Source organism: Hufsiella ginkgonis, from assembly GCF_009834915.1.
Lineage (GTDB): Bacteria > Bacteroidota > Bacteroidia > Sphingobacteriales > Sphingobacteriaceae > Hufsiella > Hufsiella ginkgonis.
Genome location: NZ_WVHS01000001.1, coordinates 1 through 57,671 on the forward strand (window position 1 = coordinate 1; position 57,671 = coordinate 57,671).

Consider the following 57,671-nt stretch of genomic DNA (forward strand, 5'->3'; position numbering starts at 1 on the left):
GTATTTAGAACACAACTTTTGAGTTGTTGTGCCTGAATTCCTGTTTGTCACTTACTCTCCGGCGTCGCGCCTTCGGGCATTTTTTGTTAACTTCTTTTCAGTCGTTAACCCCTGTTTTGTTTGGGACTGCAAAGGTAAGAAATTATTTGAACTTTCCAAGAACTTTTTTGAAAACTTATTTTTCTTTTTTCGCTCTTCCTTTTAAATCAGCGTTGAAACTTTGCGTTTCTGCTGCCACTTTCGTGGACCGCCTCTTTCGATTTGGGATTGCAAAGGTGCAGAGTTTATTTTAACTCTGCAAGATTTTTTTCATCTTTTTCCTCTTTCAATGGTTGTGTGAAAATACTTTCAGCTTCAACCTTTTCCTGTGTTCCTCGCGAAAACGGACTGCAAATATAGGGTATCGAGAGGCTCATGTAAAGCATTATTTTAAAAAAAACCGTAACCTGCTCAGTTGTAATATATTCGACCGACGATAAAGTCGCGGCTACGGACCACTTAACACAATTGCCGCTACGCAAGATCGGAAACGTTATTAATACATACCCCACTCCTTATATATAGAGAGATCATTCGAAATCCCGAGAAAAAGTAAATCTGCGGGATTCGTTGCGGGAGATCGAAAGGTACCAGCTCGCAACCGGCTTTCGCCATGTATTACTACCCTGCTGAAGGTGAAGATTATATTCCGGTTACATTTACCACGATCGTAATCCGTATCTTTGCGGAAAGTAAAATTAGTTAATGAAGATATTTATTGCAGGACTCCCATTCCAGGTTGGGGAAGAAGAATTAACCGCTGTATTTAGCGATTTTGGAACTGTTAAATCGCTCCGCATTATTACTGACCGTGAAACCGGTGAAAGTAAGGGATTTGGTTTTGTAGAAATGCCAAACGAAACCGAGGCACGTGAAGCCATTAAAAACATGGACGGAGGCGATTATTACGGCCGGAGGATTTCGGTTGCCGAAGCCGACGAACGGCCGAGGAAAAACTACAGCAACATTAAAACGCCGTTTAACCAGCGGTCTGAAAAAAGCTATACCTAACAAAAGCCGGTCCACTGACCGGCTTTTTTGTACCATAATATATAGCCGGCCCGGTAACATACAATAAGGTGTAAAAAAGTGATTAAAGGATCAGGCGCCAAATGCTTAAATTTGGCCCGATGACCCCTACCCTGCCGCCGGCATTGATCCGTTCGCTGAACGGCGAGCCCGGTTTCGACGAAGCCCGTTTCAGTGCCGTACACGCTTCCGGGGAACAAGTAACGGCGGTGCGGCTGAATCCTCTTAAATCGGCGCACATTTTCGACACCGCCGCACCGGTCCCATGGTGCGCCTGGGGGAAATACCTGGCACGACGGCCATCGTTCACTGCCGACCCATTATTTCATGCAGGTTGTTACTATGTGCAGGAGGCCTCTTCCATGTTCCTCGAACAGGTACTAAAACAGGCTGTTAACCTTAACGACGACCTTCGCGTGCTCGACCTTTGCGCTGCGCCGGGCGGAAAAAGCACGCACCTGAGCTCTTTACTTAGTGCAGAAAGCTTACTGGTTTCGAACGAGATCATTAAAAGCCGCGTCCTTACACTGGCCGATAATATGAGTAAATGGGGGGCCGTGAACACCGTGGTTACAAATAACGACCCAGAACATTTCAATCGCCTGGGCGGATACTTCGACGTGATCGTTGCTGATGCACCCTGTTCGGGCTCGGGTATGTTCAGGAAAGATCCGCATGCGATCAGTGAATGGTCTGAACAGGCTATCCAGCTTTGCAGCCAGCGGCAGAAACGGATCCTGGCGGATATTTACCCGGCGTTAAAAGAGAACGGGATCCTGATCTATTCCACCTGCTCCTATTCCCGGGAGGAAAATGAGCAGATAGCGGACTGGCTCTGCGACAATTTTAGCATGGAAACCGTAAAAATTAACGTCGACAACGCCTGGGGGATCAGCGAAACCGGTTCTGAAAAATACGGCTGCCACGGTTATCGCTTCTACCCGCACCGGGTGCAGGGCGAAGGCTTCTTTATTACCTGCCTGAGAAAAACCGGGGAAGCAGCCGCAGTAGGTAAAGATCGCGGAAAGCAACAGAAAACGCCGGAGGTGCCGCCAGTAATTAAGGAATGGCTGGACGATAAACAGTCACTTGGCATTTTCCCCATTGGCGACGAATACGGAGCAATTGCCCGGTGTCATGAAAATGACCTGCGCTTCCTCCAATCGAAGTTATATCTTAAAAAATCGGGGGTACGGATGGGTAAGATCACCGGCAGAGACCTCGTGCCCGATCACGAACTGGCGGTGAGCCTCGTAACAAGTAAACAGGTAAATAAACGAGCGCTTACCTATGAGCAGGCGATCAGCTACCTGAAAAAAGCCGACGTCTTACCCGGCAGTGATTCCCGGTTAGGGTGGACATTGATGTGTTACCAGGAATTCGCCCTGGGTTGGGCCAAGGTATTGCCTAACAGGATTAACAATTACTACCCGAAAGAATTAAGGATCCTAAAGGATTTCTGATCAGCTGGCGATAACGTTCCTGGAAGGACCGCTGATCTTCGCATCGCGAAAGAGCCAGACAGACATTAAAACGTTGGTAATAAGAAACGCCCCTGTGGCGAAAATATTGACCACGAAAAATTCGTCGTCGAGCAAATTATAGGCCATCATAAACACTGCCGCGACCAGGAGTGCAAACGAACAAATCATTGCCAGTACAGAAATGAACAAGATAGCAACCTTACACGGATAAACGATTTGTTTCAAAAATGGCAATGCAAACAGCAAACCAAAAAAACTTTGGTTGTAAATGCCTAGCAACAATGCCACAATGGCAAAGTAGAGGTGAGGAATTGCAGGTTTAATTTTGGTCCAGTTTGTGCTCCAATCGTTCATCTAATCCCATTTTTAATAAAACTATGAGATTGTTTTGACAATTCAAAGCTAAACTTTCAAAATTCTCCCGTAGAAAGCATCACCAATGTACATCCTTCAACCGTTTCGATCCCTTTTTTTCCGGCCATGGCCTCCAGTTCGGGATTTTCGGTACCCGGGTTAAAAATGATCCGTTTAGGATTGGTGCCCAGGATGTAATCATACAGGGGAGGCTGATTGTAGGTGCCCACATATAAGGTCACCGTATCAATATCAGTGTGGATATCACCAGGTTTTTCGATCTGAACGCCGGCAACTTCTCCTTTTTTTATGCCTACATTTACTATTTCGTGGCCAAATCTTACCAGTTTATTAGCCGCAAGGTAAGCGTAACGGCTGGGGTCGGGCGTTGCGCCAATGATCAATGTCTTTTTCATCAGAATTTCGCATTTAAGTAACTACTTACGGCGAGTGCACAATTCATGCCATCAATGGCGGCCGACACAATTCCGCCGGCATAGCCTGCCCCTTCACCGCAGGGAAACAAACCGGGCGCATCCGGATGCTGGAAGGTATCGCGCGTACGCGGGATGCGGATTGGTGAAGACGTACGGGACTCTACCCCTACTAATATGGCTTCGTTGGTATAATACCCTTGCATTTTTTTGCCAAAAACGGGCAGCGCTTTGCGGAGACTTTCATAAATAAATGGCGGAAGCACCTGAGAAAGGTCGGCGCTCTTAGTTCCCGGGAGGTATGAATTTTCAGGGATACTTGCCGAAAACCGGTTTTCCACGAAATCGATCATCCGCTGTGCGGGCGCTACCTGCTTCCCTCCGCCAAGCTCCCATGCTTTTTTTTCCACAGAAGCCTGAAATTCCAGCATAAGAAACGGATCGTTGCCGGCTCCCGGCACGTCTTCCAGGTTCACCTGTACCACGGTACCCGAGTTTGCGAAGGGATTATTGCGTTTAGAGGGCGACCAGCCATTTACCACGATCTCATTTTCCCGGGTCGCGCAAGGCGCGATGATACCGCCCGGGCACATACAAAATGAGAATACCCCGCGATCGCCCACCTGTTCTACCAGGCTGTAGTACGACGGCGGGAGCCAGGGTCCACGGTCGGCGCAATGGTATTGGGCCCGGTCGACCACCTCCTGCGGATGCTCGATGCGCACGCCCAGGGCAAAGGGCTTGGCTTCCAGTTTCACCCCTTTGCGGCGAAGCATATAAAATACGTCACGGGCAGAATGACCGGTAGCGAGGATCACCGCATGAGCACTCACGCTGCCGCGGGTAGTTTCTACTCCTTTAATAACTTGGCCCTCCGCGAGCAGGTCCGTTACTTTGCAATCAAAACGGATCTCCCCCCCGGCGGCGAGGATGGTTTCCCGGATAGCGGTAATGATGAGGGGCAGCTTATTGGTACCGATGTGCGGCCGGGCATCGGCCAGTATCTCATCGGTAGCGCCATGCATGACGAAAGTTTTAAGCACTTTCTGGATATCGCCGCGTTTGTTCGAGCGGGTGTACAGTTTACCATCCGAATAGGTACCTGCACCACCTTCTCCAAAGCAATAGTTAGAATCGGGGTCCACTACGCCTTCTTTATTTATCCGGGCCAGGTCGCGCCGGCGCTGTTTTACATCTTTTCCCCGTTCGAGCACGACGGGCTTTAACCCCAGTTCCAGGCACTGGAGGGCTGCGAACAACCCGGCAGGGCCCGCACCGACGATGATCACCGGCTTTTTGTCGCTGACATTTGGATAGTCGGCTGTTGGAATTTCAGGTTCGGGGTCCTCGTCTGCATACACCTTTACCTTAAAGCGGTACACCGGACGGCGGCCGCGGGCATCGATTGACCGTTTGATTATTTTAACCGATCTTAGCCTCGCAACCGGGAGCTTTACGGCTTTTGCTGCGGCTTTTAATAGCGCTTCCTCGTTAAACGCTTCTTCGGGGAGAAGTACCAGTTCTGGTTCGAATGTCATGTCGTTGCCGGGGTTTTATCCCGGAATGTAACAAAGGTATGAAATTTGATATCCTATTACACATATAACAAATGAACACTGGTACGGACAAAGAAGGATACCAGCTTATCGAACCATATACCACTTAAAACAAATTAGTAAAATGAAAAAGTTAATTAACAGTATAATCGCTCTTTTTGCCGTGGCTTCGCTTAGCTCTTGCGGCTACAATGGTATGGTTAAGCTCGACGAGCAGGTACAGGCACAATGGGGACAGGTAGAAAACGTTTACCAGCGCCGGGCCGACCTCATTCCCAATCTCGTTGCCACCGTTAAAGGCGCGGCGAATTTCGAAAAGGAAACACTCACCCAAGTCGCCGAGGCGCGGGCAAAAGCCACCAGCGTACAAATTGACCCTACTAAGCTTACTCCCGAAACCATCGAGAAATACCAGGCGGCACAGGGACAACTATCGCAGGCGCTTGGCAGATTGCTGATGGTGACCGAAAACTACCCGGAATTAAAGGCAAATGCCAACTTCCAGGAACTACAATCGGAAATAGCAGGTACCGAGAACAGGATCTCTGTAGAGCGCCGCAAGTTTAACGAAGTTACGGCGGAGTATAATTCCAGGATCCGCAGCTTTCCTAATAACCTGACTGCGGGCATGTTCGGGTTTAAAACCAAAGGATACTTTAAAGCGGATGCAGGATCGACTGCCGCCCCTAAAGTTGACTTTGAGAGCAAGAAATAAACGATGGCCGCGTTTACAGAAGAAGAACAGCAGCAGATCCGCCAGGCGATCGAGTCTGCGGAGCGGGCCACCAGCGGCGAGATCCGTATCTGCGTAGAAAAAAAATGCCCGGAGAACGTACTGGACCGTGCCGCGAATTATTTCGCGAAACTTGACATGGACAAAACAAGGCTGCGCAACGGTGTGCTTATTTACCTGGCCACCGAAGATCACCAGTTCGCCATTATCGGCGATGCGGGGATTAACCGGGCGGTGCCTGCAAACTTTTGGGATAGCACGAAAGACGAGATGCTCACTCATTTTAAACAGGGCCGGCTGGCGGGCGGCATTATTACCGGCATCCGCCGGGCAGGCGAACAGCTAAAGGCCTATTTCCCCTACCAGGACGGCATCGACAAGAACGAGTTACCAGACGACATTGCCTTTATGGACGGCAATTAATTAAGATCCCACGTGAAGCAATCTATAAAATATTTTTGTGCGTCGTTACTGTGTTTATTGCTGGCGGCGCCGGTAGTTTTTGGCCAGGAGCTGCCCGCTAAACCGGGTAAACTGGTAAACGATTACACCGGCACGTTATCGGCAAGTGAGATCAGCCAGCTGGAGCAGAAGCTTGTAGCCTTTGATGATTCAACTTCTACCCAGATCGCGGTGGTGCTTATCCAAAGGCTGGACGGGTACGACGTTGCCGATTACGCCCAGCGGCTGGCCGAGAAATGGGGCGTCGGCCGCGCCAAAAAGAACAATGGGGTGATGTTGCTGGTTGCAACGGAAGACCGGAAGGTGACGATCCAGACCGGTTATGGCGTAGAGGGTGCCCTACCCGACGGGATTGCACGCCGCATTATAGACAATGAGATCATTCCTGCACTTAAGGCCGGCGATTACTATAGCGGGCTTGACAAAGGGACCGATGCGATCATTTCTTATACCAGGGGCGAATACAAAAACGAGGAGCCGGGGAAAAACAAGAAGTCGAAAGGAACGCCTTTCGGACTGATCATACCGATCATTATTATCGCGATTATCTTTTTGTCGAGGCGTGGTGGTGGTGGTGGCGGCAACCAGGTGTTCGGCCGCAGGGGAAGTGCAGGCCTGGGCTGGTGGCTTCTCGGATCGGCGATGAGCAGCGGCAATGGCTGGGGCGGCTTTTCCGGCGGTGGACGCAGCGGCGGAGGAGGAGGCGGTTTCGGCGGTTTCGGCGGAGGCAGCTTTGGCGGAGGAGGATCGAGCGGAAGCTGGTAATGACCGGCTAAACATTTAAACACGTAACCGGTTATCCTGACATGATACGCAAAGACAGCTTACTTTTTGAGATCGAAAAACTGGCACAGGTGCTGGCTAAGATCATCGGACTTAAAAAAGAGGGAAAAGTGAAAGAATCACACGACCTGGTTAACAACGCCCTCGTTGACTATTTTGCGCTGAATGAAGATCGCCTCGATTCTATATCGACCGATGAGATGAGCGCCCTCTTAAAAGAAAAGAATTTTCCAACGGAGAAGCTGAACTACCTGGCCAACCTGGTCTTCGAGCGCGCACATCCTTTTGAAGATACGCCGGAACACATCAACCGGCTTCACGTGGTGCTGCTGTTATTTAATATCCTGGAGCGCGATCACCGCACGCAATCGCTAGACAACCTCGCGAAGCGGGAAATGATCGATCATTTTTTAAATAACCAGCAGTATGAGTGACCTTAAATGGGAAAAGCTTTCTTCTGAATATGTGATGCGGGAAAAATGGGCTACGGTACGGAGAGACACCTGCCGGATGCCCGACGGCACTCTTATTCCCGATTACTATGTGCTCGAATACCCGGATTGGGTGAATGTGGTAGCGATCACCGAAAACAACGAGGTGATCATTATCCGCCAGTACCGGCATGCCGCCGAGACGGTGATCACCGAGATCCCCGGAGGCTGCATCGACCCCGGGGAGACCCCGCTTGAAGCCGCTAAACGGGAATTACTGGAAGAAACGGGATTTCTATTCGAGTCATTCGAGCCGATCGCAGCGTTATACGCGAACCCGGCTACGGCTTTCAATAAAACGTATTCTTACATCGCCAGGGACGGGAAAAAGGTCCAGGCACAAAACCTGGACGGGCGGGAAGAGATCCTGGTCGAATTGGTGAGCCTTGCCAAGGTGGAGGAAATGCTGTATAACCACGAGTTCGGGCAGGCCCTGCATGTGAGTGCGATATTTTATGCGTTAAGGAGTTTGAAAAGTTAAAAGTAATAGTTCTCTTTAACTCATTTTTAGCTTCTTCTGGATATCCAGCACATAAGCTTTAAATTTCTTGTCGGTATCGATCAGATCTTCTACTGTCTGGCAGGCATATATTACGGTGGAATGATCTCTTCCGCCAAAGAACTGTCCGATAGATTTCAACGATGTTTTTGTATGGCTCTTGGCCAGGTACATGGAGATCTGCCTCGCCTGCACGATCTCGCGTTTGCGGGTCTTTGATTTTACCATCTCTACCGGCACTTCAAAATACTCGCAAACCAGCTTCTGAATGTATTCCATAGAGATTTCGCGCGAGGAGTTCTTGATAAAGTTCTTCAGCATCGATTTTGCCAGCCCGAGATCGATCTCTTTCCGGTTCAGGGTAGATTGCGCGAGCAGCGATACCATGGCTCCTTCAAGCTCCCTTACATTGTTATCGATGTTATGCGCTACGTATTCGATCACCTCACCGGGAAGCTCGATCCCGTCAGTATACATCTTCTTTTTAAGGATGGCCATACGGGTTTCGAGGTCGGGAACCTGCAGATCGGCTGAGAGGCCCCATTTGAAACGGCTCAGCAAACGTTCTTCTAAACCGGCGAGGTCCTTTGGGGGCTTATCTGAAGTGAGGATCACCTGTTTGCCCGATTGGTGAAGATGGTTAAAGATATGGAAGAAGATATCCTGGGTTTTCTCCTTACCGGCGAAGTTGTGTACATCGTCCATAATGATCACGTCCATCGCCTGGTAGAAGTTCACGAAATCGTTAATGGTATTGTTCTTTAACGAGTCGACGAACTGCTGGCAGAATTTTTCGCAGGAAACGTAGATCACCAGCTTGTCCGGCAAAGCGCTCTTTATCTGGTTGCCGATGGCTTGTGCAAGATGCGTTTTACCGAGGCCTACTCCCCCATAGATCATCAGGGGATTAAACGAGGTCCCCCCCGGCTTTCCCGACACGGCATAACCGGCAGAGCGGGCCAGCCTGTTGCAATCGCCTTCAATAAAGTTATCGAAACTGTAATTGGGATTAAGCTGCGGATCTACCTGGAGTTTTTTCAGGCCGGGGATCACGAAGGGGTTTTTAATGTCCTTGTTTAAGGATACGGGCATCGGCATCGACTGGTTCTTTCCTTCGGCGCCATTGCCATTTGACGGCATATTGGTGGTGAAGGGTTTACTACTAGACGATTTTTCTACCACGATATTGTATTCCAGCCTTCCTTCGTCGCCCAGCTGCTTCTTTACCGTCTTCCGTAAAAGGCCTACATAATGCTCTTCCAGCCACTCGTAAAAGAACAAACTAGGTACCTGGATCGTGAGGACATTGTCTTCCAAACGAAGGGCTTTGATCGGCTCGAACCAGGTTTTAAAACTCTGGGCCGGGATATTGTCCTTTATGATTTGGAGACAGTTATTCCACACGTTGGTACTAGTTTTTTCCATAGGTATTAGATAATAATCTGATTTACAGTAAATGGCGAAGGTTATGACGTACTAACTCCGGAACTCCGAATATTGAAAAATAAATTTGTTAAAAAAACTTATTTTTAAAATAAGTATCAAACCACTGATAGCCAGATAAATAAACGATTTTTGGACGCTTTTTTGTAGCCGAAACAACAATTCTAAGAAGGTCAAAACAGGGCCATTTTTCGCGCTAATATTCGCCGAAAATTTCCCTCAATTTGTCCGATATTTCCCCTAAAGTGGCATATGCTTCGACTGCGCTGAGAATGGCAGGCATAAGGTTATCAGCCCCCCGTGCAGTGTCGTCCAATTCGCTCATCGCAGCAAGGAACGTGGGCTGATCTCTTTTGTTTTTAAGTGCCTGGATTTTTTTTACCTGGACATCACGGATGGCATCGTCTACCCGGAAACCGCTCACCGGTAATTCCTCTTCTACGAACTTATTCACTCCAACGATGATGCTGGCGCCGCTTTCTATATCGCGCTGGTGGGCATAGGCTGCCGCAGCGATCTCTTCCTGGAAATAGCCCGTTTCGATCGCCTTTACTGCTCCGCCGAGGGCATCGATGCGGTCGATGTACTTGCCTGCGGCTGCCTCCATCTCGTCGGTAAGGGCTTCCACGAAGTAGGAACCTGCCAACGGATCGACGGTGTCGGTAACGCCGCTTTCAAAAGCGATCACCTGCTGCGTGCGCAGCGCGATCCTGGCCGATTCTTCGGTAGGCAGCGAGAGCGCTTCATCAAAGCCGTTGGTGTGCAGCGATTGCGTACCTCCCAGCACAGCTGCCAGCGCCTGGTTTGATACCCGCACAATATTGTTATACGGCTGTTGCGCCGTAAGGGTAGAACCGCCCGTTTGTGTATGAAAACGAAGCTTTTGCGCCCCCGGTTCAGTGGCCCCCAATGCTTTGGTGGTGTTGGCCCACATCCGCCGGGCGGCGCGGAATTTTGCGATCTCCTCAAAAAAGTTATTGTGACAGTTAAAGAAGAACGAGATCCGCTTCGCGAAATGGTTAATGCCGAGCCCTTTCTTAATGGCCGCCTCCAGGTAGGCTTTGCCATTGGCGAGGGTAAAAGCCAGCTCCTGCACGGCGGTTGAACCGGCTTCGCGAATGTGGTAGCCTGAAACGGAGATGGTATTCCATTTAGGCACCTCTTTGCTGCAATACTCGAACACATCGGTTATAAGCCGCATAGAAGGTTGCGGCGGGTAGATATAAGTTCCCCTGGCAATATATTCCTTCAGGATGTCGTTTTGTACCGTCCCGGAGAGCTGCGAGAGATCGGCGCCCTGTCTTTTCGCCAGCGCAATATACATGGCGAGCAGGATGGGCGCAGTGGCATTAATGGTCATGGAAGTGGTGATATCCTGCAGGCGGATCCCCTTAAATAGCACTTCCATGTCTTCCAGCGAATCGATGGCCACGCCCACCTTTCCTACTTCGCCTTCGGAAAGCGGGTGATCAGAATCATATCCGATCTGCGTAGGTAGGTCGAAGGCGACCGAAAGGCCCGTGGTGCCCTGGCTCAACAGGTAGTGATAACGCTTGTTAGACTCCTCCGCGGTTGAAAACCCGGCGTATTGCCGCATGGTCCAGAGCCTGCCCCGGTACATGTCTTTCTGGATGCCCCGGGTAAAAGGAAATTCACCCGGCAGGTCAGGGCGGTTAACAGGCTCGGTATATACTTCTTTAACGGGAATGCCGGAGGGAGTTTTCATCATCGGTTAAGTTTAAAGAGATTCCATTTCCTGTTTCAGTAAAGCCAGCACCTTTTCGTACGGGTTTTCTTCCAGTGTAGCAAGGTGGGTAAGTATCGCTTTGCTCAGGTCGGCGCCGGAAGCTTCCCCCGGGAGGGACGTTACCGCGCTGCTTACCAGGAACAGGGTTTCTTCGCGGATGCTTTTCACGGCTCTCCATGCGGCAGAAGTGATATACAGTTGCTGCGTAACATTGTGCTGAAACTCGCTGCGGATCTCGGCCAGGGCCAATGCCTGCAGCTCGCGCGACGACAGGCCCGGCTGATGCAGTCTCAACAGCAGGTTACCCGGGGTAATGCGTTCGATGAACAACGCCATCCGCTCATAAGCCTGCAACTGAAGCGGTAGTAACTGGGTGTTCAATACCGTGTTTATGCGTACCGGCGGCCGCAGGTGGCCCTGGGATTGCAGAAAAAAATACGCCAGAAAAAACAGGATCGCACCTGAAATACAGTACTTCAGGATCTCGGAAAGAAATACGGATGTATTCATAAAACGAATTTGTTAGCCGATGGTCATAATAGGTAGCAGCTGGGCAAAAGTGTGCATTTTACGTTATATTTGTACCATTAAGTTTCTCATTATGACAGCAACCACAGATACTTTAACAGCCCCAGTATCCCTTACAGAAGGCGCCAAAAAGGAGATCACGAAATTGATCAGGCAGCAGGAACTGAACGATTCCTTCGGTCTGCGTATCGGTGTTGAAGGGGGAGGTTGTTCGGGAATGAACTATATCCTTGGCTTCGATCAGAAAAAAGAGGGCGACCAGGTCTATTATATAGACGGGATCAAGATATTTATGCACAAAGCGCACGGTCTTTACCTGGTAGGCATGGAGGTTGATTTCCAGGACGGATTGAATGCCCGCGGTTTCGTATTTAACAACCCGAATGCGGCCAGCACGTGCGGCTGCGGAACATCATTCTCCGTGTAGGATCTTTTGGAATGAACGTAATAACGTTTGACGCTGTACGTTTCCTTTCCTCTTATAAAAATAAAAAGGCGATCATGATTATTCAGATCGCCTTTTTTGTGTCGACTAATATATGTGCTTCGCATGAATGTACAGGGGTAAACCTATAACGTTCAACGTATTTTGTTACTTCGCATACGATACGGATCTCGTTTCCCTGATCACGGTAACTTTGATCTGTCCCGGGTAAGTCATTTCAGTCTGGATCTTATTAGAAATGTCGGCAGCGAGAATTTCCGCCTGGGCATCGCTGATGCGTTCGCTTTCTACCACTACACGCAGTTCACGGCCTGCCTGGATGGCGAATGTTTTCTCCACTCCCGGGTACGAAAGGGCCAGCGATTCGAGTTCCTTTAACCGTTTGATATAGCTTTCCACTACTTCTCTCCGGGCACCGGGGCGCGCGCCGGAGATGGCATCGCAGGCCTGGATAATGGGCGAGATCATGGAAGTCATTTCAATTTCGTCGTGGTGAGCACCGATGGCATTGCATACTTCCGGGTGTTCCTTGTACTTTTCCGCCAGCTGCATACCCAGTATGGCGTGCGGCAGTTCCGGGTTATCATCAGGTACCTTGCCGATATCATGCAGCAGGCCGGCGCGCTTAGCCATCTTTACGTTGAGGCCGAGCTCAGCCGCCATTGTTGCGCAGAAGTTGGCTACCTCGCGGGAGTGCTGTAATAGGTTCTGCCCGTAGGACGACCGGTATCTCATACGGCCCACCATGCGGATCAGCTCCGGGTGAAGGCCATGGATGCCTAGATCGATCACGGTACGCTCACCGATCTCTACGATCTCTTCTTCGATCTGTTTTTTTGTTTTGGCCACTACTTCTTCGATGCGAGCGGGGTGAATACGGCCATCGGTAACCAGGCGGTGCAGGGCCAACCTGGCAATTTCGCGCCGCACCGGGTCGAACCCGGAGAGGATAATGGCTTCCGGCGTATCATCAACGATGATCTCGATCCCGGTCGCGGCTTCGAGGGCGCGAATGTTACGTCCCTCGCGGCCGATCACGCGGCCCTTGATCTCGTCGTTCTCGATGTTAAAGATCGAAACGGTATTTTCGATGGCGGCTTCGGTTGCGGTACGCTGAATGGTCTGGATCACCACTTTTTTGGCTTCCTTGGTGGCCGTCAGCTTTGCTTCATCTACAATATCCTTGATCTGCATCATGGCTTTGGTACGCGCCTCTTCACGCAGCGTATCTACCAACTGGTTTTTGGCATCTTCGGCAGATAAGCCGGCAATGGTTTCCAGTTGCTGTACATGCATGTTTTTGAGGTGTTCTACTTCTTCCTGTTTTTTCTGGGCGATCTCTACCTGTTTCTCCAGGTTTTTGCGTGTATTTTCCAGTTCCTGTTCTTTGCGGTTGGTATTTTCGAGGCGTTGATTAAGAGATTGCTCCTTCTGTTTAACGCTATTTTCGCGCTGTGCCACACCATTGTTCCGGTTGTTCACTTCCTGCTCGTGCTCGGCCTTCATCTGGAGGAATTTTTCTCTCGCTTCCAGCAGCTTATTCTTTTTAAGGATCTCTGCGTTATTTTCCGCGTCTTTAAGGATCTTCTTAACCTTAGTCTGGGCAACCACTTCCTGGTTCCTGAGTAATTTACGGAGTGCAAACCGCCCAATCACTATGCCCAGCGCTACGCCAGCTAATCCAACTAAAACATAAAATACTATATCCATAATGTATAATAAGAAACCGCCACTAAACTTAGGTTCATGTTAGTAAATGTTATCCTGGCAGGGGGAGTTTAGTTCCATCCCGGCGAGGTATAAATGTACCTGTGAATCTAAATTTAACCGCGGTTAAATTATGCTCTGAAACGATCGACTATTGTTCAGCGAAAAAATCTGCTAATAACTGATCCAGCTGCTGTGTTTTAGTCACGATGGCTGCATCCTCATTCTTAACTTTCTTCTCAGATTGCAATGTTTGCGTGGCATAATGCAACACACACATCGACAAAAGGTCCTGCTTATCCCTCACCGCATAGTTTTCCTGGTATTCTTTTATGCGGTCATTGATCAGCCTCGCTGCTTTTCGAATAATTTCTTCCTCCTCCATGTTTACCTTTAGCGGGTAAACCCTGTCGGCGATATTTATTTTAATGGAGATTTCTCCCATTTGAGCTTAGGTTCACTGTATTACTTTTTCAGCAATACGATACACTTATCTATTTCGCGTACAAATTCGCTAATTTTTTGCTTTATGTCAAGAGTTTTTTCGTCGGCCATTACCTTTCCGATCTCCATCCCTTCCAGGGAACGGGCGAGTTTGAGTGCTTTCAGTTTTTCTTCGAGCTCTGCGGTCTTTCCCTTGCTGGTGTCGATGGCCACTTTTAACGTTTGATTATCCAGCCTGAGCAGGTCATTTTCTTCCTGCAGCGCGGCGCAGAGGTCTATCAGGCGCGTAACGCGATCGGTAATTCTTGTTAGCTGGTCGGCTGTTTGTGACATACGCTTTCTTTATGAACAGGTTCCGGATCATGGCAATAAAAAGAGCGGGGTATTACTTCCGGATTTCCGCTCCTGCCTCTTTTTCGAAATTAGCAATAATTTTCTGCATGGTGGCGTCGATCTGCTGGTCGTTCAGGGTTTTCTCCTCATCCTGGAGGACAAAATTAAGCGCGTACGATTTCTTTCCAGGGGCCAGCTTTTCACCTTCATACACATCGAAAATGGTCACTTCTTTCAGGATCTTCTTTTCTGACGAGGAAGCGATGCGCTTAAGATCGGCAAAGGTGACGCTACGGTCGAGCAGCACGGAGAGGTCGCGGCGAACAGACGGGAATTTCGATACTTCCTTATAAGTGATCTTATTGCCGCGGATAGTTTTTAATACCAGGTCCCAGTCGAAGTCGGCATAAAACACTTCCTTACTGTTATCGGCCAGCTTAAGCGCCTTTTTCGCAACGGATCCAAAGCTTACCAGCGTTTTCTCGCCTCTACGGTAGCTGAGGCCATACTGCAGGTTGGGGTCGGCATGATCGGTAGAGAGCAGCCCTTTGATATTAAGCCTGCCGATGACCCGGTCGACCACCGCTTTGAGCGTGAAGAAGCTATGCGAGGCCAGGCGCTGGTTCCATTGTCCGGCACTCGTCATTCCTGTTAAGAAAACGCAAAGACGATGACTTTCTTTATAGCCTTCACCATCCAGCTGGTAGGTTTTACCAAATTCGTATAGCCTAAGGTCGGCACTTTTCCGGTTCTGGTTATAGGCAATCACTTCGAGGCCGCTAAAAAGCAGGCTCTGGCGCATGGTATCCAGGTCGCTGCTTAGCGGATTAAGGATCTTTACCTCCTTTTCGCTATCCAGGGAATACGCAGACCTGGTAAGCGAGTTGGTAAGGATCTCATAGAATCCATTGGCGGTAAGCATGTCTGCCACCTGATTGCGGATCGATTCCTTATCCGGTTTAGGCGCATAGTTCAGCGATGCGCGGATCTGCGACGGAATTTCGATGTTATTATAACCATACAGACGGAGGACCTCTTCGATCACATCCACCTCGCGGGTAACATCCACTTTATAGGCCGGTACGTCAAGCAGCAGGCCTTCTTCAAGCGAAGCTTTTATGGTAATACCGGAGGCCGACAGGATCGCCCGGATCTCATCATGCGGGATTGCTTTACCGATCAGCCGGTCGATATTTTTATACGAAACCGCGATGGTTGCGGGTGGCTGCGGCACCGGGTAAAAGTCGGAAATCTCCGAGGAGATCGTTCCCCCGGCAATCTCCCTGATCAGCAAGGCTGCACGTTTTAACGCAAAAACCGTCATTTCGGGATCTGTTCCTCTCTCGAAACGGAACGAAGCATCAGTTTTAAGGCCATGTCTTTTGGCGGTTTTCCTCACAGATACCGCATTAAACCAGGCGCTTTCCAGGAAGATATTCCTGGTGCTTTCTTTTACGCCGGAGGTAAGCCCCCCGAATACGCCTCCAATGCACATGGGTTCTTCCGCGTTACAGATCATCAGGTCTTCTGATGAAAGTGTACGGGTAGCGCCGTCCAGTGTGGTAAATACCGTGCCTTCAGGGCAGTTTTTTACCAGCACCTTGCCGCCTTTTATTTCGTCTGCGTCAAAAGCATGCAGCGGCTGTCCCAGCTCATGAAGTACATAATTGGTGATATCGACCACGTTATTGATGGGTCTCACGCCGATCACGTTCAGTTTTTCCTTCAGCCATGACGGCGATTCGGCGACGGTTACGCCAGCGACGGTCACCGATGAGTAACGCGGGCACGCGCTTTCATTTTCTACCACCACCGGGATAGGCAGTGAGTGATCATCCGCAATAGATGCGGAGATCTCCGGCATTTTTACCGGGATACGCAGGACAGCAGCAAGGTCGCGTGCCACACCTAAATGCGAGGCGGCATCGGCACGGTTCGGGGTAAGCCCGATCTCGAATACCCTATCGCCTTCCAGGTTAAACCAGGACTTTGCCTGGCGGCCCACCGGTGCGTGCGGATCGAGCACCATGATGCCGTCGTGCGAGTGGCCAAGGCTGATCTCGTCTTCCGCACAGATCATGCCTTCGGATACTTCTCCCCTGATCTTTGATCTCGTGATCTTAAAAGGCTCGCCGGTAAGCGGATGCACGGTAGTTCCCACCGGAGCCACCACCACTTTCTGACCAACCCGCACGTTAGGTGCACCGCAAACGATCTGGAGCTCTTGGCCCGCACCGATATCAACGAGGGTTACCCGCAACCTGTCAGCATTGGGGTGCTGCCAGCAAGACCTGACCTCGCCCACTACCAGGCCTTCTAACCCGCCCGCCACTGCCTGTATATGGTCAAGGCTTTCTACTTCGAGTCCAATATCCGTCAATAGTTTCGAGATCTCTTCCGCCGTTTTATTGGTTTCTATGAATTGCCTGAGCCAGTTATAAGATATTTTCATCAGAATAAATTGTCATTTAAAGGCGATAAAGCTATTATGTGCGACCAGCTGGCATCTATACCGGTTCGATTATAAAGGGCACACGATGGTTTCATTTAAGTGATTAAAGGGGCAAAGATAAAGGAATTTCTAATTCAGATCATGCCTTCATCTGCGAAACTAAAGTAAGAACTGCCGGCAAAGATGAGGTGATCGAGCACGATGATATCCAGGAGATTACCTGCCGCACAAAGTTTACTGGTAAGACCGATGTCTGCTTTGCTTGGTTTCAGGCTTCCGGAAGGATGGTTGTGAGCGAGGATCAGCGATGATGCATGGTGTTCTATGGCGATCTTAAAAATCACTTTGGGATCGGCAATGGTACCGGCTTGCCCGCCCGTGCTTACCAGGTGCTGCGAAATCACTTTATTTGCGCGGTTAAGCAGCAGGATACGGAACTCCTCCTGGTTAAGGTCCAGGAAAAACGGGCTCATCAGCTGGTAAATATCGCGGCTTTGGCCAATCTTGATCTTATTCTCAGGACGGGAGGCCTTTCTTCTCCGCCCAAGCTCGAGCGCCGCAATGATAGTGACCGACTTTGCAGGACCGATGCCTTTAAAACTGGAAAGGTGATCCACCGATACGGTGCCCAGCCGTTCGAGGTCGTTACCGATTGACGCCAGGATCCTTTTACTAAGCTCTACCGAAGTCTCGGTGCTGCTGCCCGAACAGATGAGTATGGCAATAAGCTCTGCATCCGTTAAAGTGCGACGACCATGGCGAACCAATTTTTCCCGGGGCCTGTCATCTTCCGCCCATGTTTTAACCGTTAATTTCGCCTCTCCTGTTTTCATGGTTAAATTTAATTAACCAAAGAATAAAAAACAAAAAGCCCCGATTAAAAACCGGGGCTTTTTTATAACTTTACGCGCTTCGTTAATTGAGGCCGTTTACGAAACGGGTTAACTTCGATTTGTTGTTGGAAGCTTTGTTCTTATGAATAACATTCTTTTTAGCCAACCGGTCGAGCATAGAGATCACTTTAGATAAAAGTGGGGTGGCTTCTGACTTAGAAGTAGTTCCACGTAGTTTCTTTACCGCATTACGGGTAGTTTTTGCCTGGTAGCGGTTACGTAAGCGCTTCGCAGCGTTTGATCTGATTCTCTTGATCGATGATTTATGGTTTGCCATTTCTTAGCTTTTTGTCGTCTTTATTTTCGGACTGCAAATATAGAAGATGATTTTTAATTGTACAAGTAAAAAATAGATTTAAATGTCGTGAAAAAGAGGCTGTTACTTATCCTGTTGCTCCCTGCCGGATTTATTTGCGTGTCGTGGGGATTCTTTGCTCATCAGCGTATTAACCGCCTGGCTGTCTTTACGCTGCCTTCGGCGCTGATGGGTTTTTATAAAAACAACATCGATTTTATTACCGAACACGCGGTGGATCCCGACAAGCGGCGGTATACAGATTCGCTGGAAGCCCCGCGCCATTACCTAGACGCCGACCATTATGGGACCGCTCCTTTCGACAGTATCCCACAAAAATGGGCCGACGCCGTAAAAAAATATGGCGAAAAAGAGCTTATGGGATACGGCACCGTGCCCTGGGAGATCCAAAGAAAATATTATGCGCTGGTAAAGGCGTTCAGCGAGGGCGATACCTCGCGGATACTGAAGGTTTCGTCTGATATCGGTCATTATATCGCCGACGCACATGTGCCGCTGCATACTACAGAAAACTACAACGGGCAAATGACCGGGCAAACGGGTATTCATGCCTTTTGGGAAAGCCGGCTGCCTGAGCTGTTTGCAGATGAATACGATTATTATGTGGGCAGGGCGCACTATATCCAGGATCCGCTGAAAGAAGCCTTCAAGATCCTGAAGCATACTTTCGGGTACAAAGATTCGGTGCTGGTGATCGAAGCAAGGCTAAGCAAATCGTTCCCTACCGACCGGAAATACACTTTCGTGGAACGCAGCGGGAAAATAACGAGACAATATTCAACGGCTTATTCACGTGCTTTCCATAACGCGCTTAACGGCATGGTGGAAGAACAGATGCGGGCTTCGATACTCCATGTAGGCAGTTTCTGGTATTCTGCCTGGGTAGATGCGGGGCAGCCGGATCTCAGGAAAGCCCGGGCCGGCTCGCTCACAGACGAAGAGCGGAAACGGGAACGGGTTGCGGAAGAAGGCTACAGGAAAGGGGGTATTATTGGGAGGGAGTACTAGTAAGGGGATTGAGGGGTTCACGCAAAGAGCGCAAAGTTTTTTCGCAAAGGGCGCAAAGAATTTTTATTGCCTGGCATAGCAATGTCGTTAAATTATGCCTTTGCGTCCTTTGCGTGAACCCTAAGCATCCTGCTTAACCTCTTTTTTTGACCGTACCGCCGCAAAAACCGCCGGCAGCACCGATACGATGATGATCAGGAAAACAACGATCGTAAAGTTCTTCTTCACCACCTCGATGTTCCCAAATAAAAAGCCAAGTACCAGGAAACTTATCACCCAGGCAACTCCGCCTGCCACGTTATAAAGCGTATATCTTGATATATTCATCTTACCCACACCGGCCACAAATGGTGCTATCGTGCGGATAATTGGCATAAAACGACTAAAAATAACCGCCTTACCGCCATGTTTATTAAAAAATTGCTGGGTTTGGATATAATATTCCAGCTTCAGGACCTTATTATTTTCTTTAAATACTTTAACCCCGAGGTAACTGCCGAGGTAATAGTTTACCGTGTTTCCAAGCACTGCGGCGATGCATAGCAGCGATGCCATTACGTAAATATCCAATCCTGTGTTTCCTTTAGCGATAAGCGCCCCTGCGGCAAACAGCAATGAATCGCCGGGAAGAAATGGAGTAACCACGAAACCTGTTTCGGCAAAAATGATGAGAAAAAGGATCAGGTAGGTCCATGCCTGGTAGTCCCTGATGATCTCAGACAGGTGATGATCGATGTGCAGTATAAAATCGATTATTGCTTTTACTATTTCCAATGTGCATAAGGTTGATCTCCAAAAATAGGAATATGCGCTTAAAATACCCTAAATAAAAAAGCCACCGGCATTTCTGTTTGCCGGTGGCTGGTAAATGGTTTTACTACTCTTTAATTATTAGCGACGACCTTATAGGTAATGGTTACGGATGTCGACCCGCTGATATATACCGTATAAATCCTGCCCGCTTGTAAACCCAGGCTGCTAAGCGTGAGCGCTGCATTGGCGGACCCTGCCGCAAACAACTGGAAATTAGCGGCCGGGTCTATTTCCGAATAAGCGGAAGCGGTTTTGTAAGCCAGTCCTGATACGATTTTAGCCCCGTTCTGGATGGCAAGATCGATGCTCGCCGCAGCTGCGGAACTCAAATGCACGAACCTGACCTTAGCCTTGCCTGACGAGGGGGGCGTACGATCGTCCTCCGTAGTGTACGCGGCAGCTGATGCCGAACCCCCGGTATAAAAAACGGTGTAGTACTTGCCGCCCTGGAGGTTCAGGGTGCTTGATGAATTGACCGTGGTCGTACCCGTCGATTTAAATTCAGCTTTCCGGCTGCCCGAGCTGACGGTAAAATAGCCCGAGCTTTGTGTATAGGCCACCGCCTGGCTATTCACTTTGGTGTCGTCCACGTAAAAGTCCTGCGCAGCCGAGCCCTCGGCAGAATTTACGATCATCAGGTTGGCAGATGCCGACAGGTCTTCGCCGTCATCGGTGCATGAGGGAGCGAACGATGCAAAAATCGTCGCAGCTATTATAAAAATAAATCCCTGCTTTGTTTTCGGTAAAATGTTCGTTTTCATAAAACGGGTAGTGCAAAAAGCAATCCACTACCATCGCCTGTTTATTAACGGACAATTTGCGGCTTAAGAATGTATTATTTACTATACGGGCCCGTGATCCGCTTAAGCGTAGGTGTTCAGCATAACCGGCATTACCAGCATGAGAACGTCTTCTTTGTCGTTGTTTGTTTGCGGAACAAGTAAACCTGCACGGTTTGGCGTGCTCATTTCAAGATTCACTTCTTCCCCGTTGAGGTTGTTTAACATCTCGATGAGGAACTTGGCGTTAAAGCCGATCTCCATATCATCGCCTTCGTACTGGCAGCTCAGGCGCTCGTGCGCTTCGTTGGCAAAATCGATATCTTCCGAAGAGATATTAAGTTCGCTCCCGGAAATCTTAAGACGTACCTGGTGCGTGGTTTTATTAGCGAAGATCACTACACGCCGTAACGAGTTCAGGAACAGCGCTCTTTCCAGGGTAAGTACGTTGGGATTATTTTTGGGGATCACGGCTTCGTAATCCGGGTAACGCTCATCGATGAGGCGACAGATCAGGTTAATATTCCCGAAGCGGAAGAAGGCGCTGGTATTGTTATACTCCACAGAAACGTTCACATCCTCCGAAGGGAGGGACGATTTCAGGAGGTTCAGGGCTTTTTTGGGAAGGATAAAGGATGCGGCGCTTTCTGAACTGGCATCCATCCGGCGGTAACGAACTAACTTGTGCGCGTCCGTAGATACGAATGTGATGTACTGTGGGCTTAACTGGCAAAACACGCCGGTCATGGCCGGCCGAAGCTCGTCGCCGCTCACCGCAAAAAGCGTTTTAGTGATGGCTTCGGAGAGCACCGATGCCGGAAGATTTACAGAAGATGCATTCTCCACCGTAGGGATCTTCGGAAAATCCTCTCCGTTTTCGCCGCTCAGCTTATACTTACCGTCGCCGGCGCTGATCTCGATGGCAAATGTTTGGTTATCGATCGTAAAAGCGATGGGCTGATCGGGTAAAGTTTTAAGCGTCTCCATCAGGATCTTTGCGGGCACCGCTACTTTGCCTTCTTCTTTCGATTCAACCGGCAGGGAGGTGGTCATGCTGGTTTGCAGGTCCGTAGCCGAGATCGTTAATATGCCATCATGGATCTCGAACAGGAAATTCTCCAGGATCGGCAAAACAGTACTGCTGCTGGATGCCCCGTTCACTGCCTGCAGCTGTTTTAACAAAGTTGACGTCGAAACTATAAATTTCATTAGGATCTTGTGCTTTTTAGTGGTGATAAAACCTTGTTCTGTGTAGATTGAAAAGGTTTCGATCGATAATTCTTAGTGACAATAATAGGAAAGCTTTTTTAATTAGTCAAAAACAGGTTTTCAACAGTTCACGGGCAATTCCCGCTATTTTTCCGCAAGATACGCTAACAAAAAGGAAACAAACCGTTTTCCTTTTAAACTTTGTTAAAAGCGTACTTTCTTTTCCGGTAATAATGTTGAAAAATTCCACAAATAGTTATTAACACAAGCGGCAACCCAATATTCAACACTTGCCAGAAAAGTTTTTCTTCCCGGATCCGGGGACGGTCGAGCAGCCTTACCGTGATGTCTTTGTTCCGAAGGCTGATGATGCCTGAATCATCTGTGAGGTAGTCCGCACAATTAAGCAGGAAGTTCTTGTTGCCGTATTGCTGCCGCGAATAGCGGTCGTAGCCCAGGGGGAAAGGAGAACCGTCGGATGCATTCACCTGGTTTTTCAGCAAGTCGCCGTCTCCTGCTACGATCATCCGGGTAAACCGGCTTTTAGCGGGCAGCGACGCGGTTCCTGTCACCCCTTTGGGCAGTGGGCGCCCGTTAAATGCCGAAGGAAAGGTCCCTTCCAGCAATACCGCGGCCGGTAACGGTATATTCCTGAAAGCGGCAGGATCAGCTTCCTGCCCGATCATGCTGAGAGAGATCATTCCGGGCGTATTCAGGATACGGCTGAAAGCCGAAGAACTGAGGACGACCGTTTTCTTCACGTTCGGAATGGCGATCGTGTCTACCGTACTGATAAATTCACTTCTAACGGGGTCGAGATTCCGCACCAGGGGGTGTTTAACCTGGGGAGTAAGCAGCGGGTAAAACAACCAGGGGCGAAGTACGATCTGCGGCTGACCATCCGCGCCACCTATTTTTACGGGAATCTGTGCGCAGTTCATGTCGGCAATAAGCTCGTGGTTGATCCGCACACCGTAGTTAAACAACAGGTCATCGAGATTCAGGTCCTTGTTAAATGCCAGCTGGCTGCCTTTTCCATGGAGACTGTCCATCTCCGCGCTTACTTCATCAATGGTCCATAAAACACTACCGCCATGCATCACGAAATAATCGATCTTAAACTTTTCGGCTTCGGTAAACGGTGTCTCCGGCTTGGGGATCACCAGCATTTTCATTTTGTCGAGGCCGGCAAAAGTGATCACACCCAGGTCCACCCGCCCCACTTCATAGCCGTCGCGAAGCGAATTCATGGCATCATTCAGCTGGATATCGGCCAGTTCGCCATGCCCTTCGGTAAAACCGATCCGGGGCTTCCCGTCATTCAGCACCTTCTGAATGGCTGAAGTGAAGACATATTCCAGGTTTTCGACCGCGCCGTTGAGCACCTGCTGATCAATAGCCCCCGACTTATAGGGGAGCAGCCTCACCGGGACCTGCCTGCCCTGGTAGGTGATCACCGCTGCGGGGTACACCAGGATCTGGGAAACACCACCCTCCGTGGGAACGCCAACCTGGGTAGGAAATATATCTTTCTCAGCCAGTGAATTATACAGCGACTCCTGCTGTTCCTTGCTTCCTTTCAATGGATTAGCGAAACTGAAGCGCAGTTTTCCGCCTGAATAAGCGCGTAAGTCTGTCAGCATATCGCGGGTAGCGCGGTTCAACCGCTTAAACCCCGCCGGGAAATCACCCTCCAGGTACACGGTTATCTCCATATTCTCTTTAAGGCCGGAGAGGGTACGCTCTGTAATTCCCGATAAGGTGTAACGTTTCTCTGTGGTGAAATCGAATCTGGTAAAATAGTAAGCCGATACCAGGTTAAACAAGATAATGCCTGCCAGCACCCAGGCAAGCTGCACCAGGTCCTTTTTCTTCCGGCTTACCATTTCCTTCCTCCCAATACCGTTTTGGTGATCACCAGGAAGAACAAGGTGAAACTGGCAAAATACACCAGGTCGCGCGTGTCGAGCACGCCACGGCTTACAGATTGATAATGTTCCATGATGCCGATCGCGGCGATCAGCGTATCTGCCTGCTGCAAGGAGACGAGCCTGCTTAATGAATCGAACCCGCTAAAAAGGAAAAAACTTAAGAACACCGCTATGGTAAAGGCCACTACCTGGTTACTGGTTACTGCCGACGCAAGAATGCCAATTGCCACAAAAATCCCGCCGAGGAGAAAGAGACCGGTGTAGGATCCGATTACCGCACCGGTATCGACATTCCCCCGCGTAGCCCCAAGTTCATAAACGGTGAAATAGTAGATCAGCGTAGGGGCCATAGCCATCAGCACAATGGCAAGGCTGCCGAAATATTTGCCCAGAATGATCTGCCAGTCGGTAAGTGGCCGGGTGGCCAGCAATTCGAAAGTGCCTTCTTTTTTTTCTTCGGCGATGGACCGCATCGTTACCGCCGGGATGAGGAACATAAACAGGTAAGGCGCGATATCGAACAGGCTGTCGAGCCCGGCATAGCCATAATCAAGAACGGCCGAATCGGGAAATACCCAAAGAAAAAGGCCTGTTGCCGCCAGGAATATTCCAACGATGATATAGGCGACCAGTGAGCTAAAAAAGGCAGCAATTTCCTTACGGAGAATGGTTAACATGCGATCAGAACTTATAAGCGATCCTGAACCCGGCCTGGTTGATATTACCCCCATCGCGCGCCCAGCGCTCATACCGGACGCCGGCATCGATATAGCCGTCTTTGGTGACCGGAAATGAAATGCCTGCTCCTGGCGCCCAGACAAACGCAGAGCCGGCATTCTTATTGGTACCGATGCTCAGGCCAAGCTCGCCTTCACCAAAAAAGTAGTTTCCGAAGTAATACTTCCCCCCCACTTTAAGAGGAACATAACTTTTATTAATGGTAAGCGGCTTCATATCCTCTTTGAGATAGAATGTGGTAAACCCGGCGGTGGCCGTAGCATAAAACTCGCGGGTAATAGGCACTTCGAACTTACCCGAACCTCCAAAGCCGATGGTGAACACGTTACCGAAACTGCCGGAGGGGATCCCAAATTCGGCGCCTACACCCAGGCGCGGTTTAGTGGTATACGGCGGAATGACGACCTGGGCGAACACCTGTGCCGAAAAAACCGGTAACAGAAGAATAATTAAAAAGCGTTTCATCGATAGCATAGTTAATGTGCGATAGCATTGGAGCCCGTGAGACTGATAAAAATCTCTTCCAGTGTACGACCCGGATGCACGCCTCGTAATGAGCTTAACGCATCATCGGCCACAATATTTCCCTTGTTAATGATCACAATATGATCGCATACGGCCTCGGCCTCCTGCATGATATGCGTAGAGAATACCACGGTGCGGGAAGCGCCGAGGTCCCTGATCAGCTTGCGGATACCGGACAGCTGGTTGGGATCGAGGCCGGAGGTGGGTTCGTCCAGGATCAGCACTTTCGGGTCGTGGATAATGGCTTGTGCCAGGCCTACACGCTGCCGGTAGCCCTTGGAAAGCTGGCCGATCTTTTTATGCTGTTCGTCTCCAAGCCCGGTCAGACCGATCACGTCGCTGATCCGCTGCCGCTTGTTTTGCAGGCCATGAATATTCGCCACAAAGCCGAGTGATTCCTTTACGTATAACTCGGGATACAGGGGATTATGCTCGGGGAGATATCCCACCACACGGCGTACCTCGAGGGCTTCGCGGGCCACATCGAACCCGCACACCGTGGCTCTGCCCGACGTTTGCGGGATAAAACTGGTGAGGATCCTCATGGTAGTCGATTTGCCCGCACCGTTGGGACCTAAAAAGCCCATCACTTTACCAGGTTCCGCCCTGAACGAAATGCTGTCGATCGCCTTTTGCTGCCCGAATAATTTTGTCAGATGCTCTACGGCAATGCTCATGTACAAAATTAACGCTTATCGGCGAACAATTAACAAGGAAAGCGAATAATAAGGATAAGGAATAATGTCTGTCTCCTGCCAGTTAAATACGAGATATCAATCATTCCTTATGGTTAATCGCCCTGGACGGCTGGTTGTTAGAACGGGAGGTCGTCGGCGCCTGCAAATTCGTTCCGCTTATCGTCGTTTCGAACCGGCTGCCCGGCATGAACGGCCTCTTCTTCGAAATCGCTTTTGCGGCCAAGCATGGTGAAGTTTTCCGCCACCACTTCGGTGGTATACTTCTTGTGGCCTTCTTTATCTTCGAAGGACCGGGTGCGGAGTTTACCCTCTATGTATACGAGTTTGCCTTTTTGAAGATATTTCGACGCTATTTCGGCCAATCCGCGCCACATCACGATGTTGTGCCATTCGGTCTGCTCTATTTTGCGACCGTCTTTGTTGAATGTTTCTGAGGTCGCCAGCGGAAAGCTGGCAACAGTAACGCCTCCCTCCAGGTGGCGCACTTCGGGATCTTTGCCGAGGTGCCCCACCAGGATCACTTTGTTAATACCTGGCATGTGTTAATTGGTTAAGTTAAATTGAATCTCAGGATAATTTTTCAGGAATGCAAAAATTAATTTTGGCATAGCCAGTTTATCCAGGCTCTCCGGGTCAACATATATCCAGCCCGAATTGTTCAAAAAAAACTCTTCAAAACCGGACAGAATAATAAAGGTCGCCGCTATATTTTGATGGGTAAGCACATGTTTTACAGGACCATACACATTTCCGACGACAGCCTGCGTTCCAAAAGCCTGTGTAAATTCAGGTGATATCAGCAGATCGGCCGGGCTGGTTAACGCGTTGGTCTCTATCAACGGCAGTTCATACATGTTTTGCCATATGTCGCCCGGCCCGCGCTTGTTCATCAGCATCCTGCCATCGCGTTGTGCAACGATGTAATTAAAATATCGCTGCCTGCTTGCCTTCTTCTTGTCTTTCACGGGAAGATCGGCTGTTTTCCCGAGCTGGTAAGCCAGGCATCCGGGGCGAAGCGGGCAGGTGGGACATTCGGGTTTGGGCCGGCATTGAAGCGCGCCAAACTCCATGATCGCCTGGTTATATAAAGCCGGATACCGCGGGTCGATCAGCTCATTGGCCAGGCGGGTAAAGGTCTTCTTGCCGGCAGTGCTGTTGATGGGTGTATCTATATTGAAATAACGGGATAATACCCTGAATACATTTCCATCTACCACCGCCCGCTTTTCATTCTCCGCGAACGATGAGATCGCTGCCGCGGTATATTCTCCGATGCCTTTAAGCCCGATCAAAGCCTGGTAGCTCCCGGGGAAAATTCCGCCGTGCGTGCGCATCACCAGGCCCGCGGTATGGTGCATATTGCGGCCGCGCGAGTAGTACCCCAGCCCCTGCCACATTTTGAGGATTTCATCTTCTGTTGCTGCCGCGAAATCGGCAACCGTGGGATACTTTTCGCTAAACCTGTAGTAATAAGGCATCCCCTGGTCTACCCGGGTTTGCTGCAGGATCACTTCCGAAAGCCAGATCAGGTAAGGATCGCGCGTTTTCCGCCAGGGAAGGTCGCGTTTATGGAGATGGTACCAGCTGATCACTTCCTGTGTAAAGTTCATAGGTTGAGGATGTTTTTTATTAAAACGAGCGGCAAAAATACCTTACTGATTGTTTTATAAGCAGTTGATCGAAAAAAACTTCAAATTATTTCAGCAAATCAATTTAAAGCAATACTTTTGCAACCCCAATCTGAGAGAAGATCCGGGTAAATAATTATAACAAAACAGAACATGACTAAAGCAGAAATTATTGCAGAGATCGCTAACAAGACAGGTATTGAAAAAGTTGACGTTCAGGAAACTGTAGAAGCATTCTTTAAGGTAATCAAAACTTCGATGATCAAAGGTGATAATGTATACGTTAGAGGCTTTGGAAGCTTTGTGGTGAAAAAAAGGGCTGAAAAAACAGCACGTAACATTTCCAAAAATACAGCAATTATTATCCCCGAGCATTTCGTACCGAGCTTTAAACCTGCTAAAGTATTTATCGAGAAAGTAAAGACCGGCAACAAGAAAAAAGCAACCGCTTAAGTTCTTATTCATGATTCATAGAAAGCAAATAGCAGTTATTTCGTTGGTAGTAGTACTGATGGGATTGTTGCTTTCTATGAATATTAAAGGGCTCGTTAAGCCCAAAGAGCAACGCAATGTGAATGGAACAGTAGCCGGCGGGCCATCTGCAGCCGCCAGCGTATCTGTAGAAAGCGTTTCGGCGCTTGCCAAACCCGAACTTACGGCAAACTTCGCCAAACAGGTGGCCGACCTGGAAGAAGCACTGAGCCAGGCACCCGGGGAGAAAAAGATCGGCCTTGAAAAGCAACTGGCCCAAAAATGGGAGGATGTAAATCAACCCGGCCCGGCTGCATTCTATCATGAAATGGTAGCCGTAAGGGAAAACACGTACAACGCATGGCTTAAAACGGGCGATGCTTTCAGTAACGCACAGCAAAATACGCAGGACACACTCATACAGCCCGCATTGGGCGAAAAAGCCATTAACGCTTACCAGAAGGCGCTGGAACTACAGCCCGGCAGCCGGGATGCGAAAATGGGACTTGGTGCCGCTTATGTGAACGGCTCTGCTAACCCGATGGCAGGGATCCAACTATTGCTTGCGGTAGTTAAAGAAGACCCTGATAACCTGAAAGCGAATAAAACACTGGGGTTGTTCTCGATGAGATCGGGCCAGTTTGATAAAGCGGTGAACCGGTTTAAGACAGTGATCCGCGTCAAAGAGGATTCAGAATCATGGTTTTACCTGGCTACCAGCTACGAAAACCTGGGAATGAAGAAAGATGCGATCGATGCTTATGAAAAAAGTAAGGTGCTCGCAGCAGATCCCGGGTTATCCAAATTTGTAGATAAGAAGGTTGAAGAATTGAAAAAGTAAAAGAATTAATAATAACATTTAAAAATCTAAAGCTATGCCAAGCGGTAAAAAAAGAAAAAGACATAAAATGGCCACTCACAAACGCAAAAAGCGTTTACGTAAAAACAGACATAAGAAAAAATAGCCGATAGCTAATGGCTATCGGCTATTAGCCTTCGCTTCATTTTCTTAAAACTCATCGTGTATTAACGTGGCGGTTCCTCCGCCAGTAAAGGAGTAGGCTGTTGGTAAAAGAATTAATTATCAATTCAACCCCCAACGGGGTGACTATCGCTTTACTGCAAGACAAGCAACTCGTAGAACTTAACACTGAGCACATCAACAACAATTACGCTGTTGGTGACATCTATCTTGGCAAGATCAAAAAGATCATGCCTGGATTGAATGCTGCTTTTGTAGACGTGGGATATGAAAAAGATGCTTTCCTGCACTATCTTGACCTGGGTCCACAGGTACAGTCGCTGATAAAGCTGACTAAGATTGTAAAGAATGGCAGCTACAAAGATAAGCTGCTGAATAGTTTTAAACTGGAACAGGACATTAATAAGTCCGGTAAAATATCCGAGGTGCTGAGCCGTAACATGCTGTTACCCGTTCAGATCGCCAAAGAACCAATTTCTACGAAAGGTCCCCGCTTAAGTTCCGACTTATCCATTGCCGGCCGTTTCGTGGTGTTGGTGCCGTTCTCGGATGCGATCTCCATCTCGAAAAAGATCAGGAGCAACACCGAAAGATCGAGGCTTAAAAAGATCGTTGAAAGCATAAAGCCGAAGCATTTCGGCGTGATCATCCGCACCGTTTCTGAAGGAAAAGGCGTTGCGGAACTTCAAAAAGACCTGCTGGACCTGATCGCAAAATGGGAAAATTTCTCTGTCAAGCTTCCCCTCACCGAGCCTTCAAAAAAGGTACTGGGCGAGATGGGGCGTACCTCTACCATTCTTCGCGACATTCTGAATCCCGATTTTACGAATATTCATGTCGACGATCCCGCTATTTTCGAAGATATCCGCTCGTATGTGCACGAGATCTCGCCAGACCTTGAGCGAATCGTAAAGCTGTACAAGAATACGAAGGAACCTATCTTCGATCACTTTGGCGTAGAGAAACAGATCAAAACCTCGTTTGGTAAAACGGTAAACCTGGCGGGCGGCGCCTATCTCGTGGTAGAACATACGGAAGCGCTCCACGTGATCGACGTGAACAGCGGCAACCGCACCGCCAGCAAAGAGAATCAGGAAGACAACGCCCTGCAGGTGAATATGGAAGCCGCGCGGGAGATCGCCCGCCAGCTGCGCCTGCGCGACATGGGCGGGATCGTGGTGATCGATTTTATCGACATGCATAAACCGCAGAACCGCAAAGAACTGTTCGACTACCTGAAAGAACAGATGGCGCTCGACCGGGCAAAGCATACCATACTTCCGCCGAGTAAATTTGGGCTGGTACAGATCACCAGGCAGCGTGTACGCCCGGAAATGAACATCGTAACCAACGAAAAATGCCCTGCCTGCAACGGCACAGGTGAAATTAAAGCCAGCATCGTGCTGATGGACGATATCCAGAATAACCTGAAATATATCCTCACCGAGCAGAACGAAAAAAACATTACCCTTTGCGTACATCCTTACATTGGCGCCTATATTAAGAAAGGAATATTTTCACGGCAGTGGCATTGGTTCCTTAAATATGGTAAATGGATAAAAGTGAAGGAAGCCTCTTCTTATCACCTTACAGAGTTTCATTTCCTGAACTCGAGGGACGAGGAAATAAAGTTGTAATCTAGTTTCGGCGGTTGGTTATCAGGTCCGTTATAGCGCTTTAAAAGGGCTAAGGGCTGATAACCGACCGCCGATAGCTTTTTTCATTTAGCTTTGTAGCATACTATTGTCGCTCATGGCCAAAACAAAATCCGCTTATTTCTGCCAGAGTTGTGGTTACGAATCAGCTAAATGGCTGGGTAAATGCCCTTCGTGCGGCCAATGGAACACGTTTGTGGAAGAGGTGATCGAAAAGGCGTCGGGCCAGGCGCCTACCTGGAAAACGGCCTCCTCTCCGATAAAACGTGTCGCCACGCCAGCAGCCATCCAGGATATCCAGTTTAGCGAAACCAACCGGCTTATCACGTCCGACCAGGAGCTGAACCGCGTACTAGGCGGCGGCATCGTGGGCGGCTCACTCGTACTCATCGGCGGAGAGCCCGGGATCGGGAAATCAACGCTGATGCTGCAGCTGGCCCTCAACCTTCCGGAATTAAAAGTGCTGTATGTATCAGGAGAGGAAAGTGAGCAGCAGATTAAAATGCGTGCCGACCGCCTGGCGGGAAGCGGGAAGGAAACGTTTATACTCACGGAAACCTCCACGCAGCACATTTTTAAACAAATAGAGCTGCTAGAACCCGGGATCGTGATCGTGGACTCCATCCAAACCCTGTACTCAGCACACATCGAGTCGACCCCGGGGAGCGTATCGCAGGTGCGGGAATGTACCGCAGAACTGCTGCGTTTCGCCAAAGAAAGCGGGACCCCCGTCTTCCTGATCGGGCATATCACCAAGGATGGCGCTATCGCCGGGCCTAAGATCCTCGAACATATGGTAGACACCGTACTGCAGTTTGAAGGCGATCGCCACCATGTTTACCGGATTCTCCGCGCCGTAAAGAACCGGTTCGGCTCCGCATCGGAACTTGGCATTTACGAGATGCAGGGCAACGGGTTGCGGGAAGTATCCAATCCTTCCGAAATCCTTCTTTCTTTACGGGAAGAGCCGTTAAGCGGCATCACGATCTCCGCCATGCTAGAAGGGCTTCGCCCGATGCTGATAGAGACGCAGGCATTGGTGAGCGCTTCAGCCTATGGTACTCCCCAACGATCGGCTACCGGGTTCGACACACGCAGGATGAACATGCTGCTTGCCGTGCTGGAAAAACGGTGCGGTTTCAGGCTAAGCGCTAAAGATGTGTTCCTGAACATTGCCGGCGGGTTGCGGGTAGAAGATCCCGCAATCGACCTGGGAATTATCGTGGCGATCATTTCGTCTCACGAGGATATCCCTGTACCTGTAAAGATCTGCTTTGCCGGCGAAGTCGGCCTTTCCGGCGAGATCCGCGCGGTAAACCGGATCGAGCAGCGCATCGCGGAAGCACAGAAGCTTGGCTTCGAAAAAATTTATATTTCTAAATACAACAAGAAAGGGCTCGACACCAGTAGATTTGCCATTGAGATAAAAACGGTGGCTAAAGTAGAGGATGTATTTTCTTCCTTATTTGGCTAATCGCTTTATTAAATTTATATCTTAATTTAAATCGTGTCGCTATCTGAACCGGACTTCTCTGCAGCCTATTCTTATGCTGATCACCTCCGTAGGCGATATTGTGACAACCCCCGGTACTGCAAGGCTTTAGCGTTATGCTGGAAGAAGTCTTCGCTAACGTAAAGTAATAGTTAAGTGATAAATTTAAACACATAAGCCCGGGAAGATCATTCACGGGCTTATCCCGCTATTGGATATATTCGGAAGCTTACTTACTCAAATACATCGATTTCTCCTTATACAAATGTCTGAAGTAAGGGTCGTTCAGGTCTTTGATAAACCGGATCGCTTCACCGGTCGATTTCATCTCAGGGCCAAGCTGTTTATCCACCTCGGGGAATTTGTCAAAAGAGAATACCGGTTCTTTAATCGCGTATCCCTGGAGCTTACGCTCGATGGTAAAGTCTTTCAGCTTATTTACACCCAGCATGACCTTGGCCGCAATATTAATATAAGGTACGTCATATGCCTTCGCTATGAAAGGAACCGTACGCGAGGCACGCGGGTTTGCCTCGATTACGTATACTTTTCCGTCTTTAATGGCGAACTGGATATTAAGCAGGCCCCGAACATTGAGGGCTTTCGCCAGCTTGACGGTATATTCTTCCATCTGGCTGATTTCACTGTCGGTGAGATCGAAGGGCGGAAGAACCGCACTTGAATCGCCTGAGTGAATACCGGCAGGTTCGATATGCTCCATTAATCCCACGATGTGAACGTCGTCGCCATCGGAGATCGAGTCAGATTCCGCTTCTGCAGCACGATCGAGGAAGTGATCGATCAGTACCCGGTTCCCCGGGAGGTTACGCAGCAAGGTCACTACAGCTTTTTCAAGATCTTCATCGTTAATCACGATGCTCATCCCCTGTCCGCCCAATACGTAACTTGGACGAACCAACACCGGGTAGCCAACTTTACGCGCCACTTCGATGGCCTCTTCGGCGCTTTCGGCAACACCATATTTCGGATAAGGGATATCGAGATCTTTCAGCAAGTCAGAAAAACGACCGCGATCTTCCGCAATATCCATGTTATCATAGGAAGTACCGATGATCTTAATACCATATTGGTGAAGTTTCTCGGCCATTTTCAGGGCTGTTTGACCGCCGAGCTGAACGATCACTCCTTCCGGTTTCTCCAGCTCGATGATCTCGCGTACATGTTCCCAGAAAACCGGCTCAAAATACAGCTTATCGGCCATATTGAAATCGGTAGAGACCGTTTCGGGATTACAGTTCACCATGATGGCTTGGTAGCCCGATTCCTTCGCGGCAAGCAAGCCGTGCACACACGAATAATCGAACTCGATCCCCTGGCCAATCCGGTTCGGACCGGAGCCAAGTACGATGATCTTCTTTTTATCGGATGAAACCGATTCGTTTTCGTCTTCGAAAGTAGAATAGTAATAGGGTGTTTTTGCCTGGAACTCGGCAGCGCAGGTATCTACCATCTTGTAGGAGCGGTTTATACCCAGCTCTTTCCTGCGGGCGTATACCTCGTCTTCACTGACGTTAGTTAATAACCAGGCGATCTGCGCATCAGAATAACCTTTTTGTTTTAGCGTCAGGAAGAAATCCTTGGGAATGTTTGTCAGCTGGTAGCGTTTAAGCTCCGCTTCCAGGCTAACCAACTCCTGGATCTGCACCAGGAACCAACGATCGATCTTTGTCGCTTTACGGATAGACTCGATGGGAACACCAAGGCTCATGGCATCTTTCACATGAAATAGTCTGTCCCAGCTTGGGTGTTCCAGGCTGTGCATGATCTCTTCGAGGTTCCTGCTCTGGCGGCCATCGGCGCCAAGTCCCAACCTGTTCGTTTCGAGGCTCTGGCATGCTTTCTGCAATGCTTCGATGAACGTGCGGCCGATAGCCATCACCTCACCTACCGATTTCATCTGCAAGCCAAGCTCCTTATTGGCGCCCTTGAACTTATCGAAGTTCCAGCGCGGTATTTTCACGATCACGTAATCTAAGGTCGGCTCGAAGTAAGCCGAAGTTGTTTTGGTGATCTGGTTCTCGATTTCGTCGAGGTTATAGCCTATTGCCAGCTTGGCGGCAATCTTGGCGATCGGGTAACCGGTGGCCTTGGAGGCCAGCGCGGAAGACCGCGAAACACGCGGGTTGATCTCGATCGCAATAATATCTTCTGTAGCGGGATCTACGGAGAACTGCACATTACAACCGCCGGCAAAATTCCCGATCGAACGCATCATCAGGAGTGCCTGGTTCCGCATGGATTGGTAGCAGCGATCGCTGAGGGTCATGGCAGGTGCAACCGTAATCGAGTCGCCGGTGTGGATGCCCATCGGGTCGAAGTTCTCGATGGAGCAGATAATGATCACATTGTCTTTACTGTCGCGAAGCAGTTCCAGCTCATATTCTTTCCAGCCGAGCACCGCTTTCTCTACCAGCACTTCGTGTGTCGGTGATGCCTGGAGGCCACGGCTGAGTGCCGCGTCAAATTCTTCTTTCTTGTGCACGAACCCGCCACCAGTGCCGCCCAGGGTGTACGACGGCCGGATTACCAACGGAAAACCGATCTCTTGTGCAGCTTCTTTTCCTTCGAGAAATGAATTGGCGATCTTTGATTTCGCCACCCCTATACCAATATCTACCATCAATTGGCGGAAAGCTTCACGGTTTTCGGTCTTTTCAATCGCGGCGATGTCTACCCCGATGATCTTCACGCCATATTTTTTCCACAAACCGCGCTCTTCCGCTTCGATGCAAAGATTTAACGCGGTCTGCCCGCCCATGGTTGGCAGGACTGCATCAATCTTCTGTTCTGTGAGGATCCGTTCAATACTTTCACAGTTCAGCGGGAGCAGATAAACATGATCAGCGATCACTTTATCGGTCATGATTGTTGCGGGATTCGAATTGATGATCGAAACCTCGATCCCTTCCTCTTTCAGCGAAAGAGAAGCCTGTGACCCGGAATAGTCAAATTCGCAAGCCTGACCGATGATAATTGGACCCGAACCTATGATCAGAACGGATTTAATAGAAGTGTTTTTTGGCATATTCCCGACTGGTTTATCGGGATGCAAAGATAGCGTTTTATTACCTTACCGGCGGATAAAATTGAAAAAGGTCAGGTTATCTCCCCGGCGCCCCAAGGTTTAGCGCAAGCGGTAAGGTAACCGCCACACGAACCGGGATCCCATGCTGCCGGCCAGGTTTCCAGTTACGCGATATACGAAGCGTTCTTATGGCCTCCTCATCTATGGAGGGAGAAACAGACCTGAGCACTTTAATATCTGAGACAGATCCATCTTTCTCCACAACGAACGACAGGATCACTCTCCCCGAAACACCGGTTTTTATAGCATCGGCCGGGTACCTGAACGTGCGCTGTACAAAACGCAAAAACCCTTGTTCCCCGCCGTTAAATTCGGGAGGTTCCTCGTTCTTGCGATACTCATAAGTTGTTTCATCGCTTAAAGTAGCCACGCCAGAGACAAATTTTCCCGCGCTAAACAGCTCTTCATAGCGGTTGCCGGTTTTAAGAAAAGCCCCTTTCCAGGTACCTTCCTTTACGCCGTCGCGGATATCACCCTCTTCTTCAACGCTCTTTTCCGGTCCCGAAATCACTTTAATATGCCCGTTCCCGTTCTCCACCGTCTGTACACCGGTTGAATCGTAGTAGGAAATGATCTTATAGTAGATGGTTTTCTTTAGGTCAAACAGCTGGGCGGTGCCGGTGTCGCCGTACTCCAGCGTCTTTTGGACCTTTCCATTTTCGTAGTAATAAACGGCGGGTCCCCTTGGTACGTTCCGTTCATAGGTAACCACTTCCTGTTTACTACCCGACTTGTAGTAGGACAATACCGTCCCCTCCAGCACCGGTGCCGGTTCAAAAGCAGAAACATGCCCTACCCGCTTATACTTATTATCCTTGCGGTAAAACTCCAGGAGGTTAAAAAGCGTGCTCCCGGAATCAGGCTCCTGGATCACACGAACATAATCGGCACTGTCGATCGATTTAACAAACCGACCGTTATCCTTTAAGAAATATATATTTTGTCGCTTTTGCGCAAAAACTTGCACAACACTGAGAAAGAGAAAAAATAAAAAAATACCGGGGGCTTTCATCTCTCAGATCTTTTTAAACACCACTATACCGTTGTGCCCGCCGAATCCAAAGGTGTTGCTCATCGCCACATTTACCTCCGCGGGCAGCGCCTTACCGGTTACGATCTGCAGGTGCGCCGGGATGGCAGGATCGAGCTCAGTGGTGTTTATCGTTGGTGGGATCACGCTGTCTCTCATCGCCAGGAGGGTGATAACGGCCTCGATGGCACCGGCGGCTCCCAATAAGTGGCCGGTCATCGACTTGGTTGCGCTTACTTTTAATTTCGGTTTTGTGTCGCCGGCAAGATTTAATACGGCATGGATCTCCGAAAGATCGCCAACAGGCGTAGAGGTCGCATGGGCATTCAGGTAATCAACATCTGCAATGGTAAGGCCTGCTTCTTCAAGCGCCAGCTGCATGGCTTTAGCCGCACCAAGTCCTTCGGGATGCGTAGAGGTCATGTGGTAAGCATCGGCCGTCATGGCAGCGCCGCCAACTTCCCCGTAGATCTTCGCGCCGCGCTTAACGGCATGTTCATATTCTTCCAGCACCAAAGCGCCGGCTCCCTCTCCCATTACGAAACCATCGCGGCTTACGTCGAACGGCCTGGATGCGTGAGCGGGATCATCATTACGCACCGACATTGCCTTCATGGCCGCAAAACCGCCGATCGACGCAGGCGTGATACCTGCTTCCGAACCGCCGGTCACCATGATCTTCGCCTTGCCCAGGCGGATATAGTTGAACGCATCCATGATGGCCGTATTGGACGTGGCACAAGCCGATACCGCCGTATAATTAATACCCATATAGCCATGGCGGATGGAGATCATGCCCGACGCCATGTTTACGAGCAGCTTCGGAATAAAGAAAGGACTGAAACGGGGAGATCCGTTGCCGCGCGCGTATTCTACCACCTGCTCCTCGTAGGTATCCAATCCCCCCTGGCCGGATCCCCAGATCACGCCAACATCGAAAGGATCCATCGCTGCGAGATCGAAACCCGAATCCCTGATCGCTTCGTCTGACGCTACAAGCGCATATTGTGTGAACAGGTCGGTCCGTTTCAGCATCCCGCGGTCGATAAACGCCGACGGATCAAAATCTTTCAGCTCACAGGCCAGCTGCGTTCTGAACAAAGAGGCATCAAAACGCGTAATGGGGCCTGCCGCACTTTTGCCGGCCACTACGTTTTGCCAAAAGGTATTCACTTCATTGCCAAGCGGCGTTAATACCCCAATACCGGTAACTACTACTCTTTTCAACATGGTTGTAAAATTAAATCGCGACAAAGATAATCAATTAAATACCAATCGGTATATTTGTTAAAAACCTGCCGCATAAATCGGCACAAGTATAGGAAGAATTGCCTGCCGCAACCCCAAAACCGGGAGTTTTTAACAATCAAGAAATCAAATAGATATGGAAAATAAAGTTACTGACAGCCTTAAAGAACAGCTAAACCAGGTCATTACCCGGTCGCCATCGGCATTTATGCTGTGGCTGGGGCCGGTGCTGCGGGCTGTGGATGAGGGCTCGCTGACCTTCGAGTTTACCGTGGCACGGCACATGACCAACCCGGCAGGAACCCTCCATGGCGGCATGACGGCAGCCATTATGGACGATATCGTGGGCGCAACGATCCTTAGCCTGGGGCGGCAGCATTTTTTTACTACCATTAATAATGCGATCGATTACCTCTCCCCCGCCAAAGAAGGCGACGTGATCACCGCCAAAACCCAAGTGATACGGGCAGGCCGGCAAGTGATTAACGTGCAGTTCGAGCTCTGGAACCTCCCCAGAAAAAGATTGCTTGCCCGCGGATATTCCAACGCACTGAGAACGGAAATAGAAGTACCGGAATCGTTCAGGTAGTTGTTGGTCATTAGTAATCAGTTATCAGTGGTCAGTTATCAGTTCTCGTGTGGCGTTATACAGGAACCGTTTGCTCACCACCGATCGCTGATCACTAATTACCGATCACTAAGCTGGTCACTAAGAGCTGACCACTAATAACTGATAACTGACCACTGAAAACTGACCACTGATTACTGATAACTGATTACTGATTACCGATTCCCCCCAAACCTTTTCCCTTTTCCGCCGTTAATACAACCACCAGTATTAACCAACATGAATAACTTTTTCAGAACCATCATCGCCGGCTACGGCGCCAAAAAACTGGGCGGCGGCTGCTTCTCAACCATCATTATCTTTATCGTGATCTACTGGCTGCTCGGCCAATGCAACCATCCTGTGTAAACAAAGTGTGAAAAATACACTCACGCATGCTAACCTTAAATTTAAAGCGTTAGTACTGGTAAATACAGTTGATATGGCTATCGAAAGCGGATACATCGAATCACTGCAGGAATCAGTAGTAAAACACGACGTGCAGTTCATTACCGGCAACCTGGAAGCAATCGCTTATAACCGGGAACATCCGGAGATCACCGAGCTCATCATGATCACCAAACAAACGTGTATCGATGAAGGATACACCATTTACAACCCAAAAGCCGCGATATTAGCGTTTTTAAATTAATTTACACTTAATTCACATCTTTTAACACTTCTTTAACTATTAATACGGGGAATCTTACGTTTATTTGATTCACATTTGTATAACTAAGAACTTAGTTATACATTTGAATAACTTAAACCAACCTGTATGAAAGTTACCCTTGCGGCCGTTCTCCTAAGCCTGTGCTCCCTATGGGCTAAGGCGCAAAACACCAACTCGATTAATGGGGCCGTGGCAGACACCGCTTCCTTTATTAAACTTTACAATTCTTCTGTCAGCGTATTAAACGCGAAGGATTCGACGCTCGTAAAATTTACCCGGGCGGGCGCTAATGGCGCGTTTACTATCGGCGGGCTTCCTAAGGGAAAGTTTATCCTACTGGTCACCTATCCGAAATATACAGATTATGTAGAGAACTTCTCATTCGATGCAGACGGAAGTACCCATGATTTCGGCAGTATTAACCTCTTTCTGAAGGCAAAGTTACTGGCAGATATCATGATAAAGGGCAACGTAACCGCCATCAAGATCAAAGGTGATACCACGGAATATAATGCCAAAGCTTATAGTATACAGCCTAACTCGAAAGTGGAGGACCTGCTTAAACAGCTTCCCGGGATCCAGGTGGACAAAGACGGTAAGATCACCGCCCAGGGTCAAACGGTAAGCAAGGTGCTTGTAGACGGTGAGGAATTTTTCGGCGACGACCCCACACTGGTCACCAAGAACCTGCGCGGGGATATGGTAGATAAGGTACAGCTCTACGATAAAAAGAGCGACCAGGCGACTTTTACCGGGATCGACGACGGCGTTAAAAACAAGACCATTAATATCAAGCTGAAAGAAAACGCAAAAAATGGTTACTTCGGCAAGCTTGATGGCGGATCTACCGCCGATCCTTACTACCAGGGGCAGGCGATGTTTAACGCCTTTAAGGCGAAACAAAAAGCTTCGGCCTACGGCACCATCGGTAACACCGGTAAAACAGGGCTGGGCTGGGAGGATGCCAATAAATACAGCTCCGGGAGCGGAGGCGTTGAAATGGTCGACGGCGGCTTTATGATCTCCGGCGGAGGCGACGACCTCGAATCGTTTGGCGGCAGGTACAACGGAGAGGGACTGCCGCTTGCCCGCACAGGCGGCGTGCATTATGACAGTAAATGGAATAACGACAAGGAAACGATCAATACCAACTACAAGATCGGCTCACTGGGTGTGGAAGGCTATAAAGACATCCTGAACCAGAATTCGCTTGGCGGCACTTTTATCACCAGCAACTCTAACCAGCAATTTGATAACTACATGTTCAGGCATAAGCTCGATGCTGCTTACACGATCAAACTGGATACCACTTCAAACCTGAAGATCACGATGGACGGTACCTTAAAAAACTCGGAAACAAAAACGCACTACAATGCGGAAAGTTTCCGCGACGATATTACGAAGCTGAACACCAACGACCGTAACCTCACCAACGACTCAAAACAAAAGACCGCCAACTTCACCGCTTTCTATACCAAGAAACTCAAAAAGACAGGACGCACGCTTTCTGTGAACCTTGCACAGAATTTTAATGACAACAGTACAGACGGATACCTGAAGTCGACCACGGATATTTACAATTCCGGCGGCAGCGTATCGAGCACGCAAACCATCGACCAGTACAAGGTGACCGATATCGTAAGCTCGTCTACCAATACCACCATTACGTATACCGAGCCGCTGTCGAAACTACTTTCGATCGTGTTCAACTACTCGCTGGGTATCAGCAACAGTTCTGCCGACCGCAAGTCTTTTAACCAGTCGGCGCCCGGAAAGTATGATGTGCTCGATAATATTTACAGTAATGATTTCACCTTAAGCCAGCTTTCCAACCAGGGGGGTGCCATCTTCAACTATAAAAAAGATAAAACGCTGGTTAACTTCGGCACACGCGCCACGGCAGTAGACTTTAACCAGAAAGACGAATATACCGGGAAAAAATATGACCGCAGCTTCCTCAACTGGTACCCGCAGGCAAGCTACCAGTACAAGTTTTCAGCACAAAAATCCGTTCGCCTTGCGTACAACGGGAACACCACGCAACCAAACCTCGACCAGGTACAGCCGGTTAGGGTGAACAACGACCCACTGAACATCACTCTTGGAAATCCCGACCTGAAGCCCTCGTTCCGGAACAATATCAACCTGAGCTATAATACTTATAAGGTATTAAGCTCACAATCTTTTTACATCAGCGGTTCTTACGGGTTTACCATGAACCCTATCGTGAACAACCGCACCACCAATACCAACACCGGCGAAAGCACCACGCAGGCCGTTAACCTCGACAAAGATTCCAGGAACTATAGCGTTTACAGTTACATCGACCGTAAGTTTAAAGGGATAAATGTTGGCTTGAACGGTAGTGTGAACGGTAACACCTCTTTCAACTATGTAAATGGCGACCTGAACGAACTGCGCTCGAACAGCTACTCGATCGGCATTAATTTCAATAAGTACGTTACCAAAAAATACGATTTCTATGGATCCATCGGGCCTGCATACAACACCCAGGAATCGTCGCTGCAAAAAGACCGGAACAACAACGGGCGTTCCGTTAACGGCTACAGCGGCATGAACATCTACCTGCCGGGGAAATTACAGTTCAACTATGAGCTCAACTACGAATGGCGCGCCAAAACACAATCGTTTAACGAAGATTTCAGCCGTGTGCTGATGAATACCACGCTCAGCAAGAAATTCCTGAAACAGGAAAACCTGAAGTTCTCCGTTTCCGGGAACGATATCTTTAACCAGAACCGTGGTTTTTCGAGAAACAACTCCATTGGGTTATTGTCGCAAACCAGCTATAATACCATCAAACGATATTTCTTATTTTCCCTGGCCTGGGATTTCAGTAAAATGGGTGGCGCAGCCCCCGCAGCACCAAAAAATTAACGACCATGAAACAGATCCTCCTGCTGGCTATTTGCCTGGCTTTCGTTACGGCGAATAAAGTATCCGCCCAAAACGCGCACTTTACTACCGATGGAATAATCGAGTACCAGAAGAGCATTAATACCTATGCCCTCATCAAGAAAAACATCAACAAAGACAATGAGAGCTATATGCAGCGTATTTACGATCAGTATAAAAACACGCAGCCCCAATTCAAACAGCTGAAAAGCACGCTTACTTTTTCGAAAACCAAAACGCTCTTCACCCCTACGGTGACGAACGAGAACAACCCCTATTTCGGCAACGACCCGGCAATGGGGCAGCCCAACACCATTTTTACCGACCTCGCCGCCTCGAGCAGCGTGACCCAGAAGAAAGTATACGAAGAAACGTTCCTGGTAAAAGACAGCGTGCGTAATATCAAGTGGAAGATCACCGACGAAACCCGTGAAATTGCCGGGTTCTCCTGCCGCAGGGCCAATGCGCTGATCCTAGACTCTATTTACGTAGTGGCATTTTATACAGACCAGATCCCGGTTTCAGGGGGACCGGAATCGTTTACCGGGTTACCGGGCATGATCCTGGGCGTGGCGCTGCCACATGAAAACGTTACCTGGTTCGCAACTTCGGTTACCGACCGGGCAATTATTCCCAGCACGATCGCTCCGCCGGCTAAAGGAAAGGTGGTGAACAACAAAACGTTCAGGCAAACCATTACCGGTGCGCTTAAGGATTGGGGCGACTACGCACAATCTGCGTTTAAAGCATTTCTGCTGTAACGCGGACCGGTAATAAAAGTAAAGCCGGGAAGAGAACGCGGTTCAGTCGTTTCTTCCTGGCTTTACCGTTTTATAGTGAATGCGTTAACTGAGCACTCCCCTGATCAGCATCGATTTCCACAAATAAGGCAGGCGCCCGCACCCGATAAAATCGGTCACCTTAAAGCCCTGTTCTTCGAGCAGGCGGGAGAGCGTAGCCCTCGACCACATCTTGATATGTCCTCCATCAAATAACGGGTCCATGTGGCGGTCCCAACTTCCGGAAACGCCCACCAGCAGGTTTTTCAGGTAACCATGATAAGGGGTAGAAAGAATAAGCTGCCCGCCCTGCTGCGGAAGCAGGCTTTTGCATAATTTCACGAAACCACGAGGATCGTACAGGTGCTCGATCACTTCGGTAGAAATAATCGTATCAAAAGCCAGGTGACTCAGTTTATCGGGCAATTGCTGGGAGGAAACGTCCATGATGGCGAACCTTTCGGGATAATCTTTAGAAGCGTAAGTGATACCGGTAACCGAAGCGTCAACCCCATAGCAGTCGAGCCCTTGCCTGATGAGGAAATGGGTAAGGGCGCCGTTGCCGCAGCCGATGTCTAAAATGCACTTGTTTTTTTGGGGATCCAGCAACCGGAGCAAGCCTTGGCCCAAGTATTGATGTGATTGTGGGGAGTCGCTGGTGTTAAAGTTAAAATCTTTGTATTGGCTCATGAATGTAGGGGATCAAGCGTAAAGTTGGGAGAAGTATTATTTACCAGGTGAAGGTTAAAGCAGAAAGTCCGGGTCGATTATTGACAAGCAACTGGTTTCTACGAGTAAATACACCTTTCACGTTGTGCTTTCAGCTCAGGATCTCTCCGGAAAATCAGCTCGATCAATTGTATGTTCGAAGATAGTAAAAAAAGAGATTTCTCGTTTGTATGCAAAACTGGATATCGCGCACATCGCCAAACGTAAACGGGTCTCCACAATATGGCTTGATCCGGAATAACCGGAACAGGAAGAAGGTGGTGTCTCTTATACCTCTGGACGTAGCCCTGAATGCCTTGATCTTGGCGTTGAATGACTCAGCTGATGCGTCGGTGCACCGGTTAATAAGGCAGTTCAGGATTGAGCGGTGATGTAGGTCATCTGATGTATAGAGCGAAAATAGTAATTTGTAATTTCGCGCTGCGTTCTCTTAAAAGGTTGATCTGCCGACCTGTGATCCGGATAGCCCGGTTCGCTACGGACGATACCGCATCCCAACAATAACGTGGTGCTGCAAAACATTTGAGTGAAAGCCTGTTTATTATATTACTTATACTACTATGAAAAAAACAGTTATCCTTGGCTTAGCTTTCGTAGCACTGCTCGCCATCTCTTCGTGTTCGAGAAAAGACGATCCTACTCCTGAACCACCGCTTCCTGAACGGGTTAAAGCTGCGCCTGACGGGTTTGATTTCGCTACCTCCAGGCAAGTCGAAGTCAATTTGCGCCTCCTTACTACAAATAATTCTCCGTTGAAGGGTGTGCTAGTCAACTTTTTATTACCGGGCTCAGCGGCTGGTGATGGGTCGGTCCTACGCGCGGCGACAGATGCGAACGGCTATATCAAAGGATCGGTGTCCGTGCCTTCTTACCAGGACACGCTGATCATCCAGCCGAATTATCCCGGTTTGATCAACAATGCCAAAGCGCTCATCACTGCAAACGTGCTTAGCGCATCGCTTGGTGGCGAAAACGGGTATGGCGGCAACATCGTACCCGACAAGCTCGCACCTTCAAAGACGGGAAGTTCAGGACCTACCGTATTGGTGGCCGACCCATCAACGGGGATCGATTATGCTTACCCGTCTCCTTATACCACAACTTCGTCTGCGGTGAAGAGCCTTAGCACCGGCGTTCCCAAATATCTCGAAGCCACCCGCGATTATGTCGACCAGACATCGCTCAATATTCTTGCAGCAACTTTCCCCGAAGGCAGCTCGAATAACGTAAGCGTGAAGCATCCAGAATATCTTACCGCCACGGGAACCTCCGTTAACGTCACCAAAGCGGGAAGCCTGTATGTGACGTTCCTATCAGAGGTCGCCACCTATACCAGCTCGCTCGGGTATTATACTTATCCCACAGCAAATCCTCCGACGACCGCGTCTGATATCAGCAAGGTAACTCTCGTGTTTCCTAACACTTCTGCGAACGGTTCACAGGGCGGGCTGGTTGCGGGGGATAAAGTGAAGATCGGCCCCTTTACCGCGGGCACGTCTGTGGGGTTCGTGCTGATGCAGGACGCCTGGACCGGCAACAGCGTATCGGTAACTACCCAGAAGTTCTTTACTACCCCGGCGCTTAACCCGGAAACTACTACCGCGTTGAAACGTCACTCGCTGCTGCTACACGAGACCTATACGAACATTTACCTGTTCGGTTTCGAAGACCGCAACAGGCAAACAGCAAGCACCAATCCCGACAAAATCAGCGCCGACAACGATTTTAACGACCTGATGTTCTACGTATCGCCGGGCGACATGATCAGCAGCGCGGGCATCCCGTCACTTTTCGGTGAATCAGATTCCGACAGCGACGGTGCTGATGACAGCGAAGACGAATTCGTTAACGATCCGCTGCGGGCTTATGCCGATACCACCACCTGGAATACCCTCGCGTTTGAAGACCTCTGGCCTGCCACCGGCGACTACGATATGAATGACCTCGTGGTGCAGCACCGTTATCGCCTGATTAAAAACTTCGATAATAATATCGTCGAAATATATGGCGACTATAAAGTGCTCGCCGCCGGAGCCTCCTATAAGGATGGGTTCGGCGTCGAATTCCCGTTCGCGCCCTCACTGGTGAAAACCGTTACCGGGCAGCGACGGAGCGGCGCTAATATCATCACGCAACTGGCCAACGGACTGGAGGCAGGACAAACCAAAGCGGTGATCATTCCGTTCGACGATTACCACTCGGTGATACCGAATTCGTCGGCGACCGATCCCTCCATCAACACACAACCGTCGCTGCCGAAAGTAAACGGCGAACTCGTCAGCGTAAAAGTGGAGTTTAACAACCCCATTTCAGCTACGACGCTCAACATAGCGGCTTTCAACCCATTCCTGATCAGCGATCAGCGACGCGGGTACGAGGTGCATCTGCCCGGTAAAACGCCGACGGACAAAGCGGATAAATCGCTGCTTGGAAGCGGGCAGGACCGATCGAACAGCACGACCGGCAAATACTACCAGACTGCTAACAACTGGCCATGGGCGATCAACATCGCATCCACCTTCGTACACCCTACGGAAACGACCGCTATCCACACGGTTTACCTGCATTTCCTCGATTGGGCACAATCCGGGGGAACGCAATACGCGGACTGGTACTCAAATGTGGGCACCGGGTACCGAAATGTCACCGGGCTTTTCACCAAATAAGCAACACAAAAAAGGCCGTCAACGAAAATGACGGCCTTTTTTTGTGTCGTCAATCAGTGGTTTGAGCGCAAAGCTTAAAGCGGATCAAGCTGAATTTCTGGGGAGTAGATTGGGCTGTCAGCTATCAGCATTCAGCCTGTAAAGTATACCTGATAAGGTAAGTGAAATCGAGAAATTTTAGGCTAAAACCCAAAATTTAGGGCAAAAAATAAGAGGCGATGGGCGCCTCTCAAACTAACCAATTATAAACCTAAATTAAACGAAAGGTTGCTGTAGGGGAAGGAATCGAACCTTCAAGGAGTGGTTAGTGCTGATTACTCTGCATTTCCCATGATCTCCGCCACCGAGACAAGGAGGTGTGTCTGCCTGTTTCACCACCCTACATTATTTCTAAGAACTTCTGATTGGTACTACCCTTTCATCGTTTGCTTGATACAAATATAGGCCAAAGGGGAGATTCATTGCAAATATTTTAACAATATATTTTAATTTTTATGATTTTTTTATTTACTTAGAGGCATAATTAATATCCTTAAAAAATTACATGGAAAAACGTCCGCAAAATTTAGAAATTGATAATCTGGATATGCAGATTCTGTCCTTTCTCCTGGAAGATGCTACGATTGCCTATACGGAGATCGCCAAACGACTGATTGTTTCCGGCGGAACTATCCATGTCAGGATGAAAAAAATGCAGGATATGGGCATTATCAAGGGGTCTAACCTCATCGTCGACGCGCAAAAGATCGGCTATGACGTATGTGCGTTCCTGGGGATCTACCTTGAAAAGGGATCTATCTATAAAGACGCGGTCGAAAAGCTCCGGAAGGTAAAAGAGATCGTGGAGCTGCATTATTGCACAGGTGCCTATAGTATGTTTGCCAAGATCATTTGCCGCGACACTAACCACCTGCGCCTGGTATTAAACGACAGTATCCAGGCCGTTGAGGGAATTCAGCGCACAGAGACATTTATTTCGCTCGAAGAGAGCATAAAAAGACAGATTAGTCTTGATAATTTGGACGGAACATCATTTTAACTTACATTAGAGCTTATTGCTTTTCATCCGAAGAATAAGAAACTCAAGTTAGCGTATAGAGTAAAACAGAAAAGCCATTCGTAATGAATGGCTTTTTCTTTTTATGTATCGTTTCTTAAGCGTTTCAGTCTGAGCACAAGATTATTTCTCTGCGTAAAGAACGCTCTTTACTGCTTTAACCACCTTTTCGGCATTTGGAAGCGCCTCTTTGATCAGGGTTGGCGCGTACGGCAGCGGCACATCGGCAGACACCACGCGCAACACCGGTGCGTCGAGGTAATCGAATGCGTCCTTCTGCACTTTAAAGGCAATCTCAGTGGCAATGGAGCCAAGTGGCCATGCCTCTTCAACGATCACCAGGCGATTGGTTTTCTTTACAGACTTGATAATGGTTTCGTAGTCGATCGGGCGCACGGTGCGAAGGTCGATCACTTCTGCATCAATACCGTCTTTAGCCAATTCCTCAACCGCGGGGTTCACCACTCGGGTAAGCATTTTCCCGAAAGTAACGATGGTCACATCGGCTCCTTCTTTTACCACGTTAGCTTTACCAAGCTCGATGTAGTATTCACCTTCAGGAACATCACCTTTATCGCCATACATAACTTCCGATTCCATAAAGATCACCGGATCCGGATCCAGGATCGATTGTTTAAGCAATCCTTTGGCCTCGTAAGGCGTAGACGGCACAACCACTTTCAGGCCCGGGCAGTTGGCGTACCAGTTCTCGAAGTTCTGTGAGTGCTGAGCACCCAGCTGACCAGCATTACCGGTAGGGCCACGAAATACGATAGGAACAGAAAACTGGCCACCGCTCATAGAGAGCACTTTAGCAGCACCGTTAATCACCTGATCAATGGCAACCAGCGAGAAGTTAAAGGTCATGAACTCTACTACGGGGCGTAACCCGTTCATGGCGGCGCCGGTAGCGATCCCAGCAAAACCCAATTCAGCGATAGGCGTGTCAATTACTCTTTTGGCGCCGAACTCATCCAGCATGCCCTGGCTTACTTTATAAGCGCCGTTGTATTCGGCCACTTCTTCGCCCATTAAAAAGATCTTTTCGTCTTTGCGCATTTCTTCGCTTAATGCTTCCCGAAGCGCCTCCCTGAATTGTATTTCTCTCATTATATCTCGTGTCAATATTTTGGAACGCAAATATATAAGGAATAATGGAGAATAGCGAAATGAACAATGCCTACCTATGTACTAAATCTGTGGTAAAAGTGAAGGGAGTAGGCCAGGCATTTACTTACCGCAGATCTCCCTATAAGGGCAAAACGTGCAGTTTTCTTCTTTCGTAGTATGGGTAAAGGGAATGTCGGGATTAAAAAGCTCTTCCAGCAGCGTTTGCAGGTGGTCGCGGAAACCGGACTTCAGCTCCTCCAGGTGCTCGGCTTGTAACAACACCTTCCCCCCTCTTCCGCCGGAAAAGAAAAGGGTACCGTCGTTCCTCATCTTGCGGATAATGTACAGGTTGGGTTCTACCAGGGTCACCCCTTTTACCTGTTCGTAAACGTAGGTGTAGAAAAGGGTCTGCAGCATCGCCTTGTTCTGGCGCTTGCCGTCGCGTTCAAAAAGATCGTCGAGGTAAGCGTATTTCACCTCGTCGCGGCCACCGGTTTTATAGTCCACAATGCGGGTCACGCCCTCCTTAATATCTACCCGGTCGATAATTCCGTACAGCAACACTTCTTCGGCTTTGCCCATTACATTAACCGGGAACCGGCGTATATAATCGGTATTGTTCTCCAGTTCCACGATGCGAAAAGGGGCGATCGCTTCGTCGTGCACCAGGATCGCCTCTGCGTATTCTGCCACAATGCGAAGGATGATCTGCTGCATGCTATTGGGAAACTGCAGTTGGTTTTCTTTCTTAAACAGCTCCACCGATAAGGCATTCAGGCATAGGGAGGGAATCTCTTTTCGCTTTTCGCGGATGCGATCCGCGGTGATCTCACGGTGATCTTTAACCAGCGCCTCATAAAACCACTGGAGTACGCGGTGCAGCATCGAGCCCACCTGGTTGGCCTCGAGGTTCTCCAAAAGCGCCTCGGGCTCCCGGACCTTAGCGATATATTTAAAGAAGAACTGGAGCTGGCAATTGAGGTAGGTGGTAATGGCCGTGGCCGAAAGCTTCTCGTCTTTCAGTTCCTTTGCGCGGAAAAACTGCCGCATCGTTTCCCATACCTCTCCCTCCTTGGCTACAGTGAGCTCCCTGAGCGGCTCTACGCTAACCTTTTGCCGCTGTGCGGAATAGCTGAACTCGTGTGAGCCCTCGAATTCAAGCTGGCGCAGGAAACGGCTTTGTTCGCCGCTGTTGGTTTCGTCGACCAGGTTGTTATACACCACATGCACGTGCCGGCTTCGCTGCAGCAACCGGTAGAAGAGATAAGCCGAAATAGCATCCTGGTTTTCCGGTACGGGCAGGCCGTGCGCACGGCGGATGCTGTCGGGAATAAACGTATGCGGGGCGGTCAGTTTGGGCAGTGTACCCTCGTTGGCGCCCAGGATGATCACTTCTTTAAAATCGAGACAACGGCTTTCGAGCATCCCCATTACCTGGATCCCTTTTAGCGGTTCTCCTTCCAGCGGCACTGAGAGCCCTTGCAAGCTTTTCCTGATCAGCGAAAACACGAACGGCAGGGGAAGGCTACTAGCGTAGTCAGCCAGCCCGTCATATAAAAGATTGAGGTTGCGGCTTACTGCCAGGATCAGGTTCGATTCCAGTTGCTGCAGCTGCCCTGCCCGCTGGCGCTGCTCCAGCACGGCGGTAAGCAGGACATACAAGGCATCGATGCCCTGAAGCCCCTGGTGCGTAACGGCAAAAAAATTGGTGGCCAGCGACGACACAAAATGCAGCGCGGTAAGCGGCACATTGATCCATTGATGCTCAAAAATTTGCTTCTGAAGCTGGCTGCGCTCCTGCTCGCTTACGCCGGTAAGGGGATGCGACAAAAATGCATCCACTTCGCGGAAATACACCGCCTCTTTTTTCTCCTTGTATACCTGTTCCTGTACGCTCAGCCATAGATCGATGAGGCCGAAAACCGACGATTGTGCCAGCGGGTATCCCATGGTTACGTTTACCGTCCCTGCTTCCGGCGGAATACTCTGCATTACCGGGATCAATAAGCTTTCGTCGGCAACGATGATAGCCGTATGCTCCGGGTCGTCACTTTGTGCGGCAAGGAGGGCGCTGTCGGCAAACAGGGCAATCGCTTTCGCCTGGGCGGCATGTCCCTGGGCTTCGGTAACCCGGACCTTTTTTACACTACCCGCAATCAGCGCAGGGGGATCGCCCAGTGCATTTTCCAGGCCGTGGGCCAGGTTCTTGCGGATAAAAAGGCCTGCTTCCTGCAGCGGATCATTGAGGTACCAGGCATCGGCGTCGAAATAGAAAAGAGCCCGGTCCTGTTCCTGCCAATGCTTAAATAAACTGAGCTCGGTATGGTTCAGGGCATTAAACCCTACGAAAACAAGCTTTTTGTATTGGTCGGTAAAACCTGGAATACCGGCATCTCCACCAGCCAGCCTGCGTGAAACCCGGGCGGCGGTGATCAGTCCTTCTCGTTCAAGCGCAGCGTGAAAATCCTGGTACAGGCGCGGCATACGCTTCCATAGATCGATAAAACGCTGCTGCACATGGTTTTGCTTCTCTTTTGAAAAGGAGCCCCAGAATTGCTGCATAAAGCGGTACTGTTCGTCGCCCAGGTGCGGAAACTGCTGCTGGATGACCGCGATATCCTCCAGCTCGCAGAACAGCGCGGCGGCATCCGCCTGGTCATAATCGATCTGTGAGAAATCGTTCAGGATAATTTCTGCCATCGGGTAGAACTGGTCGGGAGAAAGCGTTGTCTTGTTCTCAGCAAGCAACAACTTATTGAACTCGCTGTGCAGCACGAAAAACTGGCGCACGGGATCGGCGATCACCAGGCTGGTCGATTTCGCAAAAAACTCCTGTACGGTAAAAAATGCCGGGCTCCATGACGATCGCCCGGTTACTTCTCCCAAATGTTTCTTCAGGAACAACACCGGCCGCTTATTGCTAAATACGATGGCCACGTCTTTGAGGTCGTCGCCAAAGCGTGCCAACAGGTCGGTCGCTACTTCATGCAGGAAAGTTTTCATCACGCTGTTCTTTTATACTACTTTCAATTCCTTCAAATAACCGTAATACAGGTACGCCTCGATATTGCGGTAACCCATTTCGAGCAGCAGTCCCCGGTATTCTTCTACCTGGCTGTAATGCCCGGGCTTAGGTTCGCCGGTAAACTTGAAATCGACGATCACCACGTGATCCTTTCCCACCAACACTTTGTCGGGGCGGTAACTTTTTCCAGCGCCGCTTATAATGGTTTGTTCGTTGAATCTTTCATAAGGGTTATCGAGAATTTTCCGCAGATCGGGCTGCAGCATCACGCTTTCGGCCAGTTCCAGTATTTCGGGCTCCTCGGTTTTACGGAACCAACCTTCGGTCATCATTTTCTGTGTAACCGCCCGCAGCTCCTCTATACGTGCCGAGCGCGCCAATAACTCATGGAGGATCACCCCACGGCGCTGTGCGGTATTTCCGCTCAATAGATCGAGCTGCTCGAGGACCTGGTGATCGGTAAGGGATTCGTTCAGCCGGTTTGACAAGGGGTAATGGATAAACGACCAGCTGTTTGCCGCTGCTGCAGGGGGAGGTTGTTTTACCGGCGCTATCACCTCGAACCGTTCCCCGTTAAACTCGCCCGGCAGTGCCGATGCATGCAGCTGCAGCGATTTAAGCAGCAGGTCGCCAACCAACCCCAGGTTGTCGTCATTTGCCGCCGGGGCGGTTATATACAGGTGATTACGGGTACGGGTAGTGGCTACGTACAACATATTCAGGGCATCCATAAAATTAAAAAGCAACTCTTCAAAGTACGCTTTTGCGAAAGCCGATTTTCCCAGGCTTTTCTTGTAATGTACAGGCACACTGTTCAGCATGGCGTAAGGCGTATCGGCCGTGTCAACCCAGAATATGCTGTTAGCCATCCCGTCGAGGCTCCAGCTGCAAAATGGCAGCATCACCACATCAAATGCCAGTCCCTTCGATTTATGAATGGTCATTACCTGCACGGCATCGTTTTGCCCTGAAGACGGGAGTGATTTCTGCTGCCCCTCCTCTTCCCACCAGGTGAGAAATGTGGTAATTCCGCGTTCGCCGAGGCGGGTAAACACACTCACCATATCGCGAAAAGCAAGCAGGTAAGGGATATTGTCTGTAAATAAACCAACGCCATAGGCACCGATAAGCTGTTCCACCAGCTCGGGCAGCGGCAGCTGCTGCCAGGTATGCCAGTTTTCGCAAAGCAGCGGAGGCAGGTAACCGGCCAGTTGTCCGGGTTCCAGCTCATTCAGCCTGATCCAGAGGCCCGGAACCACTGTGCGGTTATGAAGCTTATTGTACAGGTATATTGCGGTTGCCTTAAAAATGGCGCCATCTTTTTTACGGGCCACCATTGCCTGCAGGGTATTCACCAGCAGGCGGATCACGGAATGGTTGGCTACCAGCAGCGCTTCTCCTGAAAGGACTTCGTAGGGTACAAATATTTCGTTATTGTTGGCGCTTGTTTCACGCCGCTGCTGGTCGCGCATCAGGTGTTCGATCACTTCGCGGGCTTCGCGGTTGCTGCGCACCAGGATACAAACTTGCCCCGGCTGGTAAGCGCCGGAACTGATCCAATCATTGAGAGTGCAGGCCATCTTTTCGAGGGCGGCTTCCCTTACATCACCGGCGCGGTTCCGGTTGTCGCCGGTTGGCAGGAAACACACCTCAACCGAGCCGCCGGGAAGCGTAGACGGCGCTTTTTGCTGGCTGCTCTGCCCATATGCCGCATTGATCACGTCATCGTACCCTTCGGTTTTCCACCACTCATGAAAAAGTACATCGCCGCCATCTTCCATTACTTTGGCATTGATGTGTGCCTGCAGGAAATCCGGGGCATACTGGAAGACGAAATTATTGAAATCAATCACATTAGCGGCACTGCGATAATTTTCGAGCAGTACGTCATCGTGCACACGCAAATCGCCGACGTGTTTTTTCGCATGGGTATGCAATATTCGCCAATCGCCGTTGCGCCACCGGTAAATTGATTGCTTTACATCGCCCACTATCAGGTGATCGATAAGCGCACCGTTCGCTTCCGCGATGGCATTTTTTAATAACGGGAGAAAATTCTGCCATTGAAAGGCGGATGTATCCTGGAATTCGTCGAACAGGAAATGCCGGTACCTGTTGCCCATTTTCTCCCAGATAAAAGAGGGATTGTCGTCCTGCCCGCCGGTAATGCCTTTCAGCAGGTTTTGCGCGTCGCTGATCAGCAATACTGAATTCTCCTGGCGATAGTCCTTCAGCAAACCGGCCATTTCCTGCATCAGCCGGAGATAATACAGGTTGGCGTCGATGGCTTTCGACATCAGGTACGCGGGTGTTTCGGAGGTATAAAAACTATAAAGAGCCGAAAGCTGCGGATTCAGCTCGTTGTAAAGGGCGGCTACATCCCCTTTGGGTCCGTCCTTTTGCCATTCTTCCGGCTGATCGACCAGCTTACCGAGATTTACCACTTTGGCAAAGTCGCCATCCATCACCTTCTCCAGGCTTGCCAGTGGCGACCGGGATTTACCTTTCAGCTCAGCCAGCTGCACTTCTGACGCGGAAAACGTAGCATATGCTTTCCTGGCCTGTTCGGTTACCGTTTCTTCGAAAAAGGCGATGATCTCTTTTACGGCTTTCTGCAGGTCTTTAAACAAAACTTCCGGGTCATGCGCCTTTAGGGCGTTCTCGAAAGGCTGGTAGCGTTCCTTGAATAACTCGCCTGCCAGGTCGATCAGGGTTTCGTGGTAATTCCAGTTTTTGTCGTCGCGGATACGCTCAAGCGCCAGGTCGATGATCCAGCGCAGGAGACCCGGTTTCTGGTCGAGCTGCTGGTTAAGTTTCACTGCCAGCTCCCGCTTTACCTTGTCGGTGTTCATCTCCAGCCGGTAACCTGCATCCAGCCCCAGTTCGAAGGTAAAGCTGCGGATCACTTTCTGCACAAATCCATCAATGGTATTTATGGAGAAGCGGCTGTAATCGTGCAGGATGCGGCGGTAAGTGGCAAAGGCCTGTTGCTGCAGGGTTTGTTCCGTAAAGTGGGGATGGGCATTCAGAATGATGTTCCTGAAAATGCCCACGTTCTTGTCGCCAAGCGCAAGGCCGCGCAGTACCTGCAGGATGCGGCTTTTCATCTCTTCGGTAGCCTTGTTGGTAAAGGTAACGGCCAGGATCTCCCGGTAGCGCGTTTCGCCGGCAAACAGCAAGGTGAGGTAGTGAGCCGTTAAACTGAACGTTTTGCCTGAACCGGCCGATGCCTGGAGGATCTTGAGTGGTTTTTGAGGCATGTGCGAAGCTAGGACATTAGTTATATAATTTTTATCTGATTCATTTATATCGCGGTCGACTTATCCGGCGCCGGCGATGGTCTTAAAGGCGTGGTAACAGATAGGACAGCATTCGCGCGGCGTTGCCGGCAGGCCTGGCACTCGACCCTGTAACCGGAGTTATCAGCGGAAACGCCCACCACCTATACCGTTTATCGCTAACCCGGTGAAAGTACCCTTCCTAAAAGTGCTTACGCGTGCCATGCCCGGAAACACCTCCGAACCGGTCCTATTGCAATTCGAGGTCAATTGAGCCGCTGAACACCATTCTGGCAGGGCCTTCGAGGAAGATCCCGGTAAACCGCTCCCCGTCGTAATGAAACCGGATGCTGAGGCTGCCTCCCAGCACGCGGATCGGGGCAACCAGGTCGCCGCGCAAGCCTTTTTGCTTAGCCATGGCGAGCGCCACCGCGGTAACCCCGGTACCGCAGGCGAAGGTTTCGTCCTCCACCCCACGCTCGTAGGTCCTTACAAAATAGTGGTCGCCGAGGTCCTCGATGAAATTGATGTTAATACCTTCGCCGCGGTAGGTGTCATTATAGCGGATGGCCTTGCCTTCGTGGTAAACGTCCTTGTTTTTAAGGTCAGTCGTTTCCTGGACGAAATGCGGCGAACCGGTATTCAGTACATAGGCGCTTCCATCCCTGCTGATGGTGTCTACATCGATCATCTGGAGACTCACCCACTCCCCGCTTTCGGAAATTTTGGCATAATGCGGACCATCAACTGCCAAAAAGTTCGTTTCTTCGGCAATCACGCCTAACTTCTTCGCGAAAGCAACAATACACCTGCCGCCGTTACCGCACATGCTGCTGGGCTGACCATCGGAATTATAGTAGATCATTTCGAAATCGAACCCGGGCTTTTCCTGCAGGAACATAATACCATCGCCGCCAATGCCGAACCTGCGGTCGCAAAGCCTGGCGATAAACGCCGGATGGTGATGATTTACAGCCATTTCCCGGTTATCAACCAATATAAAGTCGTTTCCTGCGCCCTGGTATTTGTAAAAGTGGATGTTCATAGTATCTTCATACAAAAGTACAAAATTGCGTTTACCGAACCGGTAATGCGAGCCGGGAAATGCGCGCGGGGAACGTCAAAAACGTTTTAACATTTTTTAACACAAAAACACATACCCGATCCTTGTAAACATCGTTTAACTGGTATTAATTTTGACTAGCTACAGAACAAGAGCAAAAGAAAACATAAGTAAGCATATGAAAAAGATAGGAATCACTCTTCTCACTGCATTTGTTGGTGGTGCAGTAGCAATCGGCGGGTACAAACTTGCAGAAAGCAAATACGCCGGCAGCCTCAGTTTAGAGGACAAACAAAAAGTTTATTTCACCAATAATCCAACCACGGCAATTACCGCGTCTACGGGCAACCTCGACTTTACGCAGGCTGCGGCTATCGTAGCGCCGGGTGTGGTACATATTAAAACCACCTACAAGCCGAACGAATCCAGGGGCGGCGGCACGATGGACGATATGTTCAACGAGTTTTTCGGCAACCGCGGACAGCGTATGCAGGCGCAGCCAAGCATGGCATCGGGCTCTGGGGTGATCGTATCTAATGATGGTTACATTATCACCAATAACCACGTAGTGGAAGATGCGGACGATATCACTGTTATCCTCACCGACAAGCGTTCGTTTAAGGCTAAGGTAATTGGCCGCGACCCTAACACCGACCTCGCGCTGATCAAAGTCGGCGGGACTAATCTTCCGCTGGTGAAGATCGGCAACTCAGACAATGTACGTGTGGGCGAATGGGTACTTGCCGTAGGCTATCCCTTTGCGATGGAGAGCACCGTTACCGCTGGTATCGTAAGCGCAAAAGCGCGCAGCATAGGCATCCTCAACCAGCAGCGTCAGAGCCCGCGCTTCAGGGGCAACGGCCGCCAGATGCCGGAAGAGCAGCCGCAGGCTAACACTTCGATCGAATCGTTTATCCAAACAGATGCCGCGATTAACCGCGGGAACAGCGGCGGCGCATTGGTGAACGCAAACGGCGAACTGATCGGTATCAACTCCGCCATCGCTTCACAAAGCGGGAATTACGAAGGGTACGGATTCGCCATCCCGATTAACCTGGCCAAAAAGATCGTTGACGACTTTATGAAATACGGTTCGGTGAAACGCGGCTATATCGGCGTAAGCTTTGATCCGCTGGATGCAGAAAAAGCCGCTAACTATAACGTAAAACAGATTAACGGCCTGTATGTGAACGGCGTAGTGAAAGGAAGCGGCGCAGAATCAGCCGGGCTGAAGGAAGGTGATGTGATCACAAAGGTAGATGAGAATGAGATCTACGCTTCCGCAGATCTCCAGGAACGTGTAGGACGGCTTCACCCGGGCGACAAAGTGAGAGTAACCTACCTGCGCGATGGCAGGGAATATAATGCAAACATCGTACTAAAAGGCGACGACCAGGTGAACATGGCAGCAAATACCGTCAGTGCAGCAGCCAGCAAAGCGTTAAGCCAGCTTGGCGCCACTTTTGCACCGGTAAATGCTACACAGAAACAGCGTTTCAACATTACCGCAGGAGTAGCTATTACGCGGGTTCAATCGGGCGGATTACTGGATTCGTATGATGTGCCTGCCGGAACCATCATCACCAAGGTGAACGGTAAGCCGGTTACTAAACCCTCCGATGTAGTGGATGCCATTAACGCATCAAAAAACAACATGGTATCAATCAGCGGCTTTACGCCAGACGGAGCGATGATGAGAAGCACGTTCCCGATCGGCGAATAATTGCCGGCAATAAAAGAAAAGCCTTTCGCCTATGCGAGAGGCTTTTCTTTTTTGGATCATTTTCAAAAAGGTTAAAACCGAAAGCCGTATCAGCGCTCAGGGGTAACAGCGGATCAAGCTGAATTTCTGGGGAGTAGTTTTGGCTGTCAGCTATCAGCATTCAGCCCGTAAGTATATCTTATAAGATAAGTAATTGACGTTGAGCTCTTCCTGAGTAGTATTCCAGGTTTGACAGTGTAATCAAAGCTGATTGCTGATCGCTGAAAGCTAATAGCTCCCAAACTTTTAAGCCTGATCCGTAACAGCTTTTATATTTGAGGTTTCTTACAGCCTGTAGATTCATATTTTTGCGAATGATCTTAGCACCCATTCCCCACAACTGGAAATTTAAAGCGCAGCAGCTGATCCTTCTTCCGCAGAAGGCGATGTATTGGAAAGAGCAGGAAATGCTGATCGTGGCCGACGTTCACCTGGGAAAAGTTGGACATTTCCGCAAAGCGGGAATCGCGATACCCAGGCTGATGGAACAGGAAGACCTGGCGGTTTTATCAGATCTCGTG

At 49.6% G+C, this 57,671-nt stretch carries 51 protein-coding genes and 1 pseudogene (1 of these 52 running past the window's edge); 22 read left to right on the forward strand and 30 right to left on the reverse strand.

Going from position 1 to position 57,671, the window contains the following annotated elements; all coding sequences use genetic code 11:
• The first annotated feature begins 744 nt into the window (after positions 1 to 744).
• Positions 745 to 1,050, forward strand: coding sequence for an RNA-binding regulator (gene rbp / locus GS398_RS00005; RefSeq protein WP_160904706.1), 306 nt, complete (start codon positions 745 to 747; stop codon positions 1,048 to 1,050).
• A 119-nt stretch (positions 1,051 to 1,169) separates the two neighbouring features.
• On the forward strand, positions 1,170 to 2,531 hold the full coding sequence (locus GS398_RS00010) for a methyltransferase RsmF C-terminal domain-like protein (RefSeq protein ID WP_160904707.1): 1,362 nt from the start codon (positions 1,170 to 1,172) through the stop codon (positions 2,529 to 2,531).
• On the opposite strand, the gene GS398_RS00015 is transcribed toward GS398_RS00010, so the two are convergent.
• The 3 genes from GS398_RS00015 to GS398_RS00025 are packed head-to-tail and all read right to left on the reverse strand — an operon-like array spanning position 2,532 to position 4,878.
• Positions 2,532 to 2,906 carry a hypothetical protein gene (locus GS398_RS00015; RefSeq protein ID WP_160904708.1) on the reverse strand — a complete coding sequence of 125 codons (375 nt, stop codon included), beginning with the start codon at positions 2,904 to 2,906 and terminating at the stop codon, positions 2,532 to 2,534.
• A 56-nt stretch (positions 2,907 to 2,962) separates the two neighbouring features.
• Positions 2,963 to 3,322, reverse strand: coding sequence for a CoA-binding protein (locus GS398_RS00020; protein WP_160904709.1), 360 nt, complete (start codon positions 3,320 to 3,322; stop codon positions 2,963 to 2,965).
• Positions 3,322 to 4,878, reverse strand: coding sequence for an NAD(P)/FAD-dependent oxidoreductase (locus GS398_RS00025; protein ID WP_160904710.1), 1,557 nt, complete (start codon positions 4,876 to 4,878; stop codon positions 3,322 to 3,324). Before GS398_RS00025 ends, GS398_RS00020 begins: the two co-directional genes overlap by 1 nt.
• A 142-nt stretch (positions 4,879 to 5,020) precedes the next feature.
• Between GS398_RS00025 and GS398_RS00030 the strand changes: the two genes are divergently transcribed.
• From GS398_RS00030 to GS398_RS00050, 5 genes are read left to right on the forward strand one after another with little or no spacing between them, the layout of a single operon-like run.
• Positions 5,021 to 5,611 (forward strand): LemA family protein, encoded by a 591-nt coding sequence (locus tag GS398_RS00030; protein WP_160904711.1) that lies wholly within the window; start codon positions 5,021 to 5,023, stop codon positions 5,609 to 5,611.
• A gap of 3 nt (positions 5,612 to 5,614) precedes the next feature.
• Positions 5,615 to 6,052, forward strand: a complete 438-nt coding sequence (locus tag GS398_RS00035) for a TPM domain-containing protein (RefSeq protein WP_160904712.1) — start codon at positions 5,615 to 5,617, stop codon at positions 6,050 to 6,052.
• A gap of 12 nt (positions 6,053 to 6,064) precedes the next feature.
• The gene (locus GS398_RS00040; protein WP_369410187.1) at positions 6,065 to 6,856 is read left to right on the forward strand and encodes a TPM domain-containing protein; all 792 of its coding nucleotides are present in this window, start codon (positions 6,065 to 6,067) and stop codon (positions 6,854 to 6,856) included.
• A 41-nt stretch (positions 6,857 to 6,897) separates the two neighbouring features.
• Positions 6,898 to 7,308: a hypothetical protein gene (locus GS398_RS00045; protein WP_160904713.1), complete on the forward strand. Its 411-nt coding sequence runs from the start codon at positions 6,898 to 6,900 to the stop codon at positions 7,306 to 7,308.
• On the forward strand, positions 7,301 to 7,846 hold the full coding sequence (locus tag GS398_RS00050; protein WP_160904714.1) for an NUDIX hydrolase: 546 nt from the start codon (positions 7,301 to 7,303) through the stop codon (positions 7,844 to 7,846). Before GS398_RS00045 ends, GS398_RS00050 begins: the two co-directional genes overlap by 8 nt.
• A 15-nt stretch (positions 7,847 to 7,861) precedes the next feature.
• Here the strand turns inward: GS398_RS00050 and dnaA are convergent, their stop codons facing one another.
• The 3 genes from dnaA to GS398_RS00065 form a co-directional block, all read right to left on the reverse strand.
• Positions 7,862 to 9,289, reverse strand: coding sequence for a chromosomal replication initiator protein DnaA (dnaA, locus tag GS398_RS00055; RefSeq protein WP_160904715.1), 1,428 nt, complete (start codon positions 9,287 to 9,289; stop codon positions 7,862 to 7,864).
• Positions 9,290 to 9,503: 214 nt separating this feature from the next.
• The gene (locus GS398_RS00060) at positions 9,504 to 11,033 is read right to left on the reverse strand and encodes an acyl-CoA mutase large subunit family protein (protein WP_237488053.1); all 1,530 of its coding nucleotides are present in this window, start codon (positions 11,031 to 11,033) and stop codon (positions 9,504 to 9,506) included.
• A 12-nt stretch (positions 11,034 to 11,045) separates the two neighbouring features.
• Positions 11,046 to 11,564: a DUF7935 family protein gene (locus GS398_RS00065; RefSeq protein ID WP_160904717.1), complete on the reverse strand. Its 519-nt coding sequence runs from the start codon at positions 11,562 to 11,564 to the stop codon at positions 11,046 to 11,048.
• A 91-nt stretch (positions 11,565 to 11,655) separates the two neighbouring features.
• Here GS398_RS00065 and GS398_RS00070 point away from each other — a divergent pair, with 91 nt between their 5' ends.
• Positions 11,656 to 12,009 carry a HesB/IscA family protein gene (locus GS398_RS00070; protein WP_160904718.1) on the forward strand — a complete coding sequence of 118 codons (354 nt, stop codon included), beginning with the start codon at positions 11,656 to 11,658 and terminating at the stop codon, positions 12,007 to 12,009.
• Positions 12,010 to 12,174: 165 nt separating this feature from the next.
• On the opposite strand, the gene rny is transcribed toward GS398_RS00070, so the two are convergent.
• From rny to rpsT, 6 genes are all read right to left on the reverse strand, one after another.
• A complete protein-coding gene (gene rny, locus GS398_RS00075) occupies positions 12,175 to 13,737 on the reverse strand; it encodes a ribonuclease Y (RefSeq protein WP_160904719.1) in 1,563 nt (520 codons plus the stop codon).
• 148 nt (positions 13,738 to 13,885) lie between these two features.
• On the reverse strand, positions 13,886 to 14,179 hold the full coding sequence (locus tag GS398_RS00080) for a cell division protein ZapA (protein ID WP_160904720.1): 294 nt from the start codon (positions 14,177 to 14,179) through the stop codon (positions 13,886 to 13,888).
• 20 nt (positions 14,180 to 14,199) lie between these two features.
• On the reverse strand, positions 14,200 to 14,511 hold the full coding sequence (locus GS398_RS00085; RefSeq protein WP_160904721.1) for a coiled-coil domain-containing protein: 312 nt from the start codon (positions 14,509 to 14,511) through the stop codon (positions 14,200 to 14,202).
• Between the two features lie 52 nt (positions 14,512 to 14,563).
• Positions 14,564 to 16,963, reverse strand: a complete 2,400-nt coding sequence (gene pheT / locus GS398_RS00090; RefSeq protein ID WP_160904722.1) for a phenylalanine--tRNA ligase subunit beta — start codon at positions 16,961 to 16,963, stop codon at positions 14,564 to 14,566.
• Between the two features lie 134 nt (positions 16,964 to 17,097).
• Positions 17,098 to 17,796, reverse strand: coding sequence for a RadC family protein (gene radC / locus GS398_RS00095; protein WP_160904723.1), 699 nt, complete (start codon positions 17,794 to 17,796; stop codon positions 17,098 to 17,100).
• 82 nt (positions 17,797 to 17,878) lie between these two features.
• On the reverse strand, positions 17,879 to 18,133 hold the full coding sequence (gene rpsT, locus GS398_RS00100) for a 30S ribosomal protein S20 (protein ID WP_160904724.1): 255 nt from the start codon (positions 18,131 to 18,133) through the stop codon (positions 17,879 to 17,881).
• Positions 18,134 to 18,220: 87 nt separating this feature from the next.
• On the opposite strand from rpsT, the gene GS398_RS00105 reads away from it, so the two are divergent.
• On the forward strand, positions 18,221 to 19,180 hold the full coding sequence (locus GS398_RS00105) for a zinc dependent phospholipase C family protein (protein WP_160904725.1): 960 nt from the start codon (positions 18,221 to 18,223) through the stop codon (positions 19,178 to 19,180).
• A 120-nt stretch (positions 19,181 to 19,300) separates the two neighbouring features.
• On the opposite strand, the gene GS398_RS00110 is transcribed toward GS398_RS00105, so the two are convergent.
• The 9 genes from GS398_RS00110 to mutY form a co-directional block, all read right to left on the reverse strand.
• The gene (locus GS398_RS00110) at positions 19,301 to 19,954 is read right to left on the reverse strand and encodes a DedA family protein (protein WP_160904726.1); all 654 of its coding nucleotides are present in this window, start codon (positions 19,952 to 19,954) and stop codon (positions 19,301 to 19,303) included.
• Between the two features lie 110 nt (positions 19,955 to 20,064).
• Positions 20,065 to 20,754 (reverse strand): DUF4397 domain-containing protein, encoded by a 690-nt coding sequence (locus GS398_RS00115; protein WP_160904727.1) that lies wholly within the window; start codon positions 20,752 to 20,754, stop codon positions 20,065 to 20,067.
• Between the two features lie 102 nt (positions 20,755 to 20,856).
• A complete protein-coding gene (dnaN, locus tag GS398_RS00120) occupies positions 20,857 to 21,981 on the reverse strand; it encodes a DNA polymerase III subunit beta (protein ID WP_160904728.1) in 1,125 nt (374 codons plus the stop codon).
• Positions 21,982 to 22,175: 194 nt separating this feature from the next.
• The gene (gene gldG, locus GS398_RS00125; protein WP_160904729.1) at positions 22,176 to 23,867 is read right to left on the reverse strand and encodes a gliding motility-associated ABC transporter substrate-binding protein GldG; all 1,692 of its coding nucleotides are present in this window, start codon (positions 23,865 to 23,867) and stop codon (positions 22,176 to 22,178) included.
• The gene (gldF, locus tag GS398_RS00130; RefSeq protein ID WP_160904730.1) at positions 23,861 to 24,589 is read right to left on the reverse strand and encodes a gliding motility-associated ABC transporter permease subunit GldF; all 729 of its coding nucleotides are present in this window, start codon (positions 24,587 to 24,589) and stop codon (positions 23,861 to 23,863) included. Before gldF ends, gldG begins: the two co-directional genes overlap by 7 nt.
• A gap of 4 nt (positions 24,590 to 24,593) precedes the next feature.
• A complete protein-coding gene (locus GS398_RS00135) occupies positions 24,594 to 25,115 on the reverse strand; it encodes an outer membrane beta-barrel protein (RefSeq protein WP_160904731.1) in 522 nt (173 codons plus the stop codon).
• Between the two features lie 11 nt (positions 25,116 to 25,126).
• Complete coding sequence (locus tag GS398_RS00140) at positions 25,127 to 25,852, reverse strand: ATP-binding cassette domain-containing protein (RefSeq protein ID WP_160904732.1); 726 nt, start codon at positions 25,850 to 25,852, stop codon at positions 25,127 to 25,129.
• 137 nt (positions 25,853 to 25,989) lie between these two features.
• On the reverse strand, positions 25,990 to 26,412 hold the full coding sequence (locus GS398_RS00145; RefSeq protein ID WP_237488054.1) for a single-stranded DNA-binding protein: 423 nt from the start codon (positions 26,410 to 26,412) through the stop codon (positions 25,990 to 25,992).
• Positions 26,413 to 26,415: 3 nt separating this feature from the next.
• Positions 26,416 to 27,483: an A/G-specific adenine glycosylase gene (gene mutY / locus GS398_RS00150; protein ID WP_160904733.1), complete on the reverse strand. Its 1,068-nt coding sequence runs from the start codon at positions 27,481 to 27,483 to the stop codon at positions 26,416 to 26,418.
• Between the two features lie 156 nt (positions 27,484 to 27,639).
• Here mutY and GS398_RS00155 point away from each other — a divergent pair, with 156 nt between their 5' ends.
• From GS398_RS00155 to radA, 4 genes are all read left to right on the forward strand, one after another.
• Positions 27,640 to 27,954, forward strand: a complete 315-nt coding sequence (locus GS398_RS00155) for an HU family DNA-binding protein (RefSeq protein ID WP_369410229.1) — start codon at positions 27,640 to 27,642, stop codon at positions 27,952 to 27,954.
• A gap of 10 nt (positions 27,955 to 27,964) precedes the next feature.
• A complete protein-coding gene (locus tag GS398_RS00160; RefSeq protein WP_160904735.1) occupies positions 27,965 to 28,813 on the forward strand; it encodes a tetratricopeptide repeat protein in 849 nt (282 codons plus the stop codon).
• Positions 28,814 to 29,037: 224 nt separating this feature from the next.
• On the forward strand, positions 29,038 to 30,591 hold the full coding sequence (locus GS398_RS00165) for an Rne/Rng family ribonuclease (protein WP_160904736.1): 1,554 nt from the start codon (positions 29,038 to 29,040) through the stop codon (positions 30,589 to 30,591).
• A 115-nt stretch (positions 30,592 to 30,706) separates the two neighbouring features.
• Positions 30,707 to 32,083 (forward strand): DNA repair protein RadA, encoded by a 1,377-nt coding sequence (gene radA, locus GS398_RS00170; RefSeq protein WP_160904737.1) that lies wholly within the window; start codon positions 30,707 to 30,709, stop codon positions 32,081 to 32,083.
• 247 nt (positions 32,084 to 32,330) lie between these two features.
• Here radA and carB read toward each other — a convergent pair whose 3' ends face one another.
• The 3 genes from carB to fabF all read right to left on the reverse strand — a co-directional run bounded on the left by carB (position 32,331) and on the right by fabF (position 37,467).
• Positions 32,331 to 35,147 carry a carbamoyl-phosphate synthase large subunit gene (carB, locus tag GS398_RS00175; protein WP_160904738.1) on the reverse strand — a complete coding sequence of 939 codons (2,817 nt, stop codon included), beginning with the start codon at positions 35,145 to 35,147 and terminating at the stop codon, positions 32,331 to 32,333.
• Between the two features lie 76 nt (positions 35,148 to 35,223).
• Entirely contained in the window at positions 35,224 to 36,174 is a 951-nt protein-coding gene (locus GS398_RS00180; protein ID WP_160904739.1) for a TonB family protein, read from the reverse strand.
• Between the two features lie 48 nt (positions 36,175 to 36,222).
• Complete coding sequence (fabF, locus tag GS398_RS00185; protein WP_160904740.1) at positions 36,223 to 37,467, reverse strand: beta-ketoacyl-ACP synthase II; 1,245 nt, start codon at positions 37,465 to 37,467, stop codon at positions 36,223 to 36,225.
• A 154-nt stretch (positions 37,468 to 37,621) separates the two neighbouring features.
• On the opposite strand from fabF, the gene GS398_RS00190 reads away from it, so the two are divergent.
• The 5 genes from GS398_RS00190 to GS398_RS00205 all read left to right on the forward strand — a co-directional run bounded on the left by GS398_RS00190 (position 37,622) and on the right by GS398_RS00205 (position 42,442).
• Complete coding sequence (locus GS398_RS00190) at positions 37,622 to 38,074, forward strand: PaaI family thioesterase (RefSeq protein WP_160904741.1); 453 nt, start codon at positions 37,622 to 37,624, stop codon at positions 38,072 to 38,074.
• 258 nt (positions 38,075 to 38,332) lie between these two features.
• Positions 38,333 to 38,461: a hypothetical protein gene (locus GS398_RS22630; protein WP_255494178.1), complete on the forward strand. Its 129-nt coding sequence runs from the start codon at positions 38,333 to 38,335 to the stop codon at positions 38,459 to 38,461.
• Positions 38,462 to 38,468: 7 nt separating this feature from the next.
• Positions 38,469 to 38,744, forward strand: a complete 276-nt coding sequence (locus GS398_RS00195; protein WP_160904742.1) for a hypothetical protein — start codon at positions 38,469 to 38,471, stop codon at positions 38,742 to 38,744.
• Positions 38,745 to 38,870: 126 nt separating this feature from the next.
• A complete protein-coding gene (locus GS398_RS00200; protein WP_160904743.1) occupies positions 38,871 to 41,663 on the forward strand; it encodes an outer membrane beta-barrel family protein in 2,793 nt (930 codons plus the stop codon).
• A gap of 5 nt (positions 41,664 to 41,668) precedes the next feature.
• Positions 41,669 to 42,442: a GLPGLI family protein gene (locus GS398_RS00205; protein WP_160904744.1), complete on the forward strand. Its 774-nt coding sequence runs from the start codon at positions 41,669 to 41,671 to the stop codon at positions 42,440 to 42,442.
• Between the two features lie 84 nt (positions 42,443 to 42,526).
• Here the strand turns inward: GS398_RS00205 and GS398_RS00210 are convergent, their stop codons facing one another.
• Positions 42,527 to 43,150, reverse strand: a complete 624-nt coding sequence (locus GS398_RS00210; RefSeq protein WP_160904745.1) for a class I SAM-dependent methyltransferase — start codon at positions 43,148 to 43,150, stop codon at positions 42,527 to 42,529.
• Positions 43,151 to 43,313: 163 nt separating this feature from the next.
• A pseudogene (locus GS398_RS22190) lies at positions 43,314 to 43,556 on the reverse strand (transposase); the annotation flags it as partial.
• Between the two features lie 193 nt (positions 43,557 to 43,749).
• On the opposite strand from GS398_RS22190, the gene GS398_RS00220 reads away from it, so the two are divergent.
• Positions 43,750 to 45,855: an LruC domain-containing protein gene (locus tag GS398_RS00220; protein ID WP_160904746.1), complete on the forward strand. Its 2,106-nt coding sequence runs from the start codon at positions 43,750 to 43,752 to the stop codon at positions 45,853 to 45,855.
• 544 nt (positions 45,856 to 46,399) lie between these two features.
• Positions 46,400 to 46,894: an Lrp/AsnC ligand binding domain-containing protein gene (locus GS398_RS00225; RefSeq protein WP_160904747.1), complete on the forward strand. Its 495-nt coding sequence runs from the start codon at positions 46,400 to 46,402 to the stop codon at positions 46,892 to 46,894.
• A gap of 141 nt (positions 46,895 to 47,035) precedes the next feature.
• Here the strand turns inward: GS398_RS00225 and GS398_RS00230 are convergent, their stop codons facing one another.
• The 4 genes from GS398_RS00230 to dapF form a co-directional block, all read right to left on the reverse strand.
• Positions 47,036 to 48,022, reverse strand: a complete 987-nt coding sequence (locus GS398_RS00230) for a pyruvate dehydrogenase complex E1 component subunit beta (RefSeq protein WP_160904748.1) — start codon at positions 48,020 to 48,022, stop codon at positions 47,036 to 47,038.
• Between the two features lie 120 nt (positions 48,023 to 48,142).
• Positions 48,143 to 51,025 (reverse strand): PD-(D/E)XK nuclease family protein, encoded by a 2,883-nt coding sequence (locus GS398_RS00235; protein WP_160904749.1) that lies wholly within the window; start codon positions 51,023 to 51,025, stop codon positions 48,143 to 48,145.
• 12 nt (positions 51,026 to 51,037) lie between these two features.
• Positions 51,038 to 54,307 carry a UvrD-helicase domain-containing protein gene (locus GS398_RS00240; protein WP_160904750.1) on the reverse strand — a complete coding sequence of 1,090 codons (3,270 nt, stop codon included), beginning with the start codon at positions 54,305 to 54,307 and terminating at the stop codon, positions 51,038 to 51,040.
• A 268-nt stretch (positions 54,308 to 54,575) separates the two neighbouring features.
• Complete coding sequence (gene dapF, locus GS398_RS00245; RefSeq protein WP_160904751.1) at positions 54,576 to 55,370, reverse strand: diaminopimelate epimerase; 795 nt, start codon at positions 55,368 to 55,370, stop codon at positions 54,576 to 54,578.
• A 196-nt stretch (positions 55,371 to 55,566) separates the two neighbouring features.
• Between dapF and GS398_RS00250 the strand changes: the two genes are divergently transcribed.
• Together GS398_RS00250 and pdeM are read left to right on the forward strand one after the other, a co-directional pair.
• Positions 55,567 to 57,111, forward strand: a complete 1,545-nt coding sequence (locus tag GS398_RS00250) for a Do family serine endopeptidase (protein WP_160904752.1) — start codon at positions 55,567 to 55,569, stop codon at positions 57,109 to 57,111.
• A gap of 353 nt (positions 57,112 to 57,464) precedes the next feature.
• On the forward strand, positions 57,465 to 57,671 hold the beginning of the coding sequence (pdeM, locus tag GS398_RS00255; protein ID WP_160904753.1) for a ligase-associated DNA damage response endonuclease PdeM. The gene runs 453 nt beyond the window's last position; 207 of the gene's 660 nt are visible here — the first part of the coding sequence; its start codon is at positions 57,465 to 57,467; its stop codon lies beyond the right edge, outside the window.

Excerpts from the sequence above, each read along its gene's own strand:
- GS398_RS22630 (WP_255494178.1), top strand. The coding sequence starts at position 38,333 with ATGAATAACTTTTTCAGAACCATCATCGCCGGCTACGGCGCCAAAAAA.
- GS398_RS00205 (WP_160904744.1), top strand. The coding sequence starts at position 41,669 with ATGAAACAGATCCTCCTGCTGGCTATTTGCCTGGCTTTCGTTACGGCG.
- GS398_RS00010 (WP_160904707.1), top strand. The coding sequence starts at position 1,170 with ATGACCCCTACCCTGCCGCCGGCATTGATCCGTTCGCTGAACGGCGAG.
- fabF (WP_160904740.1), bottom strand. The coding sequence starts at position 37,467 with ATGTTGAAAAGAGTAGTAGTTACCGGTATTGGGGTATTAACGCCGCTT.
- GS398_RS00225 (WP_160904747.1), top strand. The coding sequence starts at position 46,400 with ATGGAAAAACGTCCGCAAAATTTAGAAATTGATAATCTGGATATGCAG.
- GS398_RS00230 (WP_160904748.1), bottom strand. The coding sequence starts at position 48,022 with ATGAGAGAAATACAATTCAGGGAGGCGCTTCGGGAAGCATTAAGCGAA.
- GS398_RS00200 (WP_160904743.1), top strand. The coding sequence starts at position 38,871 with ATGAAAGTTACCCTTGCGGCCGTTCTCCTAAGCCTGTGCTCCCTATGG.
- GS398_RS00135 (WP_160904731.1), bottom strand. The coding sequence starts at position 25,115 with ATGAAACGCTTTTTAATTATTCTTCTGTTACCGGTTTTTTCGGCACAG.
- gldG (WP_160904729.1), bottom strand. The coding sequence starts at position 23,867 with ATGGTAAGCCGGAAGAAAAAGGACCTGGTGCAGCTTGCCTGGGTGCTG.
- GS398_RS00160 (WP_160904735.1), top strand. The coding sequence starts at position 27,965 with ATGATTCATAGAAAGCAAATAGCAGTTATTTCGTTGGTAGTAGTACTG.
- dnaN (WP_160904728.1), bottom strand. The coding sequence starts at position 21,981 with ATGAAATTTATAGTTTCGACGTCAACTTTGTTAAAACAGCTGCAGGCA.
- mutY (WP_160904733.1), bottom strand. The coding sequence starts at position 27,483 with ATGAACTTTACACAGGAAGTGATCAGCTGGTACCATCTCCATAAACGC.
- dnaA (WP_160904715.1), bottom strand. The coding sequence starts at position 9,289 with ATGGAAAAAACTAGTACCAACGTGTGGAATAACTGTCTCCAAATCATA.
- rpsT (WP_160904724.1), bottom strand. The coding sequence starts at position 18,133 with ATGGCAAACCATAAATCATCGATCAAGAGAATCAGATCAAACGCTGCG.
- GS398_RS00060 (WP_237488053.1), bottom strand. The coding sequence starts at position 11,033 with ATGAAAACTCCCTCCGGCATTCCCGTTAAAGAAGTATATACCGAGCCT.
- GS398_RS00035 (WP_160904712.1), top strand. The coding sequence starts at position 5,615 with ATGGCCGCGTTTACAGAAGAAGAACAGCAGCAGATCCGCCAGGCGATC.
- GS398_RS00220 (WP_160904746.1), top strand. The coding sequence starts at position 43,750 with ATGAAAAAAACAGTTATCCTTGGCTTAGCTTTCGTAGCACTGCTCGCC.
- GS398_RS00240 (WP_160904750.1), bottom strand. The coding sequence starts at position 54,307 with ATGCCTCAAAAACCACTCAAGATCCTCCAGGCATCGGCCGGTTCAGGC.
- GS398_RS00050 (WP_160904714.1), top strand. The coding sequence starts at position 7,301 with ATGAGTGACCTTAAATGGGAAAAGCTTTCTTCTGAATATGTGATGCGG.
- carB (WP_160904738.1), bottom strand. The coding sequence starts at position 35,147 with ATGCCAAAAAACACTTCTATTAAATCCGTTCTGATCATAGGTTCGGGT.
- GS398_RS00145 (WP_237488054.1), bottom strand. The coding sequence starts at position 26,412 with ATGCCAGGTATTAACAAAGTGATCCTGGTGGGGCACCTCGGCAAAGAT.
- GS398_RS00235 (WP_160904749.1), bottom strand. The coding sequence starts at position 51,025 with ATGAAAACTTTCCTGCATGAAGTAGCGACCGACCTGTTGGCACGCTTT.
- rny (WP_160904719.1), bottom strand. The coding sequence starts at position 13,737 with ATGGATATAGTATTTTATGTTTTAGTTGGATTAGCTGGCGTAGCGCTG.
- GS398_RS00070 (WP_160904718.1), top strand. The coding sequence starts at position 11,656 with ATGACAGCAACCACAGATACTTTAACAGCCCCAGTATCCCTTACAGAA.
- GS398_RS00025 (WP_160904710.1), bottom strand. The coding sequence starts at position 4,878 with ATGACATTCGAACCAGAACTGGTACTTCTCCCCGAAGAAGCGTTTAAC.
- GS398_RS00045 (WP_160904713.1), top strand. The coding sequence starts at position 6,898 with ATGATACGCAAAGACAGCTTACTTTTTGAGATCGAAAAACTGGCACAG.
- GS398_RS00140 (WP_160904732.1), bottom strand. The coding sequence starts at position 25,852 with ATGAGCATTGCCGTAGAGCATCTGACAAAATTATTCGGGCAGCAAAAG.
- GS398_RS00080 (WP_160904720.1), bottom strand. The coding sequence starts at position 14,179 with ATGGGAGAAATCTCCATTAAAATAAATATCGCCGACAGGGTTTACCCG.
- gldF (WP_160904730.1), bottom strand. The coding sequence starts at position 24,589 with ATGTTAACCATTCTCCGTAAGGAAATTGCTGCCTTTTTTAGCTCACTG.
- GS398_RS00115 (WP_160904727.1), bottom strand. The coding sequence starts at position 20,754 with ATGAAAACGAACATTTTACCGAAAACAAAGCAGGGATTTATTTTTATA.
- GS398_RS00190 (WP_160904741.1), top strand. The coding sequence starts at position 37,622 with ATGGAAAATAAAGTTACTGACAGCCTTAAAGAACAGCTAAACCAGGTC.
- pheT (WP_160904722.1), bottom strand. The coding sequence starts at position 16,963 with ATGAAAATATCTTATAACTGGCTCAGGCAATTCATAGAAACCAATAAA.
- GS398_RS00020 (WP_160904709.1), bottom strand. The coding sequence starts at position 3,322 with ATGAAAAAGACATTGATCATTGGCGCAACGCCCGACCCCAGCCGTTAC.
- GS398_RS00065 (WP_160904717.1), bottom strand. The coding sequence starts at position 11,564 with ATGAATACATCCGTATTTCTTTCCGAGATCCTGAAGTACTGTATTTCA.
- radA (WP_160904737.1), top strand. The coding sequence starts at position 30,707 with ATGGCCAAAACAAAATCCGCTTATTTCTGCCAGAGTTGTGGTTACGAA.
- GS398_RS00250 (WP_160904752.1), top strand. The coding sequence starts at position 55,567 with ATGAAAAAGATAGGAATCACTCTTCTCACTGCATTTGTTGGTGGTGCA.
- GS398_RS00015 (WP_160904708.1), bottom strand. The coding sequence starts at position 2,906 with ATGAACGATTGGAGCACAAACTGGACCAAAATTAAACCTGCAATTCCT.
- GS398_RS00030 (WP_160904711.1), top strand. The coding sequence starts at position 5,021 with ATGAAAAAGTTAATTAACAGTATAATCGCTCTTTTTGCCGTGGCTTCG.
- radC (WP_160904723.1), bottom strand. The coding sequence starts at position 17,796 with ATGAAAACAGGAGAGGCGAAATTAACGGTTAAAACATGGGCGGAAGAT.
- GS398_RS00210 (WP_160904745.1), bottom strand. The coding sequence starts at position 43,150 with ATGAGCCAATACAAAGATTTTAACTTTAACACCAGCGACTCCCCACAA.
- rbp (WP_160904706.1), top strand. The coding sequence starts at position 745 with ATGAAGATATTTATTGCAGGACTCCCATTCCAGGTTGGGGAAGAAGAA.
- dapF (WP_160904751.1), bottom strand. The coding sequence starts at position 55,370 with ATGAACATCCACTTTTACAAATACCAGGGCGCAGGAAACGACTTTATA.
- GS398_RS00085 (WP_160904721.1), bottom strand. The coding sequence starts at position 14,511 with ATGTCACAAACAGCCGACCAGCTAACAAGAATTACCGATCGCGTTACG.